Source organism: [Anoxybacillus] calidus (assembly GCF_013760845.1).
GTDB classification, from domain to species: Bacteria; Bacillota; Bacilli; order Bacillales; family Anoxybacillaceae; genus Paranoxybacillus; species Paranoxybacillus calidus.
In genome coordinates this window covers 114268-171938 of the sequence record NZ_JACDUU010000007.1, presented here as the reverse complement: position 1 = coordinate 171938, position 57671 = coordinate 114268, and the positions used below count along the sequence as shown (strand labels likewise).

The 57671-nt window shown below is 40.9% G+C and carries 44 protein-coding genes, 3 pseudogenes and 2 riboswitches (1 of these 49 running past the window's edge); of the genes and pseudogenes, 17 read left to right on the top strand and 30 right to left on the bottom strand.

Going from position 1 to position 57671, the window contains the following annotated elements:
* The 3 genes from hutU to hutP all read right to left on the bottom strand — a co-directional run.
* Positions 1–162, bottom strand: the beginning of a protein-coding gene (gene hutU / locus HNQ85_RS14130) for a urocanate hydratase (RefSeq protein WP_409994141.1). 1488 nt of this gene lie to the left of the window's left edge; only the first 162 of its 1650 coding nucleotides appear in the window; its start codon is at positions 160–162; its stop codon lies beyond the left edge, outside the window.
* Positions 163–204: 42 nt separating this feature from the next.
* Entirely contained in the window at positions 205–1728 is a 1524-nt protein-coding gene (hutH, locus tag HNQ85_RS14125; RefSeq protein ID WP_181538365.1) for a histidine ammonia-lyase, read from the bottom strand.
* A 108-nt stretch (positions 1729–1836) separates the two neighbouring features.
* Complete coding sequence (gene hutP / locus HNQ85_RS14120; RefSeq protein ID WP_181538364.1) at positions 1837–2286, bottom strand: hut operon transcriptional regulator HutP; 450 nt, start codon at positions 2284–2286, stop codon at positions 1837–1839.
* Between the two features lie 227 nt (positions 2287–2513).
* Here hutP and HNQ85_RS14115 point away from each other — a divergent pair, with 227 nt between their 5' ends.
* Positions 2514–2987: a hypothetical protein gene (locus HNQ85_RS14115; protein ID WP_181538363.1), complete on the top strand. Its 474-nt coding sequence runs from the start codon at positions 2514–2516 to the stop codon at positions 2985–2987.
* A 158-nt stretch (positions 2988–3145) separates the two neighbouring features.
* Here the strand turns inward: HNQ85_RS14115 and HNQ85_RS14110 are convergent, their stop codons facing one another.
* Complete coding sequence (locus HNQ85_RS14110; protein WP_181538362.1) at positions 3146–3733, bottom strand: TetR/AcrR family transcriptional regulator; 588 nt, start codon at positions 3731–3733, stop codon at positions 3146–3148.
* A gap of 130 nt (positions 3734–3863) precedes the next feature.
* On the opposite strand from HNQ85_RS14110, the gene HNQ85_RS14105 reads away from it, so the two are divergent.
* Positions 3864–4856 (top strand): acrylyl-CoA reductase family protein, encoded by a 993-nt coding sequence (locus tag HNQ85_RS14105; protein ID WP_181538361.1) that lies wholly within the window; start codon positions 3864–3866, stop codon positions 4854–4856.
* Between the two features lie 470 nt (positions 4857–5326).
* Complete coding sequence (locus HNQ85_RS14100; protein WP_181538360.1) at positions 5327–5641, top strand: hypothetical protein; 315 nt, start codon at positions 5327–5329, stop codon at positions 5639–5641.
* A gap of 47 nt (positions 5642–5688) precedes the next feature.
* Here the strand turns inward: HNQ85_RS14100 and phaZ are convergent, their stop codons facing one another.
* Together phaZ and HNQ85_RS14090 are read right to left on the bottom strand one after the other, a co-directional pair.
* The gene (gene phaZ / locus HNQ85_RS14095) at positions 5689–6585 is read right to left on the bottom strand and encodes an intracellular short-chain-length polyhydroxyalkanoate depolymerase (RefSeq protein WP_181538359.1); all 897 of its coding nucleotides are present in this window, start codon (positions 6583–6585) and stop codon (positions 5689–5691) included.
* Between the two features lie 6 nt (positions 6586–6591).
* Complete coding sequence (locus HNQ85_RS14090; protein ID WP_181538358.1) at positions 6592–7443, bottom strand: alpha/beta fold hydrolase; 852 nt, start codon at positions 7441–7443, stop codon at positions 6592–6594.
* Positions 7444–7710: 267 nt separating this feature from the next.
* Here HNQ85_RS14090 and HNQ85_RS14085 point away from each other — a divergent pair, with 267 nt between their 5' ends.
* From HNQ85_RS14085 to HNQ85_RS14065, 5 genes are read left to right on the top strand one after another with little or no spacing between them, the layout of a single operon-like run.
* Positions 7711–8754, top strand: coding sequence for an XdhC family protein (locus HNQ85_RS14085; RefSeq protein WP_181538357.1), 1044 nt, complete (start codon positions 7711–7713; stop codon positions 8752–8754).
* On the top strand, positions 8751–9386 hold the full coding sequence (locus tag HNQ85_RS14080; RefSeq protein WP_181538356.1) for an NTP transferase domain-containing protein: 636 nt from the start codon (positions 8751–8753) through the stop codon (positions 9384–9386). The genes HNQ85_RS14085 and HNQ85_RS14080 overlap by 4 nt, the downstream gene beginning before the upstream one ends.
* Complete coding sequence (locus tag HNQ85_RS14075) at positions 9383–11707, top strand: xanthine dehydrogenase family protein molybdopterin-binding subunit (protein WP_181538355.1); 2325 nt, start codon at positions 9383–9385, stop codon at positions 11705–11707. Before HNQ85_RS14080 ends, HNQ85_RS14075 begins: the two co-directional genes overlap by 4 nt.
* Entirely contained in the window at positions 11694–12527 is an 834-nt protein-coding gene (locus tag HNQ85_RS14070; protein WP_181538354.1) for an FAD binding domain-containing protein, read from the top strand. The genes HNQ85_RS14075 and HNQ85_RS14070 overlap by 14 nt, the downstream gene beginning before the upstream one ends.
* 4 nt (positions 12528–12531) lie before the next feature.
* Positions 12532–13023 carry a (2Fe-2S)-binding protein gene (locus HNQ85_RS14065; protein ID WP_181538353.1) on the top strand — a complete coding sequence of 164 codons (492 nt, stop codon included), beginning with the start codon at positions 12532–12534 and terminating at the stop codon, positions 13021–13023.
* 69 nt (positions 13024–13092) lie between these two features.
* Here the strand turns inward: HNQ85_RS14065 and HNQ85_RS14060 are convergent, their stop codons facing one another.
* From HNQ85_RS14060 to metE, 12 genes and pseudogenes are all read right to left on the bottom strand, one after another.
* Complete coding sequence (locus HNQ85_RS14060; RefSeq protein WP_181538352.1) at positions 13093–13296, bottom strand: hypothetical protein; 204 nt, start codon at positions 13294–13296, stop codon at positions 13093–13095.
* The gene (gene thiC / locus HNQ85_RS14055) at positions 13274–15022 is read right to left on the bottom strand and encodes a phosphomethylpyrimidine synthase ThiC (protein ID WP_181538351.1); all 1749 of its coding nucleotides are present in this window, start codon (positions 15020–15022) and stop codon (positions 13274–13276) included. The genes HNQ85_RS14060 and thiC overlap by 23 nt, the downstream gene beginning before the upstream one ends.
* A gap of 170 nt (positions 15023–15192) precedes the next feature.
* Positions 15193–15307: riboswitch (TPP riboswitch) on the bottom strand.
* Positions 15308–15502: 195 nt separating this feature from the next.
* The gene (locus HNQ85_RS14050; RefSeq protein ID WP_181538350.1) at positions 15503–16138 is read right to left on the bottom strand and encodes an ABC transporter permease; all 636 of its coding nucleotides are present in this window, start codon (positions 16136–16138) and stop codon (positions 15503–15505) included.
* 14 nt (positions 16139–16152) lie between these two features.
* Positions 16153–17277, bottom strand: coding sequence for an ABC transporter ATP-binding protein (locus HNQ85_RS14045; protein WP_181538349.1), 1125 nt, complete (start codon positions 17275–17277; stop codon positions 16153–16155).
* A 77-nt stretch (positions 17278–17354) separates the two neighbouring features.
* Positions 17355–18257, bottom strand: coding sequence for a glycine betaine ABC transporter substrate-binding protein (locus tag HNQ85_RS14040; RefSeq protein WP_181538348.1), 903 nt, complete (start codon positions 18255–18257; stop codon positions 17355–17357).
* A 1617-nt stretch (positions 18258–19874) separates the two neighbouring features.
* Entirely contained in the window at positions 19875–21128 is a 1254-nt protein-coding gene (locus HNQ85_RS14035) for a methyl-accepting chemotaxis protein (RefSeq protein ID WP_181538347.1), read from the bottom strand.
* Positions 21129–21479: 351 nt separating this feature from the next.
* Positions 21480–23609, bottom strand: a complete 2130-nt coding sequence (locus HNQ85_RS14030) for a PAS domain-containing sensor histidine kinase (RefSeq protein WP_181538346.1) — start codon at positions 23607–23609, stop codon at positions 21480–21482.
* A 218-nt stretch (positions 23610–23827) separates the two neighbouring features.
* Positions 23828–24904: an NAD(P)H-dependent flavin oxidoreductase gene (locus HNQ85_RS14025; protein ID WP_181538345.1), complete on the bottom strand. Its 1077-nt coding sequence runs from the start codon at positions 24902–24904 to the stop codon at positions 23828–23830.
* A 167-nt stretch (positions 24905–25071) separates the two neighbouring features.
* Positions 25072–25437 carry a group I truncated hemoglobin gene (locus HNQ85_RS14020; protein ID WP_181538344.1) on the bottom strand — a complete coding sequence of 122 codons (366 nt, stop codon included), beginning with the start codon at positions 25435–25437 and terminating at the stop codon, positions 25072–25074.
* Between the two features lie 143 nt (positions 25438–25580).
* A pseudogene (locus tag HNQ85_RS17700) lies at positions 25581–25759 on the bottom strand (amino acid permease); the annotation flags it as partial.
* Positions 25760–25812: 53 nt separating this feature from the next.
* Entirely contained in the window at positions 25813–26292 is a 480-nt protein-coding gene (locus HNQ85_RS14015) for an acyl-CoA thioesterase (protein ID WP_181538343.1), read from the bottom strand.
* Position 26293: 1 nt separating this feature from the next.
* Positions 26294–28609 carry a 5-methyltetrahydropteroyltriglutamate--homocysteine S-methyltransferase gene (gene metE, locus HNQ85_RS14010; protein ID WP_181538342.1) on the bottom strand — a complete coding sequence of 772 codons (2316 nt, stop codon included), beginning with the start codon at positions 28607–28609 and terminating at the stop codon, positions 26294–26296.
* A 155-nt stretch (positions 28610–28764) separates the two neighbouring features.
* Positions 28765–28942, bottom strand: a riboswitch (cobalamin riboswitch).
* Between the two features lie 578 nt (positions 28943–29520).
* Between metE and HNQ85_RS14005 the strand changes: the two genes are divergently transcribed.
* Genes HNQ85_RS14005 through HNQ85_RS13990 form a run of 4 tightly spaced genes read left to right on the top strand, consistent with a single transcriptional unit; the run spans position 29521 to position 35948 of the window.
* On the top strand, positions 29521–31476 hold the full coding sequence (locus HNQ85_RS14005; RefSeq protein ID WP_181538341.1) for an IucA/IucC family protein: 1956 nt from the start codon (positions 29521–29523) through the stop codon (positions 31474–31476).
* Positions 31473–33485 (top strand): IucA/IucC family protein, encoded by a 2013-nt coding sequence (locus HNQ85_RS14000; protein ID WP_181538340.1) that lies wholly within the window; start codon positions 31473–31475, stop codon positions 33483–33485. The genes HNQ85_RS14005 and HNQ85_RS14000 overlap by 4 nt, the downstream gene beginning before the upstream one ends.
* A 15-nt stretch (positions 33486–33500) precedes the next feature.
* Positions 33501–34721 (top strand): MFS transporter, encoded by a 1221-nt coding sequence (locus tag HNQ85_RS13995; RefSeq protein ID WP_181538339.1) that lies wholly within the window; start codon positions 33501–33503, stop codon positions 34719–34721.
* 18 nt (positions 34722–34739) lie between these two features.
* The gene (locus HNQ85_RS13990) at positions 34740–35948 is read left to right on the top strand and encodes a type III PLP-dependent enzyme (RefSeq protein ID WP_246326880.1); all 1209 of its coding nucleotides are present in this window, start codon (positions 34740–34742) and stop codon (positions 35946–35948) included.
* A 250-nt stretch (positions 35949–36198) separates the two neighbouring features.
* Here HNQ85_RS13990 and HNQ85_RS13985 read toward each other — a convergent pair whose 3' ends face one another.
* The 5 genes and pseudogenes from HNQ85_RS13985 to HNQ85_RS17695 all read right to left on the bottom strand — a co-directional run.
* Positions 36199–36708, bottom strand: a complete 510-nt coding sequence (locus HNQ85_RS13985) for an acetone carboxylase subunit gamma (protein WP_181538338.1) — start codon at positions 36706–36708, stop codon at positions 36199–36201.
* Positions 36709–36712: 4 nt separating this feature from the next.
* Positions 36713–38983, bottom strand: coding sequence for a hydantoinase B/oxoprolinase family protein (locus tag HNQ85_RS13980; RefSeq protein WP_181538337.1), 2271 nt, complete (start codon positions 38981–38983; stop codon positions 36713–36715).
* 25 nt (positions 38984–39008) lie between these two features.
* Positions 39009–41156 carry a hydantoinase/oxoprolinase family protein gene (locus HNQ85_RS13975; protein WP_181538336.1) on the bottom strand — a complete coding sequence of 716 codons (2148 nt, stop codon included), beginning with the start codon at positions 41154–41156 and terminating at the stop codon, positions 39009–39011.
* A 641-nt stretch (positions 41157–41797) separates the two neighbouring features.
* Positions 41798–42997, bottom strand: coding sequence for an MFS transporter (locus HNQ85_RS13970; protein WP_181538335.1), 1200 nt, complete (start codon positions 42995–42997; stop codon positions 41798–41800).
* A gap of 762 nt (positions 42998–43759) precedes the next feature.
* Positions 43760–43990: pseudogene (locus tag HNQ85_RS17695) on the bottom strand (LLM class flavin-dependent oxidoreductase); the annotation flags it as partial.
* A gap of 220 nt (positions 43991–44210) precedes the next feature.
* On the opposite strand from HNQ85_RS17695, the gene HNQ85_RS13965 reads away from it, so the two are divergent.
* From HNQ85_RS13965 to HNQ85_RS13950, 5 genes are read left to right on the top strand one after another with little or no spacing between them, the layout of a single operon-like run.
* The gene (locus HNQ85_RS13965) at positions 44211–44525 is read left to right on the top strand and encodes a heterocycloanthracin/sonorensin family bacteriocin (RefSeq protein WP_181538334.1); all 315 of its coding nucleotides are present in this window, start codon (positions 44211–44213) and stop codon (positions 44523–44525) included.
* On the top strand, positions 44413–44673 hold the full coding sequence (locus HNQ85_RS18100) for a hypothetical protein (protein ID WP_409994140.1): 261 nt from the start codon (positions 44413–44415) through the stop codon (positions 44671–44673). Before HNQ85_RS13965 ends, HNQ85_RS18100 begins: the two co-directional genes overlap by 113 nt.
* Positions 44674–44723: 50 nt before the next feature.
* Positions 44724–46676, top strand: a complete 1953-nt coding sequence (locus tag HNQ85_RS13960; protein WP_181538333.1) for a putative thiazole-containing bacteriocin maturation protein — start codon at positions 44724–44726, stop codon at positions 46674–46676.
* Complete coding sequence (locus HNQ85_RS13955; protein WP_181538332.1) at positions 46676–48619, top strand: TOMM precursor leader peptide-binding protein; 1944 nt, start codon at positions 46676–46678, stop codon at positions 48617–48619. Before HNQ85_RS13960 ends, HNQ85_RS13955 begins: the two co-directional genes overlap by 1 nt.
* Before the next feature lie 12 nt (positions 48620–48631).
* The gene (locus HNQ85_RS13950; protein ID WP_181538331.1) at positions 48632–50212 is read left to right on the top strand and encodes a SagB family peptide dehydrogenase; all 1581 of its coding nucleotides are present in this window, start codon (positions 48632–48634) and stop codon (positions 50210–50212) included.
* 501 nt (positions 50213–50713) lie between these two features.
* Here the strand turns inward: HNQ85_RS13950 and HNQ85_RS13945 are convergent.
* The 7 genes and pseudogenes from HNQ85_RS13945 to HNQ85_RS13920 all read right to left on the bottom strand — a co-directional run bounded on the left by HNQ85_RS13945 (position 50714) and on the right by HNQ85_RS13920 (position 57532).
* Positions 50714–51664 carry an LLM class oxidoreductase gene (locus HNQ85_RS13945; protein ID WP_181538405.1) on the bottom strand — a complete coding sequence of 317 codons (951 nt, stop codon included), beginning with the start codon at positions 51662–51664 and terminating at the stop codon, positions 50714–50716.
* Positions 51665–51959: 295 nt separating this feature from the next.
* Complete coding sequence (locus HNQ85_RS13940) at positions 51960–52262, bottom strand: ArsR/SmtB family transcription factor (RefSeq protein ID WP_181538330.1); 303 nt, start codon at positions 52260–52262, stop codon at positions 51960–51962.
* Positions 52263–52541: 279 nt separating this feature from the next.
* Entirely contained in the window at positions 52542–53582 is a 1041-nt protein-coding gene (locus HNQ85_RS13935; RefSeq protein ID WP_181538329.1) for a zinc-dependent alcohol dehydrogenase family protein, read from the bottom strand.
* 472 nt (positions 53583–54054) lie between these two features.
* Positions 54055–54543, bottom strand: coding sequence for a Cys-tRNA(Pro) deacylase (gene ybaK / locus HNQ85_RS13930; protein WP_181538328.1), 489 nt, complete (start codon positions 54541–54543; stop codon positions 54055–54057).
* Between the two features lie 261 nt (positions 54544–54804).
* Entirely contained in the window at positions 54805–56202 is a 1398-nt protein-coding gene (locus HNQ85_RS13925) for an acetaldehyde dehydrogenase (acetylating) (protein WP_181538327.1), read from the bottom strand.
* Between the two features lie 496 nt (positions 56203–56698).
* Positions 56699–56823, bottom strand: a pseudogene (locus HNQ85_RS17690) (LLM class flavin-dependent oxidoreductase); the annotation flags it as partial.
* Positions 56824–57139: 316 nt separating this feature from the next.
* Positions 57140–57532, bottom strand: coding sequence for a C40 family peptidase (locus HNQ85_RS13920; protein ID WP_181538326.1), 393 nt, complete (start codon positions 57530–57532; stop codon positions 57140–57142).
* Positions 57533–57671 lie beyond the last annotated feature (139 nt).

Below are 57671 nucleotides of genomic sequence, written 5' to 3'. Positions count from 1 at the left end.
GAACGCTTCCCAGTTTCTTGCGGCTTTGCCGATGCCGCCATATACAATCAGTTCTTCCGGTTTTTCAGCTACTTCTGGGTCTAAGTTGTTATACAACATACGAAGAACGGCTTCCTGTTCCCATCCTTTGCATTCCAATTCCAAGCCTTTTTTTGCTTTAATGTTGCGTGAAGTTGTTTGACTCACTATCATTCCCTCCTTAGATTAATGTTGATTAGTTGGTGTCAAGATTTTGAGAAAAAAGGGCCAATCAATGTCTTTCAACCATCGTGCTGCTGCTTCGATATCTTTCGAAAAAATGCGGTCTTTCGTGATCGATGGAATCATTTTTCGTGCTTCTTCGTAAAACCGGCGAGTTTTCGATGCCATTTTCTCAATACCGCGATATTCAACAGCTTGCATCGCACAGATGAGTTCAATCGCAATCACTCGTCTTGTGTTTTGCAAGATGGCATAAGCGTGACGGGAAGCGATTGTTCCCATGCTCACGTGATCTTCTTGATTAGCTGATGATGGAATTGAATCGACACTTGCCGGATGAGCGAGCGTTTTATTTTCCGAGACAAGCGAAGCTGCGGCATATTGCATAATCATCGCTCCCGACTGAAGTCCAGGCGACGGGCTTAAAAACGGTGGCAAATCATTTAGTTGCGGATTCACAAGCCGTTCAATCCGCCGCTCTGAAATATTTGCCAGCTCAGCCACAGCAATCTTCATAAAATCCATCGCAAGAGCAATCGGCTGTCCATGAAAATTGCCTCCGGAAATCACTTTCGCTCCGTCCTCAAAAATAAGCGGATTGTCCGTTGCAGCATTGATTTCAATCTCCAATTTTTCCTTCACATAGTCGAGCGCTTGCCATGAAGCGCCATGCACTTGCGGGATGCAGCGAAGAGAATAAGCATCCTGCACACGCAATTCGCCTTGTCTTGTGATTAGTTGACTGTCTGTTAAATAATCACGGATTCTCGCTGCCACTTCTGTTTGCTGTTTGTAGCCGCGAGCAAGATGAACGCGCTCATCAAAAGCATCAATAATTCCGTGCAATCCTTCTATCGTCAGGGCCGCAATCACTTCACTTTCATACGCTAATTGTTCCGCTTCCAAATAGCCGACAACACCCATCGCCGTCATTGCTTGTGTTCCGTTAATCAACGCCAAGCCTTCTTTTGCCTTTAACGTGAGCGGAGCAATTCCCTCTTTTGCTAAAGCTTCGATCGCCGGTACCCGTTGTCCGTGATAAAATACTTCCCCTTCTCCCAATAGCACGAGTGCCAAGTGAGAAAGAGGAGCTAAGTCACCGCTTGCCCCAAGTGAACCTTGCTGCGGAATGACCGGATGAATTTTCGCATTCAACAAATCCAATAACCGTTCAATCACAACTGGACGAACACCGGAATATCCTTTTAAAAGAGCATTTGCCCGCAGAAGCAGCATCGCACGGGACACTACTTCCGGAAACGGTTCGCCTACACCGCACGCGTGTGAATGAATAAGATTCCATTGCAGTTCTTCGACATCATCAGCATCAATGAGCACGTCACTAAACTTTCCGAAGCCGGTATTAATGCCATAAACGACTTTTTTATCGTCAACGATATCCTCGACGGCTTTTCTGCTTCTTTCTACTGCCCCCATACTTTCTTTAGAAGCGATGACGATTTCTTCTCCATACAGTACCCGTTTAACTTCCTCTAGTGTTAATGTATGACCGTTTAAAATAATCATCCTCTTCACACCCCATTACTTTAGAGAAATAAAGAAGGAGGCTATATCTGCAACCGTTTTTTTGTTGCGATATATAGCCTCCTACTGAACTAAAAAACTATAGGCTAATTAAATATGGTTAATCCCAAGTCCAATTGTTTCGTGTTCCAGTCCGCGAATCGGCGCGCCAATCGTACCGTACAAGGCAACAGCAATCCATTCCCCTTCATCACTGTTTTCATACGGTTTTCCTCTGACAACGGCGAAACGAAGGCCGACTGTTCTCATTAAATCTCCTAACTCTACTTGCCCTCTCGTTACGCCACTTACCGCCTCAAGGACAGCATGATACAACGCATGCATTTCCCGATATAATTCGCTGTTCACAATATGATTCCGCTTCGCAGCTGTTTCAATGGAAGCGACAATTTTTTGCAGCTCCATCGAGCCGACTTTTCCTTTGCAATAGCGCCACTCAAGCGCATCTAAATGAGCGATTATTTCCGTTTCTTCCTCTTCTTCCATCAGAGCGAGCAACACCGCATTTCGTCCGATTCTCCCTTTTGCCTGCTTAAGCATACTATACACACCTATTTTTTCAATTTTCTAAATAAACCACTAGCTTATTGTTATTGTATGGTTTGATTTTTTGATTGTCAACGATTTTTTACCATATTTTAACAAATTAATATAGTGATTTGGTAATAAACGAAAGTAGCCATTAGACGTGTTGTTTACATATGCAAGAATAATACTACTTTTTTTTGACAACATAGTGATATAAGAAAAGAAAGGAGAAGCTAAGAATGTTACCGACTTTCATCCGAGCAAGTCTTATCATTTTGTCTTGGTTTACCGTTTTCTTTCTACCAAGAAACTCTTTAAAGAGATTTCTTCCCGTATCCTTCTTTGCATCATTATTGGTCGTATTGATGAGCATGTTGTCGATTCCATATCAATGGTGGACTGTGCAAGGAAGCATGAAACGAAAAATTACGAACGATTTAAGCTTTATTTTTGGTCCTTTTTTCGTAGGAACCATATGGATTTTTCATTTTACGTACAGTAAGTTTTGGTTATACCTTATAACCAATGCGATGATGAACTACACATTCGCCTATCCTTTAACAGCTCTCTTTCAACGGCTCAAAGTATATAAATTAGTCAACTTTAAACCGATCCATGTTTTTCTTTCCTTTCTTTCATATGCTGTTATTATTTATGGGTACCAATCATTTCTACAAAAATTGCAAAACAATCGTTTTATGACCGAGAGATAAGTCTCTCGGCTTTTTAATATATAGTTGTAACGAAAACAACTGCTTCTATCCCTATAAACATTTTACTTTGAGTGTGCAATGTTTTTTAAAATAGTAACATTGGGATAATATGAAGCTTTAGTAAACGATTCGACAAAAGCGATAAATAGACGATTTGCTTATTTTAAATATTTTAAAATAACCTCATAGCAAGTATTCTTATAAAACTCATGAAGATGATCTTCATCACGCATTAACCATTGAATGAGACATCCATCAATGATCGATCGAATCATTTTTGAAGCTGTATCTACATGAATGTCAGGTGAAAATGTTCCTTCTTTTTGACCGAGCGAAACAATATCACGGCCTATTTTCCAACAGTTTTCGTAAAACTTTAGATTAATTTGCCGATATTGCGGATTTCGACTTGCTTGCGCCATAAAGTCAAGATAAACTTTGTAAAATTTTTTATTTTTTTCTGGATTGATAAAAACAGAGTAGAGGTATGCCTCTAATTTTTCGATCGCCGTTGTTTGTTTACTAACCGCTTTATACTCTTGTTGATAAATACGATCCGTCACCCATTCCAACAAGCTTAAAAAAACATCTTCCTTATTTTCAAAGTAATAGTTCGTAACTCCTTTGCTTACACCTGCATAATCAGCAATATCCTGTAATGTAACCGTTTCGTATCCTTTATCTGAAACCGCTTGAAAAGCAGCCCTTAAAATTTGTTCTCGCCTTTCTTCCGCTTTTTTCTTCATAAAGTCACCTCTTGATTTCGATCATAACGATATTATACATAATTTTGACGACAAAAATATTTTGACCGGACAGAATAATTTTGTTATCGTAATAGGCAAGAATATGAATAAGCTATAAGGGGGATGTCAAGTGGATCAATTCAGAGCCTTAGTAGTGAACAAAACGGAGACAGATTTTACAGTGAATGTACAAACCATCTCTATGAATGACCTTCCAGAAGGAGATGTCGTCATTAAGGTTGCCTATTCCAGTGTCAACTATAAAGATGGGTTAGCCTCCATTCCGAATGGAAAAATTGTTAAATCGTATCCGTTTGTCCCAGGAATCGATCTTGCCGGTATTGTTGCTTCTTCTAAAGACCCGCGATTTAAAGAAGGGGACGAAGTCATTGCAACGAGCTATGAAATCGGTGTGTCTCATTACGGAGGTTATAGTGAATATGCCCGTATTCCTGGAGATTGGATTGTGCCTCTACCAAAAGGATTAACACTAAAAGAAGCAATGGCTTTAGGGACTGCAGGGTTTACTGCTGCATTGTCTATCCATCGTTTAGAAGAAAATGGATTAACTCCTGAAAAAGGAAAAGTACTCGTTACAGGAGCAACTGGTGGAGTTGGAAGCATCGCTGTTTCCATGTTAGCAAAACGAAACTATCATGTTGTCGCAAGTACAGGCAAAGAAACAGAACATGAATATTTGCGCGCACTCGGTGCAAAAGAAGTCCTCTCTCGTGAAGAAGTTTGTCCAGAACAGATCCGCCCATTAGATAAACAATATTGGGCAGCAGCCGTTGACCCTGTTGGCGGAAGAACCCTTGCCGCTATCCTTAGCAGAATCCAATATAACGGTTCAGTAGCTGTCAGTGGGTTAACGGGTGGCGCCGACGTTCCAACGACCGTCTTCCCATTTATCCTACGTGGAGTTAACTTACTTGGTATCGATTCTGTATATTGCCCAATGGAATTACGAAAACAAATTTGGGAACGAATGGCTAACGATTTAAAACCTGATCATTTACTAGAATCTATTGCCCAAGAAGTAACTCTTGAACAACTTCCTGATGCATTATCGAATATTCTAAAAGGCAAACTACGTGGCAGAACGGTTGTAAAACTATCATAATCCAGCGGAAAAAATTCATAAAATCAGGGGGGCTGATAATTTTTGTCCCCCTCTTTTCGTCCTAAACACAATAGTGGTTTGGTAATATGGTTTACTCATTGCTCAGCGCTTTCTTGCAGCTGTTCGTCCGTTAAGTTTCTTACACCGTAAACAATAAAGGATGGTAAGAAAATGCGTCCCTATTAAATCGACTATTGCGTGAAGAAAACACGTAACTTCGCTCATCGAATATTGATTATATTCACCTGCTTGATATGCTGCCTCTAGCCCCCTGTTGAAATAGCAAGGACAAATTCTTTTCCATGAAGTTTATTTCCTTCTGAGCCATATGTTAACACAACATCTTGCTACTTGCTTTATCCCAAAGACATCGCCTAAAAATAGGCATATATCTAATACAAGGGACAATAGCGGAACATAGTATAAGTTGAGTTTAAAATTAGAGAAACATAAAGAAAGGAAGTTAAAGCATGCATTATTACTCTATTCCCTATCCAACACCTTATTACCAACCTCAAACAGTTACCCAATTTCCGCAATACCCACAGTCTGAGATGATAGCACATCAGCAAATAAAACAACCTTTGTATCCTCAGTTAAAAGACCAGACACTCAGCACGATTGCTCCTTTTGTTCAATACGGTTTAAAAGAAGCGCAGACGACATCGTTTGCACACGCGCTGCAAGAAATCGCAGCAATGACATATTTAATCGGTAGAGGATTTGACCCGCAAACGGCTTATGCAATCGTTGAATCTTGGGAATTAAACGAAGCATTTTATTAATGAACAAAAACTAGAGGAAAAGATCCCTCTCTTCCTCTAGTAATCCCCTATGAACGAAGAAAACGATCCAATTCTTTTAACAGACCATCAAGATGATCGATTAATGGTGAGTGGCCTGTATTAGGCAATATCACAAACTTTGCCATCCCTCTAAAATCTTCAACAATTTCCTTCTGCATGGTTTTCGTTACAATTAAATCATGCTCTCCCCAAATGATCAGTGTTGGGGCGGTAATACGCTCTACTTCCCCCGTTCCTTCTACAAGCCCATTATGTTTTCGGCTAATATTAAAGCGATTCATCGCGTAATAGACATCAAGCAAATTTCTCTGTGTTAACACATCGTCTAGGTAGACGTCATATCTTTCGGGAGATGGCTGATTGTGCGTATACATGGTGAGATTGAATAGTTGTCTTAAAAATTCTTTATCCTTATTTTTATAAGCATTCGATATCGGGATGCTTCTAGCTGTGTCTTGAGCGATTTCTTCCTTTGTTTTGAGTCGTTCAGTCCATACTGGCTGCCCATTCTCATTGACTTTGTAAAGCGGATATCCTCTTGTAGATAATGAAGCAAGCAGCACAAGCTTTTCCACATAATCAGGATAATCAGCAGCAAACTGCATACTGACACCGCCACCCATGGACCAGCCGACAAGTGAGAATTTTTGTAGATCGAGCGCATCAACAAAGAGTTTTACATCTTCTGAAAAGTCTTTTAACGAGTTAATAGGTTGGTTATACGACGAAACTCCTTGACCACGTAAATCCAGAGCGTACAGCTTATATGTTTCATCCATACTTTCAAAAACAAGGTCCCAATGCTTCGAGGAAATCATGTTGCCGTGAACGAGAAGAACAACTTTGTCCCCTCCTTCCCTCTCCCTATAGCCAATTGTTTCTCCATTCGGTAATTTCACAGATTTTAACTCTACTTTTCTCATTTTTTATCACCCTTTTATTTTTGTTGACTCTAAAAAATCTTTTACTTCGCGAATCAATTGTTTATACTTCGACAAAATAATGGAATAATGATTCGCATTTTTTATTTCAACAAAACGGCTGTTTGGCAAAGTAGCAGCCAGTTTTTCCCCTTGTTCTCTTGTTACCATAAATGTTTTGCCATCTTTAAAACAATCTGGAGCCCATAAAAGTAACGTTGGAGTCTGAATTTGTTCATGGAACACGTTAATCGATGTTTCTCTAAGTGCTTTTATCTCCTCCAAGATTGCCTGTTTGCTTGCTTTTGAACACACTGAACCATCTGGTCGATGTTCAACATCGGCATAAAAATACTGCTCCACATATTCATTCCATTCATCGAAAAACGGATTTTTTCTCATTTCGCTTAAAAAGGTCGCAAAATCAGGAAATACGATATCAAGCCGTTCAATCGCCGGACGAATTTTCTCGTAGACTTGCAGATCGACATCGACTCCTCCATCAACGAGAACTAACCGAGACAACCGCTCCGGATAAGTTGCCGCAAAACACGCTCCAATAAGAGCACCGAGAGAATGCCCCATGTAAACGATTTTTTCAAACCCAAAAAAATCAATAACTCCCAAAATATCTTCTGCATGCTGGCGTACATTGTAACCTAATGTCGGCTTTTCGCTATCACCGCGTCCCCTTAAATCAACGGCAAGTACATGGTAACGATCTATCAGTCTCTCTGCGACCGCATCCCAAAACCGACTGTTCGCCGTTAAACCGTGAACACAAATAATCGGTTCTCCCTGTCCACCGAAATCCACTAAATGAAGATCAATTCTGTTCACCTTGATCTTCATGTCCTTCATTCCGTTCATCCTTTCTTAATTCAAAATTGTTTACATAAATGCTTATACCATCATATTCTCCTTCCTTTTGCTTCATTCTTACGTCTTTCGTGTTTTTTCGTGAAAGAAATTAAGTATAATCGTTAACCACTCTTAACCTTCTTGTTTCCCAAAATTCACTCACCTTTCACAATCCATGAAGTCGCAAACGAACAGAAAAAACAAATTGCAGCACATATACACACAAACCGTTTAATACAATGAAATAGCGAAGGAGGAAGGGAAAAAATGGATGATATTTACCGCGTCCTCGAGGTTATTAACGAATCAAACACGAAGAGTGTTTTAGCTACCATTATTCACGTTGAGGGCTCTGCCTATCGCAAGGAAGGAGCTTGCATGTTGTTTCAAGGCGATGGAACACAAATTGGCGTGTTAAGCGGTGGATGTCTGGAGGAAGATTTGGCAGTGAAAGCTCAGGAAGTGTTACAGAAAGAAGCTGCAGAAACGTTTGTTTTTGATATGAAGCATGAAGATGACCTTTCATGGGGACAAGGAACGGGATGTAACGGAACCATTCATATTCTCTTACAACCGATTACCGAAACGTTTCGTGACTTTTTGCTTACCGTAAAGAGTTACCTAGACCGTGGAGAACACGTCCTGTTTGCAAGAAAATTAACGGATGAAGCGGACGAAGAAAAAAAGCTTCTCTTTTTAACCGAAAGAGGGCACATATTCGGCGGCTTTGACGAGGAAATTCCTAAAGATATTTACAATTTATTCCAAACAACACCTCCTTTCCAAACGAGAAGCGGAATCCAAACCATTTCCGACATTCCTTTTTACATACATCATTACTGGCCGAAACCGCGCCTTGTGATTTTCGGTGCCAACCCAGATGCGAAACCGCTCGCCTCGTTCGCAAAGCAACTAGGGTTTTGCGTTACCGTTACCGATTGGCGGCCTGCTTTTTGTCACGCTGAACATTTTCCCGATGCCGACGAATGGATTCTCGGTTTTCCTAACGAAATCATACCAACACTTGCACTCAATGAACGTGATTTTGTGGTAGTAATGACCCATCACTTCCAACACGACCAAGAAATTTTGTCCCTATTACTCCATCAACCGTTATACTATCTTGGCGTTTTAGGTCCGAAAAAACGAACCGCCCGCTTACTCTCAACCGATCAAGTGCCGCCGTATATTCATTCGCCCATCGGTTTACCGATTGGTGCGCGCGGTCCCGAAGAAATTGCAATGAGCGTGCTGTCCGAAATGATTCACGTATTGCGAAACGGTCGTATAAAAAAAGTGGTGTTTCCATGAATGTTCCTCGAATCATCGGCATTTATTTGGCAGCGGGCAAAAGCGCGCGGATGGGAACGGATAAATTAACGCTTCCCTTCGCTGGAAAATATCTTGGCAGTGTCGCATTAAAAACCGCTCTCCACTCCCATCTTCATCATGTCATTGTCGTTGCGAAAGAAGGAGATTCACTTGATTGGATTGCTCCTGAGTTATTCACGAGTAAAAAATGGAGCATCGTTTCTTGTTCACATTCCTCTTACGGGCAAGCACACTCGTTAATATGCGGCCTAAAACAAGCGATACAATTACAAGCAAAAGCGGTCATTGTTTTATTAGCCGACCAGCCATTTGTAACCAAAACAATGATTAATGAATTACTTTTCCATTATAAACTTCACCCCGCTCCTTATATCACTTTCACTAATCAAGGAATTCCGATGCCACCTACATTATTTTCGGCCAAAACCTTTTCGGATTTACTTCAGCTAACCGGAGATGAGGGCGCGCGAAAACTTATTCGCGAGCGTTGGCAAGGAAAAGGACGGATGCTTGAATACAAAGACCCCGATATTTTTTTCGACATTGACACAAAAGAAGACTATTTGCTCGCCATCGATAAATGGGAAAGAAAGCGAGGGATTCACGTATGATTGGAAACAGCGTCATTCGCAAAGAGGCATGGGATAAAGTAACCGGTGCGGCCAAATATACGAATGACTATATAAAGGCAGGAACCTTGCATGCCAAACTTGTTACAAGCCGATACGCCCATGCCAAAATTAAAGAAATTGACACCCGGGCCGCTCAAACCGTTCCAGGTGTAAGAGCCATTTTGACAGGAGAAGGATTGCCACTTACCGGGGAAGATTTGCGTGACCGTCCTCCGATTGCGTTTGAAAAAGTGCGTTATCATGGTGAAGTTGTTGCTGTTGTTGTGGCGGATACGCTCGTTCAAGCGGAAAAAGCTGCAAATCTTGTCCGGATTACTTATGAACCTCTTCCTGTTGTTGGCTCACCTCGTGAAGCGTTGAAAGAAGGAGCGCCCTTAATCCATGAGCAACTAGGAAGTTATCAAAAAGGAATAGGAACTTATCCTGAACCCAACACGAATATTGCTCACCGCACGAAAATTCGCAAAGGCAATATGGAAAAAGGCTGGGCAGAAAGCGATGTCGTCGTGGAGGCGAACATTTCCTTTTCCCCATCGGACCATGCAGCAATGGAAACAAGATGCGCTATCGCCGAAATTCGCCCAGATGGATACATTATGATTCACGCTTCTTCTCAATCACCTTTTATGATAAAAAAGCTGATTAGTTCATACTTTGGAGAAGATGTCGGAAAAGTGATTGTCCACACTCCGCTCGTCGGCGGTGCTTATGGCGGGAAAACTCCTGTTCAATTAGAACTTCTAGCGTACTTAGCGTCAAAAGCCGTCGGTGGGAGAAAAGTGAGCATCTGGAATACAAGAGAAGACGACATTATTACTTCGCCGGTTCATATTGGCTTGGAAGCTACCGTCAAACTCGGCTGTACGAATGATGGTTACTTAAAAGCAGCGGAAATTCTTTATTTATTTGATGGAGGAGCTTATTCTGATAAAGCGATTGACGTCAGCCGCGCTGGTGCTGTTGATTGCACAGGCCCTTATCATATTGAAAACGTTTGGTGCGATTCGTTATGCGTGTACACAAATCATCCATATGCCTGCCCGTTCCGCGGCTTCGGTCACGGAGAGCTTTCATTTGCGATCGAACGAACGATGGATCTACTGGCAGAAAAGCTGCAGATGGACCGCCTAGAATTGCGAATGAAAAACGCTATCCGCCCCGGCCACACGACACCAACACAAGTTCTTTTAAACAACAGCAACGTTGGCAATTTACCAAAATGCATCAAACGATTGCGCGAATTGATTCATTGGGACGATTGGCAGCGTATCGAAATCGATGCGCGCACCGTTCGCGCCAAAGGCGTTAGTTGTATATGGAAAACGTCAACCGTGGATACAGACGCTAGTTCCGGAGCTATTTTAACGTTTAACCCAGATGGGAGCATTAACCTCATCTCTGGCGTTGTCGAGATTGGCACCGGGACAAAAACGATTCTTGCACAAATACTTGCCGAAAAGATGAAAATGGATATAAAAGACATTCATGTGAAGATGGAAGTCGATACGCAAACAACCCCTGAACATTGGAAAACGGTGGCAAGCAGAGGAACGTTTATGGCAGGAAGAGCCGTGCTGGAAGCAGCAGATGATGCGATTCGTCAATTAAAAGAAATTGCTTCTATCGTATTGCGCACACCCATCGAAGACTTAGAAGTCGGCTACGGAAAAGTTTTTTTACGGGACGATCCAACTATTTACGTCGATATAAAAGACATCGCCTACGGATACAAATATCCGAACGGAAACGCCATCGGCGGGCAAATCATCGGGCTTGGCAATTACATTTTAAGACATTTAACCTATTTAGATAAAGAAACCGGCGCAGGAAAACCGGGGCCGGAATGGACGGTGGGAGCGCAAGCCGTCGAAATCGAATTCGATAAACGAGATTACACGTATAAAATCATCAGAGCTGTTTCCGTCATTGATATTGGAAAAGTGCTCAATGAAAAAGCAGCCATTGGGCAAGTGATAGGGGCAATGAGTATGGGGCTTAGCTGGGCAAGCCGTGAAACATTCCTCTTTGATCGATATGAAAGAGTGTTGAATCCACAGCTACGAACGTATCGACCGCTCCGTTTTGGCGAACATCCGGAGTATGTGGTCGAATTTGTTGAAACGCCACAAATCGATGCTCCTTATGGCGCTCGCGGTGCTGGTGAACACGGCTTAATTGGAATGCCCGCGGCATTAGCAAATGCATTATCCATTGCTGCGGAAGTACCGCTTAACGAACTTCCTCTTGTTCCTGAGCTTATTTGGCGAAAAAAGAAGGGTGAACACCATGGTTCCATTTGACTTTACGTATCACCAACCGTCATCGATTCAAGAAGCGATTCAATTGTTTCAGACACTACAACAACAAGGAAAAAAAACGATGTATTACGCGGGCGGAACAGAAATTATTACCCTGTCGCGATTAAACCTCGTCTTTACCGAGGCGGTCATTGACATAAAAGGTATTCCCGAGTGCCGTACCCTCCGTTTCGATAAAAACTATCTTGTACTCGGGGCGGCGTTATCTTTAACGACGATTGAAGAAGCGAACGTATTTCCTCTGTTAAGTAAAGCAGCAAGCGAAGTCGCTGACCGTACGGCGCGTAATCAAATTACATTAGGGGGAAATATTTGTGGACAAATTTTTTATCGAGAAGCCGTGTTGCCACTATTGCTAACCGATAGTGATGTCATCATTGCAGGAAAAGATGGATTAAAGCAACTGCCAATCCAGCAAATTTTTCAGAAACAAATGCGGCTACACCCTGGGGAATTTCTTGTCCAAATCATGACAGAACAAACATACCTCTCCCTTCCCTACCGAAGTATAAAAAAGCGAAAACAATGGGAAGTCGGATATCCACTTGTGACGGTGGCAGCATTAAAAACAAATGAACAAATCAGAGTTGCATTTAGTGGTGTCTGTCCATTTCCATTTCGTTCCCAAACAGTAGAAGAGCGTCTAAATGATCGACAACTCCCACTCGAATCAAGAATCAACGAAGCTCTTCACCACCTTCCTCGTCCAATTTTAGATGATATTGAAGGCTCGGCGGAATATCGCCTGTTCGTGTTAAAACATACGTTGTTTGACATCATCACTGAACTGGAAGGAGAGTAAATACATGGAACAAACAACAAAATGCGAAATGCTTTTAACGGTGAATGGAGAACAACACTCCGTCATTGCTCGGCCAGCAGATACATTGTTATTCGTTCTTCGCACCATACTCGGGTTAACAGGAGCCAAACCCGGTTGCTTGAATGGAGATTGCGGAGCCTGCACCGTGTTAGTGAATGACGTGCCCATCAAATCGTGCATGATACTAGCGATTGAAACCGTTGAAAAAAAAATAACGACCATTGAAGGGCTGAAACATACACCGATTCAACAAGCATTTGTCGAACATTTCGCGTTTCAATGCGGCTATTGCACCCCGGGGTTTATTATGAACGCCCACGCGTTAACAAAAAAACATCCTCTTGCAAGCGACGAAATCATTCAAGAATGGCTACAATCCAATATTTGTCGTTGTACGAGCTACAAAGAAATTGAAGAAGCAGTAAAAACTGTTTTGGCAAACAACTCAGCTAGTCTTAATGACAACCATTTTTGACACAAAAAAGGTGAGAAGCCACAAAGCATCTCACCCTTTTCTATATCCAAAAATAAAGGGAAGGTATAGTTAATAATACAAGCTTTCAACATAATGACATTTGACACACTTGCGCATGAAAGGTGTTTCAAAAAACACATGCCGGCACTTTCGTTGAATGTCAGAAATTTGTTGTTCCAATTGCAAAATTCGTTCTTTTAGCTGAACAATTTCTTTTCGTAATGCCGCTACATCTTCGATTAGATGCGAATTATCGGTAAAGGGTTGACCCATTTTCCACGAACTCCTTCGCTTTTTGTTTCATACCTTCTCGAATGAGTTCTTGCTCCGTTTTTTCTTCTTTGATCATTTTTTGCAGATCATGAGAAATTTTCATCGAACAAAACTTCGGTCCACACATTGAGCAAAAGTGAGCCACTTTCGCTCCTTCAGCAGGTAATGTTTCATCATGGTATTCTCGTGCCCGTTCCGGATCAAGAGAAAGATTAAATTGGTCGTTCCAACGAAATTCAAAGCGCGCTTTTGATAACGCATCATCGCGTATTTGTGCCCCTGGATGTCCTTTCGCTAAATCGGCAGCATGCGCCGCAATTTTATAGGCAACGACTCCTTGACGTACATCTTCTTTGTTCGGCAATCCTAAATGCTCTTTCGGAGTCACATAGCAAAGCATTGCTGTCCCATACCAGCCAATCATCGCTGCACCAATCGCAGAAGTAATATGGTCATAGCCCGGAGCAATATCGGTTGTTAATGGTCCTAATGTGTAAAAAGGAGCCCCTTTACAAATTTCGATTTGCTTATCAACATTTTCTTTAATTTTATGCATCGGAACGTGACCCGGGCCTTCAATCATCACTTGGACATCATGCTTCCACGCAATCTCCGTCAATTCTCCAAGCGTCTCTAGTTCAGCAAATTGCGCTTCATCATTCGCATCGGCAATCGAACCAGGTCGTAAGCCATCACCTAAAGAAATGGCAATATCATACGCTTTTAAGATTTCGCAAATTTCTTCAAAATGTGTATAAAGGAAGTTTTCTTGATGGTGAGCTAAGCACCATTGTGCCATAATCGAACCACCGCGAGATACGATTCCCGTTGTGCGATTGACAGTCATTGGTATGTAGCGAAGCAGTACGCCGGCATGGATCGTAAAATAGTCAACTCCTTGTTCTGCTTGTTCAATTAACGTATCACGGTATACTTCCCAAGTTAACTCCTCCGCAATGCCGTTCACTTTTTCAAGCGCTTGATAAATCGGAACGGTCCCGACTGGAACTGGTGAGTTGCGAATAATAAACTCCCTTGTTGCATGGATGTTTTTTCCTGTCGATAAATCCATAATCGTATCCGCTCCCCAGCGGACCGCCCAAAGCATTTTCTCAACTTCTTCCTCGATCGAAGACGTCACAGCAGAATTGCCAATATTCGCATTAATTTTTACATGAAAATGACGTCCAATAATCATCGGCTCACTTTCAGGATGATTGATATTGGATGGAATAATCGCACGTCCTGCCGCAACTTCTTGGCGAATGAATTCAGGGTTCATATTTTCACGAATAGCGATAAATTCCATCTCTGGAGTAATGATTCCTTTTTTCGCATAGTGCATTTGCGTGACCGTTCGACCTTTTTTTGCACGAAGTGGTTTTCGGCTAAATGGAAGAACGATTTCTGATTGTTTTCCATTGTGAAGCCCATTGTCTTCCGGTTTCACTTGACGCCCCTCGTATTCTTCGACGTCTCCCCGTTCTAAAATCCATTGTTTGCGCAGTTCTGGTAATCCTTTATGAATATCAGGCTGAAAATGAGGATCAGTATAAGGTCCGCTTGTGTCATATACTCGGACAGATTCGTTTTCAAACGTTCCTGCCTCTGTTTTCGTAGGGCTTAATTCAATTTCTCGCATCGGAACTCGAATATCCGGTCGCGAACCTTCGACATACACCTTTTTACTTGCGGGAAATTGCATGTAGGATAAAATGTTTTGCATGTAACTTATTCCTCCTATTCTATTTTTTGAGATCTGAAGTTACACCAAAACGTGTGGACGATAAGATGGGAGAACAAAAAGGAAATAAAAATCGGGTTCTCGAAAAAGAGAACCCGATGGAATGTGCAAATAGTGTAAGTATATACAATAACAAGTATATACAATAACAGTACTCCCACTATCTACTTCCCTACGCTGGTATAACCCAGATCAGGTTCAAAGGGTCAAAGAACTTAAGCGCGTTCTTCTCTCAGTCCAAGCTATTGGACTCCCCTAGTAGATTCATGTATAAATATTATTTTATTTTTCTAAATATTATCATATCCTATTGTATTTGTAAACGAATTTTTAAAATAATCTCTTTTATTTCAATATTCAAACACATTGTCGCATTAGCACAATGGTGATCAGGCCCACCTTATGATGAATAAAATATTTAACATTTTCTATAAAATATATTCCTCATGTACGTAGTAAAATTTACGACTTCAATCCTCTCGGTGTTACTTTTTCTTCTAGTTTGCGGAGGAATAGGTCGAATAAAATCGCTAAAATTGCCGCTGGAATCGCACCGATTAAGATTAAATTTTTATCCGCTACACGCAATCCTCTGTCAATCAAATCACCTAATCCACCGGCTCCGATAAATGTCGCTAGCGCGGCAACACCAATCGTCAACACGGTCGCTGTACGAACTCCCGCCATTATAATCGGTAACGTTAAGGGCAATTCAACCATAAATAAAATTTGGCGAGACGTCATTCCCATTCCTCTTCCCGCATCAACAAGAGCAGGGTCAACCCCTAAAATTCCTGTATACGTATTTCGCAAAATCGGAAGTAAGGCGTACAATGTTAACGCAATGATAGCCGGAACTTTCCCTATTCCAAAAATCGGTAGCATAAATCCTAACAATGCCAAACTAGGAATCGTTTGAATAATTGCGGCAACACCAATAATCAGTTCAGCCAGTTTTTTATTTCTTGTCAGCCAAATACCTAATGGAACGGCAATGAGGATCGCTAGAAGCATCGCAATTCCTGATAACAATACATGTTCCTGAAAGGCAATCCAAACATCGTCTTTCCGTTCAATAAAAGCATTGATTAACCCCATTTTCAATCCTTCCCTCACTGTTTGTTATATTCCCATTCTGCTAATCCGCGCATCATACTCGATCTTGTTATCACTCCCACTAACTTGTCACCTTCTAGTACAGGAATAGCACTGACATTTGTTTCATGAAAAATTTCCGCAACATCGTTAACAGCTGCGTCTTTTTTCAATGTCTTAACATTTGTATCCATAATGTCTGCTAATGTTAACTGTTCGTTTTTGTAATGTTCATCAACTTTCTTTAACGTCACAACCCCAAGTAATGCTTTATTTTTATCTATGACCATCAAACTATCAACCTTCTTTTCTTTCATAAAACGGAACGCCTCTGCCAATCCTCGTTTCGGTGAAGAAGTCACAACAGATGAAAACATCAAATCCTCGGCAATTGGAATAGAAGTCTCCCCACGTTTCATTCGCTCTTCTCCAATAAATCCACGCACAAAATCATTAGCTGGATGGCGCAAAATTTTATCTGGCGTATCCAGTTGAATCATTTCACCGTCTTTCATAATCGCAATACGATTGGCAATCTTAATCGCTTCGTCCATATCATGCGTAACAAAAACAATCGTCTTTTGAATGTCTTCTTGCAGTCTAATGATATCGTCTTGCAGTTGCTCTCTACTAATCGGATCAAGCGCGCTGAACGGCTCATCCATTAAAATAATGTCTGGCTCTGCCGCCAACGCCCGCACAACACCGACACGCTGCTGCTGTCCTCCACTAAGTTCAGACGGATAGCGATGTTTAAACGTCGATGGATCGAGGCCTACAAGATCCAATAGTTCATCCACACGTTGTAAATATCGTTTTGGTTCCCACTTTTTCAATTTCGGAACAAGAGCAATATTTTCTTCGATTGTCATATGAGGAAACAAACCGATTTGCTGAATGACATAACCGATATTTCTCCGCAGTTCTACAGGGTCTATTTTAGAGATATCTTGACCGTCAATATAAATTTTTCCCTCTGTCGGCTCAATTAAGCGGTTAATCATGCGCATCGTTGTTGTTTTGCCGCAACCGCTTGGACCGATTAATGTAAGCAGTTCACCCTTTTGAATATCGAGATTCATATTTTTTAAAGCAACAAAGCCGTCTTCATATTGCTTTCGTACATTTTCAAACTTAATCATGTCGCTCTCCTTATCCTTCATTTCATTAGAAAACCATCTATGTTTTTGGCATAAACACACAACTGAACATATTTCTACTAATCGATTAATCCTTCTGATTTCAAGAAATCAATCGCTACTTGCTTTGGTTCTTTTCCTTTTAAGTTCACTTGTGCATTTAGTTCCAGCATTTTTTCGTCAGATAAAATGCCTGCCAATTTGTTAAGAGTTTCTTCTAATCCCGGATTAACATCCAACACTTCTTGACGAATAATCGGAACTGCATAATAAGGCGGAAAGAAATTTTTATCATCCTCTAACAACGTTAAATCAAATTGTTTAATTCTTGCGTCAGTAGAAAATGCCGTAATAACATCAATATCACCGTTTTTTGCTGCTTCATACTGCAAATCAGGATCAATGTTTGTCGTCTTCTTAAATTCAAAGTTGTACGCTTTTTCTAACGCATCAAATCCATCACTTCTCTCGAAAAATTCCGCATCAGATCCAAAGGTTAATCGGGGTGCTTTCGCTGCCAAATCCGTGTATGTTTTTACTCCTAATTTGTTTGCAAGTTCTTGGCGCAATGCCAGGGCGTACGTATTGTTAAAACCTAAAGGCTCTAACCAAGCAATATTAAATTTTTCTTTATATCCTTTTTTTGTCGCTTCATATACTTCTTCCGGTGTTTGACCTGGCTTGTATTCATTTTTTAATACGTTTAAGTATCCTGTTCCCGTATACTCAACGTATAAATCAATATCTCCCTTTTTTATTGCTTCATGTAAAACAAAAACACCACCCAAACTATCTTCTACTTCAACCTCTAAATCAGTATTCGCCTTTAAATATTCTGCTAATAGATGAGTTAAAATCACTTGTTCCGTAAATTTCTTTCCAGCAACGACAATTTTTCCTTTTTTCGTTTCTTCTCCTGCATTACATGCTGCTAACGAAAAGACCAAAAATACAGATAACAGTAATCCAATTAATTTCTTCAATGATTTACCTCCTAAAATCGAAATATTTATAGCTTGCCGAGAGTGGTTGTTACCCAGAAAACATCTGTATTTTTTCCGATATTTTGATACTCTCTGCTAGACGTAGGCAAAACGTAGTTCTCAGCATTTGATAAGTTACCTAGAACCAAGCCTTTTACTATAGGCTTTGACGACATATTGAATCACTCTCGGCTGCATTTGACCAGAACGTTCTGCGACAAATAAATACGTACTTTCCTAAATATACATTTGCTTTTTCATTCGATGATGAACGTTTATCCATGCATAAATTTTCTCTTTTGCTTTTGAGCATAAAGGAATTACTAGGATATGTTTCCATGATCAACAACTAATAAACAGGTATTCTGTATTGAGTAAATATAAAGTTTTAACAATTCTTCAATGCGCAACCCGGCATAAAGCATGACAACTAACAATTCCTTATTACACGCTTTTTTAATCGGATTTCTTTCCTTTGCAACGACTCCTAATAGCAACTGTTCTTTTGACAGCTAGTTTGTTGAAAATGATTTTTCTTGGTAAAAACGAAGCTGTGAGGCAAAGTTTTCGCGGATATATCCATTTTGGCGGACCCATCGAAAAAAGGAGTTGAATGTGGATATTAATTAGTTAATAGTAGACACTTTCATTTTCTTTCGCAGCAGTTCAGCACGATATTGAAACAAATCAGATTGTTCCAATTGCCGAAACAATTTTTTCATACACAAGAAAGTGCTCTGCCTCAGGAGATACATTCGAATAGTTCTCTTTTCATTTTGCTGCTGTTATAAATAGGCTTCATAAATTCTTAAAAAATGCTTCAATGGTTACATTCCCTCCTTTTACAACTGCAAAAACAAAAAATTTTATGATGAATGAAACTCTACAATAAAAATTATAGTTTACAATGGTTTTTATTCACAAATTTGGTATATATCTGTATTCAAGCGTATTCTCGGATAATATAGGGTCTACTACCTCATACCTCCGATATCTGTATAAATCCTCCCGTATCGTCTTGAATCCTCCCAAATCCTCCAGATTCCTTCCACCTGCTCAACTACCTTCCATTGAACATCCTCCATTTCCTCTAACATAGAAAAAGAAGATGATCCATACAAAAGTCACCGACTTAATATATGAAATATTCTTCGCTTTCTAACTTGATTACTATTACTTACCAATATCAAGAGATAAACATCTGAACTGAAGCAAAAAGAAAAAGGAAAGATGACCACTCAGCCTTAGAAGTGATGTACAGCGAAGCTCTCTTACAATTGCTTCATGATATGATACATTTTTTCTTTAAAGAAGGGAACACGATGATGGTTTTAGATGAAGCAAACAGAGGTTGATTGTAAATGACCTTCCTATGTATTCGGAAATCTCCTCCAAAAAAGAGTTCATAGCTTCAAAAAGATGAATATGAAAAAAGGGCTGACCCATCATCAACGTGTCAGCCCCCACAACACCTTATATAGAACACCTCATTGGATCAATGAACGATATATATGACAGGCGTGTGAGATCAGACACTTATAGGTCAGCCTGTTATTTTTATTTATCACTAGCCTTATCACGGAAATTGTTCGATCATAAAAGAAAAGTCCGACTGTCTTACACTTTAAACTTATTTAACAAAGATTGCATCTCTTCCGCCATTTTGCTTAAAGAAGACGCTGATGACTCAATTTCTTCCATTGATGCCATTTGTTCTTCCGTAGACGCAGAGATGTTCAATGATCCAGTTGAAGATTCCTCGACAACGGATGCTATATTGTCAAGGGATTGGGCAATTCGCTGAGCGCCTGCGGTCATTTGCTGAACAGCAGCAGAAACTTGCTCAATTTGCTCGGTTACTTCATTGACGGACTGGCGAATTTGCTCAAAGGACTCTCCCGCCGAATTTACTGCATCAAGACCTTGAGCCACTTCATTCGCTACGGTTTGCATCGATTCGATCGCTTCCTCTGTCTCTTCTTGAATTTGCGCAATCAATTGTGAGATTTGCTGAGCAGATTCCGCAGACTGTTCAGCAAGCTTACGTACTTCATCCGCGACAACGGCAAATCCTCGTCCTTGCTCCCCCGCTCTCGCCGCTTCGATGGCAGCATTTAAAGCAAGTAAATTTGTTTGCGAAGCGATTCCTGTAATGACTTGCGTAATGTGTCCAATCTCATTGGAACGCTCTCCTAATCCTCTGACAACTTGTCCCAGCGATTCTACATGTTGATGGATGAAGCGCATTTGCTCTTCCATCTTTTCAATTGCTTGTGTTCCCGCTTTTGCTTTCACAAACGTTTCCCCGGCGCTAGCGGAAACTTGCTGAGTATTTTCCGCAACTTGAGAAAGTCCGTTAGAAATCTCATTCATGGAAGCGGAAGTTTCTTGAACGGACTTAACTTGCTGCTCCGATCCGGCAGCTATATCTTCCATCGTCGAAGCAATCTGTTCGGTAGCTTTCGTCGTTTGCTCGGCAATGTGCGTCAACTGTTCGGAAAACGAGACGATTTCACGAGAATGGCGTTTTACGTTTGCGATTAACGTTCCCCATGTTTCCACCATTTCGTTTATACAAACCGCAATCGGCTTTAGCTCTCTCACTTCATCAGCAGGAATACGCGTCAATAAATCCCCGTCTGTAATCGCTTCTAAGTGGGAATTGATCACCGAAATAGGAGCAATAAACCGACGGTAATTTAAAGCTGCAGACACAATTCCAACTAACATGCCACATAAAATAAGACCGCCAATCGTCAACCAAAACGCCGAACCCGTTAAACCATTCGTAAAGCACACACCAAGACTAATTAAAAAAGTGCCCGGCACAACAACAAACAAAGTGCGGATCATATAACTCCTTAGTGACACACTTTCACCCACCTTCAATAAATTTCAGATTTACACATATTATACCATCATATCTATATATTGGATTGAAATTTTTATGATATAAGAACCTTTAAATATTTTAGTTACCTTAAAGGTGATTTCTTATGAATTTTCGTTTAAAAGTCTGTCACTTTTATTTTATAACCATAATAATTGAATAAATAGAATATAAGAGCAACGTTTCCTCCTTGTTGTTTTACGGATTTTCACCTTCTTGGTTCTATCACAGAATATGTGTTTCTATTCTTTTATAAGAAAAAGCCGATTTATCCCCCACTTTCATTTTACTTAGAATGGGGAAATGAATCGGCTGTCATGATAAAATACGGATTAAGAGATTGGAAAAATAATATCCACAGTAGTTCCTTGACCTACTTCACTTTCGATTTTAATATTTCCGTTATGAGCTTCGATAATTTTATAACTTACCATTAATCCTAAACCCGTTCCCTTTTCTTTCGTACTATAAAAAGGCTCTCCTAACTTTGCTATTCTGTCTTTAGGTATCCCGCAACCTTGATCAATAAAGCGAATGACGAGACTATTTTCTTGCATCTTAGCTTGAATCTTCATTTCTCCACCGTTTGGCATCGCCTCAATGGCATTTTTAATAATATTAATGAATACTTGTTTTAATTGATTTTCATCGCAATAAAGTAGCGGAAGGTTAGGTTCAAATTCTGAAACCATTCGAACATTATGTAAAATCGCCTGTACGTCAAACAGCGTCATCACATCTTTCAAAAGAACGGTCACATCTTTCCGCTGAAAATTCATTACCTGTGGTTTCCCCAGCATTAAAAATTCATTCACAATGAGGCCAATCCGTTCCAATTCAGATTCGATGATTTCAAAATAATGTTTATGCGTTTTACATTCTTCTTTTAATAGATGAATAAACCCCTTAATAGAGGTCAACGGATTTCGAATCTCATGGGCGACCCCTGCAGCCAGTTCTCCTACAACCGCAAGCTTTTCCGATTTCCGCAATAACTCTTCCGCTTGTTTACGCTCTGTGATATCAGTAGAAACAAATAAGATTTGATCGGCTTCCTCGTTTGGAGAGAATATAGGTAGTCTTACTGTTTCTACCCACCTAATATTCCCTTCTTGATCCTTAAACTCTTCTTCAAAAACGGGACGTTCATTCATTTTCTCTATTTCTTCCCAAACACTAACTAGATTAGATTCTATATTAAATTGAAAATCATCGATCTTTTTACCAAGAAGACACTGCGTTTCTGCTCCTAAAAGCTTAGCAAATGATTCGTTTACAAGGGTGAATTTGCCTTCCTTGTCGATGGCGTATATATAACTTGGATTCATATCGATAATTTTACGAAGAAATTCTTTCTGTTCTTTCAATTGTTCTTCTTTAAGCTGTAAATTCGCTTTTGATTGGCGAATATAATGAATCATTTCATTAAAACGGTTGGATAGTTTCCCAATTTCTGTATTATCAATTTCCTCGATCCGTTGATTATAATCCCCCTTAGCCACTTGATCTACAGCAAGATATAATCTGCGGATTGGATGAATAATTTGTCTTGCATATAGAGCAGTCAAAATAGATAAAACAATAAACGTAACAAACGAGATTGTCCACAATGATTTGTGAAACGCTAAATATGGTTGATAAATTTCATCAACAGGTATTTGTGCAACAACTCCCCAATCTAAAATCGGAATATGCTCAAATGAAGCAAGCATAGTAATACCTTCTTGATTCGTAACTTCTTGATACCCCGATTGCTTTTTTAATAACTTCCTTACAACAGGATTTTTACTTACATCCTCCCCGATTCGTTCTTTTGACGGATGAGAGATAATTTTTCCGTTTCTATCGACAATAAATGTGTACCCGTTTTCCCCGATTTTAAAACTTTGAAATATCGATTGAAAAATTTCATTATCTTCAATACGTAACGATAAGTTAACTACTCGTTCGACTTCTTTACGATTGTTCAAAACTGGAACTGAAACAACGAGCAAATATCGTCCTGTATCCGCGGAAACTACATCACTTAAATAAATTTTTTTTGTTTTGAGGGCTTGCTGAAAATATTCACGCTTGCTTAAGTTATAATTTTTCAAATGTTTCAAGTCTTTCGGATAAAACCCTCGTACATATCCATTTGTATCCAAAACCGTGCCACTATCAATATAAGGGGAAACGGCAACAATATTCTCTAGCCCCTTAAAAAGTCGATCAGAATCATTCGACTTAAAATTTTCATTTGATTGAACATAACTCTCAAGGTTTTGAAGGTCTTTCGCAATGAGAGAAATCTGGTCTTTCATGCGCAAAACCGTTTTATCGGTAATTTGCCGATATTGCTCTTTCGAAATTTCTGGTAATACGATACGTGATACAATAAACATTAAACCTAAAATTGTACAGATAATGGCTAGATTAATCATATAGATTTTCCAAAAAATCTGTGATTTAAACCATTTCATATTGTTACTCCTTAACATATCGTAATAGAACACGAAAAGAAAAAAGGCAGGGCATTCTCTGATTTCGTGAAAAATCTAAGAGAAAGGGGTCCCCTACCTTATGTTTAAAAGTATACCTAACTTCAACTTTACAAATCAACTGAAAGATTTTCAATGTCAGCCACTTCCCAATAAGCTGAGAAAAATCCCAGAATCTATCAACAACTCTTAACTTATAATCACCCAATCATTCTTTTCGCCTGCTCAATTATTCCAATAATGATGTCCTCAGCCCGTTCTTCCTTCACAGCCAAACGAAGACCTTGTCCCGCCCACAGTGACATAAAGCGAGAATCGTTCTGTTTAGCCGCCGCTTGTCTAATATCCTGCGTTACTTGATTTTGCCAAGGATAAGGCAAAGGATCAGGACTCTGCTGTTCTGTTTTTTCTATAAAATAATTACCAATTCCCCGTGCCGGTCTTCCAGAAAACATTGTCGTGATGACGGTATCTTCTTCCGTTGCTTTGATCAGTTGCTCACGATAAACAGGATGTGTCTCAGCTTCTTTTGCAAGCAGGAATCTCGTTCCAAGCTGAACACCTTGTGCTCCTAGTGCAAGAGAGGCAACAAGTCCCCTTCCATCCATAATTCCGCCAGCTGCAACGACAGGAACTGTTGTATGGTCAACCACTTGCGGAACAAGCGCCATTGTGCCAATAAGCGCGCCATGACTTCCTTTCTTAACTTCCAATGTGCCGCGATGTCCTCCCGCTTCTCCGCCCTGCGCAATCAAAATATCAATGCCCGCGTTTTCGGCTAAAACGGCTTCTCGAACAGTTGTCACCATCATCGTCGTACGAATCCCTAACATTTTCACCTTTTGGAGAGTTTCTACAGAAGGAATGCCAAACGTTGCACCGAGAACAGGGACTCGATGATCAAACACAACTTCAAGCAGCGCGTCTTGTTGATCGATATAGTCCACATCATCTTCACCTTGTAACGGGATATGTAGCTCTTGGCGAAACGAGTTCAAGTATTTTTGCATCTCTGTTATATTCCCTTTTTCTTTGGAAGGTTCAAAGAAAAACAAATTGACACCAAACGGTTTGTCCGTAAGCTTTCGGACATCTCGTATCGCTTGGTCCAGCTGGTCAGGAGTCATATAAGCAGCTCCCAACATCCCAAGCGCCCCCGCATTCGAAACAGCAGCGACAAGCTCAGGGCTTGTAATTTTCCCCGCCATTCCTGCCTGAATAATCGGATAGTCAATATCAAGCAACTTGCATAGGTCAGTGTATAGCTGGATTTTCATAAGCATCCCTCCCATTATAATCAATCCAAATATCACCATATTCTTCTTTCTGTCCCATCATTCCTCCCTCCGTCCTTAAACTTCTGATTCAACAATAAAAAAGCAGGAAGTCTTTATTATAAGCTCCTGCTTTAGAAAATTTGTCATATAAACCAATCGAAAAACTTTTACTTATAAAGAATATCGTCTCTTAATGTTTCTACTTTACTTAGAGCCGCCTGAATATCGGCTTCACTTACACCAAAATGAGCAAGCGCATCATGAAGATGTTTCACAATTGCATCAAAATGAATAGGCTGTATATTCATTCCTTCATGCGCCTTCTCCATCGACCGGCCAGTGTATTGATTCGGTCCACCGAGCGCATAACTAATAAATTTTGCCTGATGCTGACGTTGTTTCTCCATATCTGTGTTCTCAAAAAAATGGTTAACGGTATCATCAGCTAAAACAAGGTCATAAAAATAGTCCACAACCTTCGCAATCGTTTCTTCTTCACCTAACTTTTTATATAATGTTTTAGCTTCCGACATGTTATCTACCTCCAATATTTTGCAATCGACAAAATATATTATTTGTATTAATCTCCTTTTTATTCTGTTTTTTATAAAAATACTCTCAAACACATAAACCTCTCCCACCTACATTCCGTTTTAGAGGCGGGAGAGGTTCGTCTTTATCTTATTTTCTCTATATCTACTTTCGCGACAAATCGTTTCTCTGTTGTTCGGTGTTTAGCCATAAAATAATAGTAGATATAGCAAGCTATCATAAACGAGATTCCGCAATATAACGCCATACGTTGTTCTGTAGAATAAAGGCAAGGCTGATAACAGCAATAACGTTAAGGATAAGATCAAAACAAATATAGAATTCTATTTTTTGTTTTTTAAACGTGATAGTCACCATTACATAATCGGGTTTTGTTTTCTTTTTTGGCGCAATGCGTATCGCTCTTCAGCGTGAGCATGGTGTTTCTTTTCTTCTTCTGTTTCCGGGATAACGGGTGGGACAGGAGTTGGTTTTCCGTTTTCATCCAATGCGATGAAAGTTAAATAAGCACGCGCTGTCAACCGTTTTTCTCCTGTTAATAAGTTTTCCGCTTCCACTTTTACAAATACCTCCATTGATGTCCGGTGAGTCCATGTGACATACGCCTCTAAATGGATCGCTTCCCCGGTTTTAATCGGCGCAAGAAAGTCAAATGAATCACTTGAAACAGTTACAACCGGTTTTCGACAGTGTCTCATAGCGGCGATGCAGGCGATTTTATCGACATACGCCATGACCTTACCACCAAAAATCGTATGATGATGATTCGTATCCGGTGGAAACACTAAGTCGGTCAGCAACGTTCTCGATTCACTGACGGACTTTGGCTGAAGCATTTCATTCTCTCCCTTCCACTGCAGCCGTCTCTTTCCCAGCTAACCTCTTTCGAACGAGCTGGGCCGCAGCCACCATATTTTTTAAAGAAGCAATCGTTTCTTCTGCTCTTCTTGTTTTCAAACCGCAATCAGGATTGATCCAAAACTGTTCTGCATCCAACACTTGTAATGACTGTTCAATGATTGCCACGATTTCTTCCACAGGAGGAATACGCGGGCTGTGAATGTCATAGACCCCCAAACCAATCCCTTTATCATACGTTTCTTTCTCAAAGACAGGAATGATTTCCCCATGGCTTCTTGATGTTTCAATAGAGATAACATCGGCATCCATTTTGCTGATATCGTGCATGTACGCCGAAAAATCGCAATAGCACATATGCGTATGAATTTGAGTCGTGTCTTCCACAGTCGAAGTCACGATGCGGAACATCCGTACAGCCCACTCAAAATATTCCTGCTTCTTCTCTTCTTTCAGCGGCAGTCCTTCCAATAGAGCTGGTTCATCTACTTGAATCATGGAAATTCCCTCTGCTTCCAATGCCTCTACTTCTTTTCTCAATGCAAGGGCAATTTGCTCGACTACTTCTTGACGCGGTCGGTCATCGCGAACGAAGGACCAGTTTAAAAGGGTAACCGGACCGGTCAGCATTCCTTTAACCGCCTTGTTCGTCAACGATTGAGCATAGACGCTCTCTTTGACTGTCATCGGCTGCAAAAATTCCACATCCCCATATATAATCGGCGGACGGACGCAACGCGAACCGTACGACTGCACCCAGCCGTTTTCGGTAAAAGCAAAACCTCCTAACTTTTCTCCAAAAAATTCGACCATATCTGTTCTTTCAAATTCACCGTGTACCAATACGTCCAAACCAATTTCTTCTTGAATGGCAATCCATTTTTGGATTTCATGTTGGATGAACTGTTCATATTGCGGTCGGCTCCATTCACCTTTTTTAAATTTTTGCCGTGCTTTTCGGACTACCGCTGTCTGCGGAAAACTTCCGATCGTAGTCGTTGGAAGAATCGGCAGCTTCCAAACTTCTTTTTGTAGTTTTTTCCGAACAAGATAAGGTGATTTACGCTCGGCCCGTTCATTTTTCAGTTTTTCATGCTCCTTTTGGACGAGGTGGTTATCTCTTGAGGCATCGTTTTTCAATAAGTGGATCGCTTGTTGATTGTCTTGATAATAGCTGTCTTCTTCTTGAGCCCCTTCATCGCGAAATAGCTTTGCTAAATATACGATTTCCTCAAGCTTTTCATCTGCAAAAGCCAATGAATTTTTCAGTAGTGGTGATAAATTTCTTTCATTTTTGACAGTGATAGGCACATGAATCAAACTGCTAGAAGGCTGAAGCCAGAGCTGATCTTTAGGCACAACAGCAGCAATCGTTTCAATGAGTTTTCTTTTCTCAGCCAAGTCTGCCCGCCAAATGTTGCGGCCATCGATCATCCCAGCAGCTAAAATTTTGTCGGATGGAAAACCAAATTTCAGTAGATTCTTCAAATTTTCTTCGAGACCGCAGGTAAAATCAAAACCGATGCCTTGTACCGGTAGCTCAATCAGTTCTTCATACCAGTCAACCGCCTCGAAATAAGTTTGCAGCATAATGTTCAATCGAGGAGCAGCTTCATTTAATTTTTGATAAATAAACGCAATTGTCGCCATTTCTTCTTTTGCCAAAGAAGTAACGAGAATCGGTTCGTCGATTTGCACCCATTCGGCCCCCTCTTTTTCCAACTCTTGCAACACTTGTTCATAGAGAGGGAGCAGCAGCAAGATTAAAGCCGGAAACTGTTTTGAATCGTAACCTTTAGAAAGTTTGATAAACGTATAAGGGCCGATAAGAACCGGTTTCCCTTTAACACCTATCTTTGCTTTCGCTTCTTGAAAAGCTTTCAGCGGCTTGTTTTCTGTCAAACGTGGCCGAAGGCTGCTATTTAGTTCTGGTACAATGTAATGGTAATTCGTATTAAACCATTTCGTCATTTCGCAAGCGGGAGCGTCTTTGCTACCGCGAGCCATGGAAAAATAGATGGAAAGTGGAACCTTGTCCCCGGTATGTTGAAACCGCTCCGGCACTAAACCAAACATAACAGCGGTATCAAGCATATGATCATAAAAAGTAAAATCACCTACCGGAATAAGATCAATACCTATTTCTTTTTGCTTTCTTATATGTGCAAGACGAATGGACTCCATGATAGAAAGGAAATCATGCTCCTCTATTTGACCAGCCCAAAAGGACTCTAATGTTTTTTTCCATTCTCTTTTTTCGCCGATGCGCGGATAACCGAGATTGCTTGATTTCATGTTTTCTCTCCTTTGCAATTATTGTCCTTTAAACAGATCGCTGAAATAAAAAAGGCATTTCCAACGTTCCGATGGAAAGTTAGAAATGCCAAAGAAAGGGTAACAACTCCCCCATTTTCCTCATTCTAACACCTCCCTATCTCCCGTAGGTAAAAACAGTGTTGTCAGAACAGGCAGGTCTCCTGACTTAAGGATCATCGCTTGCCGTCTACCTTCCCAATCTTCTGATCAGTGGCGTGATGACGGAAACTCCTCTATCACAGTGGCGGGACCGTGCCGGAATCTCACCGGACTTCCCTTTTAATCCTCAGATGAACATCGAACTAGGTGTTTTAGTGACAAACCCTTTTCATGGAACCCGATTTTCATCTTCAGAACCTGTTCCCACATTATTCAATTGTTCATTCAGGAATTTGCTTGGACGACCATCTACCTGCATAGGCGATAATTGCTTCACAGTAACAAACCATGCTATTCCTGTAAATAAAATTCAGAAAAATCTTAAAAGAAGACTACCACTCTTCAGCATCATTGTCAAGACTACAAACCCTTAAAACCTCTCATACGATTTTTTAAGATTTTTCATTCTCATAGATTCATTCCTATCTTAATGATTCTCTCCTGTCTCCCATTTTCAAAGAGTCATCTTTACAAGCTATGTTCATGATCCCGTATCAGACCATCAAAATGACTAAAACCTGATCTGATCAGTAGCCAGTTCACCCCCACTTTCGCCCCATTTCTTAACATATTCAACTGGGAGTTTTATCCGTTAATTGAAATAAAGTGTATTTTTTTATCATGACTAAAGGAGTGTTTTTGTTATCGATAATTGAAAATGATAATCATTTATAATATCATTTTTATGAAATTGATAATCATTATCGAATTTTAATAAGGGGAGTGGGATCTTGTTTTTATCTAAAACTCTAGCTAGTCATTTAATGAATGATGAACAAGAAATTTATTGTTATTTAGAAAGAAACCATCCCGATTTAGTGGAAATGTTTCTAAGACAGCTCGAGAAAAGCCGCTTAGGTATTATTCAACGGTTGCTCCAAGGGATCATTCGTGAAGGATTAATCAAAGAGGAACGTATTTTATGGAATGATGCTCCTTCTCATAAAGAATTGCGCATTCATATTTCCGAAGATAAATGGCTGCAAGCAAAAGTAACGAGAAGATTTCAATTGCAGCAGTTTGATATCGAAGAAATCTTTTTCGTACATGAAAAAAAGCAAGAAGCCATTACTTCTCCTGCTCATCTTTTAAAACTATTGGAGCAGGAAGGCATGATTGCCGGATATCCTAATCAAGAACGATTTTATAAAGAATTGGAAAATAGTGCGGCAAATTATGCTTTGGCATTAACAGCAGGAGAATATCGTACGAATCAATTACATAGCACGAACAGTGAGAAAAGTACAAATTCTATACAATGGGTTTTAGCAGAAAAACAACGAACACCATCTTTCAGCCCACTTGCTTTTTACGAACAATGGGTGATTGATGGCCATACTATTCATCCGTGCTCCAAAACAAAATTTGGGTTTAATCCCGAAGAAGTAATGAATTACTCTCCAGAGTGGGAAGCCAAACCAATTATTTCATTTATTGCTGTGAAACGATCTGATTGTCATATTACGTCCTTTGGGTTCGAAAGAGTAGCCGATTTACTCTATGAGGAGTATCCAGAATTAAAACAGCATGTTACAGAGGAACTTGGAAAAAAAGGATTGAAGGAAAACGAATACGATCTTATTCCGGTTCATCCTTGGCAGCTGGAACATACCATCCCAAAACTTTATAAAGAAGCAATGAAAAACGGTTCTATTATTCCGATCCCTTCTTATTCCATTGAAACCTATGCGTTAGTCTCTATACGTACGTTGATGCCAACGAAGAATGGAAAGCATCATATTAAGACACCGATGAATGTGCAAACAACGAGCGCGGTTCGTACAGTTTCACCAGCTTCAACGATTAACGGCCCTATTGTTTCACAATTAATAAAAAATATTTTACAAAAAGAACCACTTCTTTCACCGTTAGACGTGATTAAGGAAAAGGCAGGAATATATTTTGAGCCAACAAATCCATCGCTTTTTAAACACGATACGTCCGTGTTAGGAAAAAATTTAGCGGCAATTATCCGTGAGAATCCGGAATATGACCTTGAAGATGGAGAAATCGCCATGCCTGCTGTCGCTTTAATTGCTGTTTCTCCTGTGAGTGGAAAGCCGATTGTAGTAGAACTTATTGAGGAATATGCTAGATATCAAAACATAGAAGAAATAAATCAGGCGGTAGTTGCATTTATTAAACAATATGCTTCCGTGCTCCTTCCAGGCCTTCTTACGTTGATGAGTAAATATGGTATTAGTTTAGAAGCTCACTTACAAAACAGCGTCCCAATATTTCAGAACGGCGCTCTTAGCAGAATGAAAGTTCGTGATTTCGGCGGCATACGAATATATGTCAATCGTCTTGAAAAACAAGGACTGTCCGCTAATCTTTTCAATCCGTCAATGATTATAACGAATGATGTGACTGAATTAAGAAAAACGTTGTCCCATGCCATTATTCACAATCATTTAGGCGAGATTATCGCTTGTTTAGTTCGCTATTTTTCCATTGATGAAGAGTTATTGTGGAAGGAAATAGCGATAGTTATTCATGATGTGTTTGATAAGTTGAAAACAAATGAAACGATAAGCGAACAAGTAAGCACCGATGAACAAGCGTTTTTCAAGCCAACGCTTGAAATGAAGGCTTTAGTAACAATGCGGCTAACCGATGATATACATAATAGCTTTATAGACGTACCAAATCCATTAGCCAAGTGGAAAGGAGAGCTAGAGAAATGAGTGTTTGTACGTCTGTTTTACAAACAGAATTACAACTGACTGCCGATGAAATGCGCTGTATCGAGTTTTTAGAAAAGAAACAGCCTCATTTACTGCAAGCCTACATAGAAAATCTAGCTCGGGCAAGACGCACGATTTTACACAGAATAACCGCTTCCCTTCTGCGTGAAGATGTTTTTGGACTCTTTTCAACTTCATACGATTTGCGTGTGATAGGTTCAACTTTTGCTATGAATCTACCAAAACTAACAGAACACTGGGAAGCAATGATTCGTCAACTACAAAATACAAATCTTCAAGAAGGAATATTATATAAAATCTATTCTCTAAATGAGCGGGAATGTTTAATCATACCAGTGAGTAAGGAATATTCTTTTCGACGATTTGAAATTGTAGGGGACATCTTATTGACAGGAAATCAATTAAAAAAAATTAGTCATAGCACAGAATTACTGCACTTATTGAAACAAAAAGACAGTAGTAAAGAAGTCAGCAAATGGGGTCCTCTTATAGAAGAATTAGAAAATGGTAGTGCCAATTTAGCACTTGCCTATGCTTACTTTGAGGAAAAGTCGAAAAAGATAAATGTTTCATTCAAAAATACTGTTGATACACTAGATTACATTCAACAGAAACAAAATACTGATCCTTCTTTTTCAGCCATGTTGTTTTTTGAGCAATTGTGCGTGGAAGGACATCATCTTCATCCCGGCTCCAAAACGAAAATGGGAATGCTACCTGAGGATGTGTTTAACTATGCGGCGGAATTTGAAGGAACACCATCATTAAAATTAGTCGCTCTTCATCGGGATTTATGTGATTATCGGTTCTTTGATCATCAAGAGCCGAACGACTTCTTTTTTGAACATTTTCCAGAATTTAAAAATGAGATTAGGGAATTTTTTGCTACCAAAGAACAGAAACTCGAAGATTTCGTATTGCTTCCTGTTCACCCATGGCAATGGAAAAATATCATTCCAGATGTATATCGAGAAGAGCTGAAAGATGGAACATTAATATTGATAGAAAAAGTCAATATTCCAGCATTTGCCACAACCTCGTTTCGGACGGTTATTCCAAAGGATAAGGATATATGTGTTAAAACGGCCGTTCATAGTCAAATGACGTCAACTGTGCGCTCGATTTCACCGCAATCTGCAAACAACGGTGCTGAATTTACGAAACTCATTCGAAAAGTGATGGATAGGGAAAAACAATTAGCACAAACATTTATTCCTATTTGTGAAATCGGTGGATGTTCGTTTCGTTCAGACGATACATTAAAAAACCGAAATCTTTCTGTTATTTATCGGGAAAATATGGAACAAGTTATTCATAATGACGAAATTGCCATTGCAGGAACAGCATTATATGCTCAGTCTCCTATCAACAGAAAACCTATTTTAATTGAAATAATAGAAAGATATGCAAAAACCCTTAATATAAAATCTCGAAAAGAATCAGCCGTTTCTTTTATAAAAGAATATGCACAGGTTGCTCTACCAGGTTTTTTAACCCTATTGTTTAAATATGGAATTGGTTTAGAAGGACATCTACAAAATACAGTTCCTGTTTTCAAAAATGGAAGACCAGTAAAAATTCTTTTTCGTGATTGGGGCGGAGTAAGAATCCATCGTCCACGATTGCAAAAACAAGGTTTGGATATACAGTTTTATCCGGGTTCTATCACAATTACCGATGATTTGCAGGAAGTACAAAATAAAGTATTTTATACGGTTTTTCAAAACCAACTGAGTGAAATCATCCAGCAAATAAGCAAGTATTGGAACATTGAGGAAAGTCTTTTATGGAAACCGGTTCGTCTTCAATGTGACAAGGTGTTTGAGCAGTCGGCATTCAATCAAGAACTTCTAGAACACATTCATGAAGACAAGGAAGCACTATATCAGAAAAAAATCGATCATAAAGCATTAACGAAGATGAGATTGAATCCGGAACAGAAACGCTACTTCTATGTTTCAGTACCCAATCCATTAGTCAGCGTATGAACAGGAGAAAGTGATATGCCACAAGTCATGCAATGGAAAGCGGATTCATCTTTTGCGTTAAAATATCCACTTTTTCGCTTGTACATGTTAGGAAGCTTACCATCAAGAATAGGAGAATGGATGGATTTTGTTGCTTTAAACTGGGCGGTATTGCAGCTTTCATCCTCTCCTTTGCATTTAGGGATTCTCAATGCGTGCCGCCTCGTGCCGATTTTTCTATTCAGCTTGCCAGGAGGAATGTTAGCAGACCGATTTGACCGACGCTCACTACTTGTGGGCGTTCAAGCGGTGATGATGATCGTGACGTTTGTTCTTGCATTTTTCCTTTATAATGAAGCGCCCTTTATATGGATACTCCTTGCAGTCGTATTACGTTCCATATTTATGGCATTAGAAACATCGATTCGCAATTCTTATATGCCTAGTTTAGTTCCTCCCTCTTCTCTTTCTAGCACCATTGCTTTACATACAGCCGGACTGCATATTGGACGAATTCTTGGTCCTGCGGTAGCGGGGTGGCTGCTAACGTACATGGAAACTTTTTCATTGCTTATTCTATACGGTTTCACACTTTTTGTCTCTCTCATTTCTTTATTGGCTCTTAAGGAAGATATGCCTACGAAGCGAAAAAAACAATTAGGGCCTTCTATTGGAATAAGAGAAGGATTGCAATATGTAAAAGAAACTCCTTTAGTACAATCGTTGTTGCTTTTAGCAGTTGTGCCGATGGTGTTTGGATTTCCTTATTCCAGCGTGATTCCTCTATTTGTTCAAGAGTTAATGAAGAGGGAGGCAGAAGGTTTTGCAACGCTTCTATCTATTTCTTCTATGGGTGCGCTTTTAGGAACGATATCGTTATCCGTCTTCTCCGTAGGTGCGATAGGGAAATGGCTGATTAGTTCATTGCTCGGTTTCGGTGGAACATTGCTTATGTTTATGTTTGTAGCGGACAACTTTCTGTTTGCATCCACCGCAATGTTTTTTATTGGAATAACAAGCCAGGTATACAGAACATTGAGCCGTACAGCAATACAAACCACTGTACCAGATGGTTTAAGAGGAAGAATTATGAGCATTGCGCTAATGGATAGGGGATTTATTCCTTTAGGAACAATCATCATTACATCTTTAGCTGAGAGGTTCGGAGTATTTATAGCAGGCATCGTTATGGGAGCAGGATGTATAGGATGTACTTTATTTGTTTTATTACAGAGGAAAGAGTTATGGAAGCTATAAAAAAGTGAGGAGAAGTCAATGGCAATGAGGACAATCAAAAATCCAATGATTCAAGAAGCGATCATCGATTGGAAGGAGAAAAAGAACAAACCCGTTTGTGCCTATTTATATGATTTAAAAGGGCTGCAAGAGCATGTGAAAAATCTGTCAGAATCTTTGCCGCATCAATGCCGTTTATTCTATGCAGTTAAAGCAAATGCGGATATAAAAATATTGAAAGCCTTACAACCGTATGTGACGGGATTCGAAATTGCCTCAATAGGAGAATTGAATAAAGTACGATCTGTTAGCTCTACCGTTCCAATGATTTTCGGTGGCCCTGGGAAAACGGACGAGGAATTACGAGTAGCCATTACGAATGATATCTCTTTTATACATGTAGAAAGCGTGTTTGAATTGCAACGGTTAAACTGGATTGCAGAGCAATATAAGATGGTTGTTCCAATCTTGCTGAGAGTAAATTTACAAACAACAGTGCCAGAGGCAAGGTTAAAAATGGCCGGGCTTCCAACACAGTTTGGAATAGATGAAACCCAAATTCCCCTCGCTATTCAAATGACGAAAGAAATGAAACACGTAAAGCTGCACGGATTTCATTTTCATGCGATGTCAAACAATCTAGATGAGAAGCAACATGTCTTATTTGTGAAGCATTGTTTAGAACAAACTGACAAATGGGAAAAAGAATTTGCACAATGTTTTTCCGTTGTCAATGTGGGAGGTGGAGTTGGCATCCATTATGATCATCCTGATAAAAGGTTTGATTGGGAGAGCTTCAACAACCAGTTGCAGCTCATATTAAAACAACATGCCCATCCTCTATGGACTGTTGTATTTGAACTAGGCAGATACATAACGGCACATCATGGTTATTATGCTACCGAAATTTTAGATATTAAAAAGAATTATGGGAAAAATTTTGCAGTGCTTCGCGGTGGGACGCATCATTTGCGCTTACCTGCTGCTTGGAAGATGAATCATCCTTTTTCGATTATACCAATTGAACAATGGGACTATCCGTTTGCTCGGTTTGGTATTACTCAAGATGCAGTAACAATCGTAGGGGAATTATGTACACCAAATGACGTTTTGGCTCGAGATGTTTTTTGTCCGAATGTTCGAGTTGGTGATATAGTGCTTTTTGAATGTGCCGGTGCTTACGGTTGGGACATTTCCCATTCCCAGTTTTTAAGTCATCCATATCCAGAATTTATTTACTTGGAGTAACTTTGACGACTAGCCGTTGTCAAAGTTAAAGAAAAAAGCCACCGCTTTTACATCATTTCTATCTCGGAAAAGCGGCGGAATTTTATTTATAACACGATCTAGCTCATGATAGTAAATCATATACTTCACATTACTAGGTAAATCTCCCTGGTTAACAGCAGTATCTCCTGTATCCGGATCCTAAATATCTACACCTCCATGAATTTCATAAAACAGACGACAGTAAAAACCGTCGTCTGTTTGTTCATATTTATTTCGCTTGAGGAAGCGGACGTTTCAGCCACTCCTTATAGAACGTATCGATATCAGGTTCGAAATCTTTTATGACTGGATACCAAGGCGTCACCGCTTCTACCTCAAGCTGAGTCGCACAGCCAGGGCAGTAATACTCGCGGAGGACTTGCCATTCCGGATCTTGCGCCAGCATTTTCGGATACAGCTCTGCCATTTTTTCTTCTGTATCACGAACATATATGAGCGCATGAAGTTTCCAGTTATCACTTGCCTCGCAGAATTCATGTCCGCAATCACACTTTACGATTCGTTTCCCGTCTGGCTTCTGAACGATGTAGAGGTGAAGCCCGGCCGGCAGCAAAATCGGATCGTCCCACGGCACTCTTTCCTGGAGTATGCTGATATATTTATCAAATCTGTCAGTGTCTTTAAAGTTTGAGAGCATTTCTTTTAACTTGAAAAAGTCTATCGTACCATCGATTAATTCTTCAATCGTCTTGCGATCGTACTTATCGTACTGTGCCATGTTCTCACCTCATTTTATTGATTTTCCTGCCAAAGACCGGAACTCCAAGTTCATCTTCAGTCAATTTCCAATCCTTCGGCAAGTTCCAGAACGATTTGAACTCATTGTAAAACTTTTCACTTAACGCGAACGTGCTTGCATACATGTGGCGCACCTGTACAGCCGCTTCTTTGTTGATAATTTTCTTTCTTTCCTTCTCCATCCATTTTTTTGTCGGAACACCCCGCTTAAGCCGTTCTTTTCTAATTTGCTCACGACGTTTTGCCGTTGCTTCTTCATCGACGATATATTTTCCTTTTTCATCCTGAGTGACGACAGCTCCATAAACGCTTTCAGCAAAACGAGGTAGAAGATGTCCTTCGTTCAAATCATCTTCGATCATTTTCGGTTTCCGCTCAAGCGGATCACCAAATCCTGGACCCCCACGTAAGTAATTCAAATACAGATCATAGTTTTCAAAAATGGTTTCTGTCGTAATCGCTTGCTTGTCGCGGATAATTTCTTTTGCTTCTATCAGTCTGTCGTATTCTGGGTTGTCAGGATCGCGGTCACCGCCAGTCGGAATCGGCAGCCTTTTTTCGATCCGTTCTTTTAAATTCGTACCATGGGCTTCGAAACGGTATCCTGCCGCAGCTGGATAACCGCCCATCAATCCGCAGTCACTCGACATGTAGCCGTTACCCATGAAGAACATCGTCCAGTCCTTCGCCCCGTATACCATTCTTAATGTTTCATAGCCGCTTCCACCTCGGTACTTCCCGTAACCGGCCGTATTCGGTTTGATGCTTCGTCCGAGATAAATGAGCGGTTCCGCCAGCTCCCATATTTCCATATCACCCATATCGCCTTCTGGATTCCAGATTGCAGCGGCATGGCTGATGCCGTCTCTTACCGCACTTGCCCCAACGCCTTCAGCGGCTGATTCGAAGCTATTGACGGCATGGTTTTCATTGTACTGGTTGTAACCGCCCCCCTGCAGCCAGTTAGACGTATTGGCGTTTCCGGCATTGACTTCTTCGAGATAACCGCGGGCAAAATAATTTCGACTGAGTGCACGCCATAACGGGCTCCACGCGGACACAAGGAAATGCCATGCATAGCTGTGTGCGGTACGGATATCATCTGGATTTAGCCATGAACCGTACGGCAGGTCAAACTGGCTTGCATAATATGCACCGTCATTGACCCGGTCGTTCGGGATGAGTGTTTGCGACATCATGACCCATATTCCGCTCGTAATTGAAACCGGTGTTGCGTTGTAACTGTGCCAGCCCCATCTATTGACGCCTTCGAAGTCGATTTGGAACTTGCCATCCTTGTGAACGGTCAGCTCAGTCGGCGCATGCATAATCGTGTTCACGCGGGCATAAGGCGGTACATCAAGATTTTTGTACGGTACATCTACGAATGAAACCTGGCGATATTTACCCGGAATCAGCAATGTTTTTACCTGGTTGACAAAACCGCGGCGTCCTTCCTCGATCACTTCGCGGATAAATTTCTTGTAGGTATCGACTCCTTCCTCTTTCACAATATCAAGAACAAGATCGCGAATCATATGACAGCCGGCTACACGCGTCCGTTCATCAAGCAACCAGTATTTCGTAGTACGGACCGACCGCTGGCTTTCAATTAACCAGTCTTTTAACAGCGTATCGTTTTTACCGATTTTGCGGCAGGCAACCTGATAACCGTCATCGTAACGAGTGACAGGACCGACAGTCATACTTCCCGGAGCAGTTGCCCCAACATCGATCACGTGAGTAACCCCGCCGACCCAGCCGATCAGTTCTCCTTCGTAGAAGATTGGCACAATCGTATGGACGTCACACGGATGAACGTTTCCAATCTGACAGTCATTGTTACAGAAAATATCGCCATCTTCGATACCAGGGTTCACTTCATAATCGTTTTTAATCATGAATTTGATTGCGGCACCCATCGTACCGACATGAATGATGATACCAGTTGAAGTGACAATCGAATCGCCTTCAGGTGTGTAAAGTGTAAAACACAATTCACCTTCTTGCTCGACAATTGGCGATGCAGCGACTTTTTTTGCCGTTTCCCGCGCGTGTACAACCCCGCCGCGCAGTTTCGAAAAGATCTTTTCATAGCGAATCGGTTCGGTTTCTTTCAGCGGAAGCTTTTTCAACCCTGCGTAATGTCCCGTTGTCCGGCTGAGCTGATCGATCTCCTCGCGCATTTGCTTGAGTGTTTTTCCGTCCCAGCCAATGTTTTTGCGACTTGTCAATTCTTTTTCGTTAATCGCCATGCTGGATCAACCTCCTTTTTAAGCCTTAAATTTCTTTCAAATGGAAAATGCGGTGCTGGTCAAGGTATGTTTCAAATCCTATAGGAACGACAAATGTCGTAGCCGGAGATTCAATAATCGAAAACCCTGCGATTTTGTTACCCGGCTTCAGTTTTTCCATTTCCCAAATGTCAGCTTTGATCCATTCGCCTTTCCAGTACACATTGCGCTTGCCGAGGAACGCTTCTTGAGGCGGTGTTTCACCTGCGAGCGGCTCTACAGGAATTTTTGGTTTAGGCACTTCGACAATGCCTCGGACGATTGCGCCTGTGATGCTGTATCCGAGTTCAGGCGATTTTGCCGCTTTTGCGTAAACCCTCGTGTATGTGTCCTCGAATGCGTTGACAAGTTCATCCCAGTCATTCACATCTTTGAAAGCTTCAATCGGTGCTTCAATTTCCAAGTCGTTTAATTGTCCCTGGTACTGCATACGGAAATAGAGGCGGAAATCAACATCTTTTCTACTAAACTGGCTTTTCTCGAATTCGGCTGCGACTTTTTCTTTCAGTTCATCCCACGCGGCCTGCAATTCTTTTCCGGCTTTCAGTTTGATGTCGTCGGCAGCGCCGTCATTGACATTAATATCGAGTGTTTTATCATAACGGTATTCAAAGTCCGCAGCACCACAGCCAAACGCAGAAAATCCTGCCGCCCATGCCGGTACAAGCACGTCTTCAAAACCGAGACCCTTCGTATAACCGGCTGTATGTAGCGGGCCGCCGCCACCGTATGAGAAGCATACATACTGGGATGGTGAATACCCTTTTCCTAAAATCATGGATTCAAGGTAGTTACGAAGCTGTGATTCAAGCAGGTCAATCACACCGTATGCCGCATCTTCAACAGATAACCCGAGCGGATCAGCAATCTGTTTCTTAACCGCTTCGTATGCACGTCCCGGATATAGTTTCACTTCGCCGCCGAGGAAGTTATCCGGGTTGATCAGGCCGAGAACAACATGGCAGTCGGTTACCGTTACCGTTTCTACGCCGCCTTCCGGATAGCAGACACCGACTCTCGATCCGGCACTATCCGGTCCAAGTGTCAACGACTTGAAGTTCGGGTCGATTCTGACGTAGCTTCCGGCTCCCGCTCCGACGGTATCCATGGCGACAAGCGGCAGTGAAAGTACGAGACGGGCCATATCTGGACTTGTGTTGATGCTCAAGTCTCCCTGAGTGATGAGCGCCATATCAAAACTCGTTCCTCCGATATCCGAACAGGCGATATTGCGGATACCAAGCTGTTCTCCGAGGTATTTCGCACCAATTACACCGCCGATCGGGCCGGATACAAGCGTTCTTGCCAATTCATTGGCCCGTGTGCTGATCGTTCCACCATGGCTTGCCATCACACGCAAGTCGAAATTAGCCCCATGCTCTTTCAGCATGTTATTGATTTTTATCAGTGTCTCACGTGAAGGATCAGCTGCATACGCTTCAATGATCGTTGTATTTGTGCGATGCGACTCTTTTCTGACAGGATAATAATCAACAGACGCAAACACAGGGACTTCCTTTCCAACTTTCTTCATGACTTCTTTTGCAATATCCCTAATTTTTCGCTCATGGTGAGGATACTTATAAGAATGAAGCAAGCTGATGACAATCGCTTCGACATCTTGTTCCAGAAGTTCTCTTACTGCCGGTTCCACTTCATGTTCATAAAGCGGAATGACAACGTTTCCAAATAAGTCAACTCTTTCGGTTACTCCTCTTGTCAACTCCCTTGGCACAAGCGGAGGATCGTAACGATGGGTATTTAAGTGCAAACGGTCTGAGTAAGAATAGCCGAGATATGCCTGGATCGCCCGACCCATCCGGTGAAAATCTTCCATTCCCTTGTTAACGATCAATCCGACTCGACGCCCTTTCCTTGAAACGAGCCGGTTTAGCATCGCAGTTCCCGAATAGACTCCTGCAAGCAGTTTCGGAAATTCTTCTTCGACTGTTGTGTCCCAGTAGGCAAGTGCATCCCTCGCAGAGTTTAAGAGACCTACTGATTCATCTTCCGGTGTGGATTGTGCCTTCCCGACGACAAAATCACCGTTTTCATCGATGATAAATGTGTCTGTCATCGTCCCCCCGGCATCAATCGCAAGAATTTGTGCATTTCTTTTTGCCGCCTTTTTCATTTCTTCATCCCCTTCCTGCACTTTTTCATTTAAATTTTGTGTGTGCCACATTTTTTATTGCCTTTATTGCAACATATATGATTTATTACAAGATATATGACAATTTTCAAAATATTCAAAATTAAATATGTGATTTTTCGCCCACGATTTTCAAAGTATAGCGTTTTGCTACAACTTTTGCGTTACAATCCAATGTCACGTCCAATGATTTCAATGTTTTCATTTTGTAGGGGGATAGAATGGTGTTAAAGAGCTACATTCCACATCTGACTGGCTTGACAAATCACCTGTATAATATGCAAGATAAGCAGGAATGTAGATTTTTGAGAATGCAACTATTTTAGCTCCGGTTTTCCCTGCTTCTTTGCTTCTCTTACAAGCTACTTCAATCGATTTTTCTTTGTTGCTGACAATTGTTTGTGCTTATTGCTCTATATGTATTAAGGCCGAGATAATATAAAGTGCCTATCATCACTTGAGTTAGAAAATATAAAAGCTTGCAAACCAAAGTTTGCAAGCTTTTTCTTTTTTAGTGCTTGTCATTAACCGAGCTTTCGACAAATAAAGGAAGAAGCGCTAGATATAAATAGCCCTTTGTGGTGTTTAAAATCAAAATGATTATCCAAGTGATAGATACCAATCTACGGTTGGCTTGCCTGAACTGGTGCTTCAAATGGATCATACATCTTTTTATGAATGACAAAGGCAGATGCAAGAAGGAAGATAAATAATGATCCATAAAGAGCATAGTCTCCAGCAATATCATGAATGATCGCACCGAGCATAGGTCCAATTCCCCCGCCGGTAAAGCGAATAAAGTTGTATACTCCCATCGCTGTGCCTTTTTCCTTTAAGAATAAATTAACGAGTGTGGTTGATTGAGAAGGCAAACTCGTTCCAAGAAGTATTCCGTACGCTAATAGAAAAATAATAAGAATGAACATATTTAGAAATTTTAACATTAAGCAAGCCCAAAACGCCGATACGACAAATGCAATTGCATAAGAAGTATAAACAAGAATCGATTTGCGCGTAAAGCGCTTCTGTGCCCTTCCGCCTAAAAATGTTCCCAACACAATGCCGGCGGTTAACGGCATAAAGAAAAGCCCTTTTGTTGCTAGAGAAACGTGAAACAACTGATCTAATAAATTAGGTAAAAATACAAGATAAATATAATAGCCATAAAACTGGAAGAACCCAAGAAGCATAATAGAGAAAGCTGCTTGATTAGATATAATTCCTTTAAAAGTTTGAAAGGTAATTCTGCTCGGTGTGATGTCCTTTGGCAATGTCTCACACAATGTATGACGGTTATAGATGTAACTGATAAAACCGGCAATCGCTAAAATCGCAAATGCCCATTGCCAATGAAAATAGGCAGCTATGAAACTTCCTAACACAGGACCTAAAACCGGACCTAGAAAGACCATCGTTTGATAAATACTCATGGCACTTCCGCGCTCTTTTGGTGAATAAATATCGCCGATCACCGCTGCCGCAACAACAGATCCAGTACTAATCCCAAATGCTTGAAGAGCTCTTCCAAGCAAAAAAGCATAATAGTTTGTTGATACAAAACAAATGAAAGATCCAAAAATGAAAAGAAGAAGACCCGGAAGCAATACTGCTTTCCGTCCGCGCGTATCTGTTAAAGGTCCGATGAGAAATTGACTGGCGGCTAATATGATTGTAAATAAAGAAATGGTAAAATTAATCATAAATTGATTCGCTTCAAAAAAATGTTTAATTTCAGAAAGGCTTGGTGTATAGATCGTCTGAGTAAACGGTCCTAAAAAGGCAGCTATGGAAAGACCAAATAGTATTTTTCCTTTATTGGACATTCCGATGTTCACTTCCTTTAAAATGAACTGTGAATAAGGTAGAATTTGTAAAATACAGAATGAAGATTATTATAACAGAAGTGAAATAAAACTTCATTTGATATGCATTTAAGCGCTTGTGCATTACGATCCTAGAGTTTATAAATGTAGTCTCAATCTGTAATAGCTTGTCATTTTGTCAGTATAAGTTTTGTTTTTCTCTTTATTTGATTGGCACTTGCCACTTTCAACTTTTGGTTACTTTTATTAGCTCCTATCACCGCTTACTCCTTTGCATAGTTTAGCCACTTTCTCATCGATGGAAATAAGCCCGCTGCCTTTCGTCTCTTCGTGCAGATTTTCGTATGTATCGCCTGATGCTTTTTGGACAATTACAAAAGGAATTGGATAAATGGTTTAACACAAATCCCTTGTTTCCGTAATTTTCGTGTAATTTTTTAGTTACCATAAGAGACTTTATTTAGCTCATAGAACGATAGACTCACAAGGGATTTCACTCACGTAAAACACCCCTAAGACTGCTCATTCCGATCTTAGGGGTGTTTACGCGTCCTTTTCATTTTCGTGATTTGACGTATTTGGGATGTGGTTTCCTCCGAAAGCCATCTTAAATTTTTCAACATTTTCGCTTTATGCCCACGTTCAGTAAGAACAGAAACTGCCAAATCTTGCATAGCGCCGTTAAACCATTTTAGGCCCGGATGCGCCCAGAAGATTCATGCACTCATGCCCCGAATCCTTCTCTTCCGAAATATTTACGCTTCACTCAATCAATGCTGGAAAATACGGAACAACTTCTTCCCATAATTCTTCCTTCTTTCACAGGACGATGGCCATATTTTAAGTTAATCATCACATGGTTAACGCCGCCATTTTAAGAATGGGTATATTCCGCTCAACTCTGCCCTCTAAATGAATAGGGATTGGCGGATGATTCGGGTCCTCTGTCAAATCTACATATAAAGACTGACTGAATCGTTTAAACGGATCGGTTCTTTATTTTACAGTTTTACGAAGTCTCAATAAAAATAGGCACTACAATCAGTAACAACAACCTAACAGAGTTCATAGTTTGTTGAGGAGAGTACCCGAAGTATTTGGTGGATTGATCTGATTCACAGATATCTTTCTGATACCTTCGCTCTACTCTCCTTTCCCGTTTCTGGTTATGTCGCCGGAAACAACAAATTTATAACAATAAGGATGGTGTAAAATGTATAATTTCCAAAATGAACTTCAATCGTTAGGTATGGATGATTTTGTGGCGGGTGAGGTGATGGTTTGGGATCCTCAAACTCAGTCCTATATTATTGATGATGCTCGTCAATGCGGTGGACGTTGTGGAGGACGCTGCGGAGGAAATTGTTTCCATCGTTGTGGTGGACGTTGTGGTGGAAATTGTTTTGGACGTTGTTTTGGACGTTGTTTTGGACAGTGTTTTGGACAATGTTTTGGACAGTGTTTTGGACAGTGTTTTGGACAGTGTTTTGGACAGTGTTTTGGACGTTGTGGTGGTTTTGGACATTGATTTAACTGCTTCAATTGCTGAGGGAGCTGATTTAGAGGAAATCTCTAGTTCCCTAGCTCAAAAAGGTGATTACCTAAGAAGAACGGACTGCCCCTGCATAATCTGCTGCAGGGGTCCTCTCTATGAAATTAACATAAGGGACAAATAACAGTACATAAAATGATACTACGGAACAACTCACGGATAAGGAGGAGTAGAATGACAAATCTGAACGCTTCCTCGCGTCTGAAGGTGAAAAAAGACACGTTTTTTCTCCCAGATCCAAACGGTGGTGTGTATTTTAGGAATAACTCAAGCTCATTTCGTATGAAAGGCAGTACAATCTATCAGTGGATTGAAAAACTGATGCCTATGTTCAACGGAGAGCACACATTGGGAGAATTGACGGATGGATTACCGGCCCCATATCGGAACAGGGTGTATGAAATCGGAGAAATTCTGTACCGAAACGGCTTTGTTCGAGATGTGAGCCAAGACCGTCCACATCAATTGGACAGCAGAATTCTCAAAAAGTATGCTTCGCAAATTGAATTTATAGAAAGTTTCGTTGATTCTGGTGCGTTCCGTTTTCAAGTATATCGTCAATCTAAAGTATTGGCTATCGGCTCTGGCCCTTTTTTTGTCTCATTAGTTTCTGCGTTGCTCGAATCTGGATTACCCAATTTCCATATTATGATAACAGACTCGATACCTACTAATCGGCCGCGATTGAAGGAACTGGTGGAGAATGCCCGCAAAATGGACTCCGAAGTAGCAATAGAGGAGATAGCCCTACAAAGGGGGACGGGAGAAAGTTCTTGGCGAGAAGTTGTGCAGCCATTTGAGTGGATTTTATATGTCTCACAGGAAGGCAATGTAGAGGAGCTGCGGGCTCTTCATGCGGTTTGCAGGGAGGAGAAGAAGGGGTTTCTCCCCGCCATATCTCTGCAGCAAGTGGGTTTAGCGGGTCCATTAGTGCATCCGGAATCTGAGGGATGTTGGGAGTCCGCATGGCGTCGCATACACCGATCCGCGCTTCGCGAGGATCGGCCGTTACAAACTTTTTCTTCAACAGCGGGAGCAATGTTGGCGAATGTGATTGTGTTTGAATTATTCAAAAAAGTGACAGGAGTGACTAAATCGGAACAGAGAAATCAATTTTTCCTTCTCGATCTGGAAACATTGGAAGGTGACTGGCATTCATTCACACAACATCCACTGGTGACGACTGAATGTGTGGCAGCTGAATGGGTTCAAGATCTTGATTTGAGTCTTAAACAGAATTCGAGTTGCGGTGATCCGAGTAGATTGTTTCATTATTTTAGTCAGTTGACATCCGCAGAATCGGGAATTTTCCATAGATGGGAGGAAGGCGGATTGAAGCAGCTTCCGTTGGCCCAGTGCTGCGTTCAAACTGTGAACCCACTATCGGAGGGGCCGGCTGAGCTGCTGCCGGAAATTGTCTGTGCAGGTCTAACCCATGAGGAGGCACGGCGGGAAGCGGGGTTGACAGGGATTGAAGCGTATGTATCGCAAATGAAAAATTTACTCGTTTCGGGTTCCTTATACCACGAAGAAATCGCACCACAGGAATTTATCGGTGTTGGAGCAGGGGAAACGATTGCGGAAGGCGTTTGTCGGGGATTGCAAAGGTGCTTAGACGAGAAGCTGAGTAAACGACAGGCTCATCAAAAGGAACCTATTTTTCGGGTACGATTGGGTTTGGTAGAAGACAAACACTGCAGATTTTATTTGCAGGCACTGACTACGATGCATGGACCACCGACGATCGGCTTGGGAGAGAAGGTGTCAGGATTTCCTGTAGTATGGATCAGAACGAACGGACGCTGGTATGGCAGCGCAGGTTTGAATATAACAATGGCGCTTCGGAAAGCGCTAGAGCAGGCACTTATGAACGCACAAAATCAATCGACTTCACTCAGAATACAAGCACTGGATGATTCATCCATTCTTCTAAATGAAAATACACCATTAAGACTTGATATTCCCTCTTGTGAAAAGACGACACAATTAGAGTTCTTGCAGTCCGCCATGCAGGTCTTGAAACGAAACAGCATTCGGCTCTTAGTCTTTGATTTAGCAATGGAACCTTTTTTGAAAGAGAAACTGGCAGGAGTGTTTGGTGTGCTGTTAAGAGAGGAGGAATCCTGATGGATACTTGCGTATTGATGGTTGGAGAAGGGGTATTGGCAGATTATGTGTATGAAAAACTGTCCGGCCAATATCAAGTAGTTCGTCAAATCGATTTCGAAGAAGGAGTTCCGGAAGAAACAGATTTTGCTCTGGTGTTGCACGATGCTTGGTATCCCTCCGTTCATCATAAGGCGGAAGAGGTGTTACGATCATCAGGCATTCCATGGCTTCGGGGCTTTGTTTCATTTGGTGAGGGCGTGATCGGTCCGCTCGTTCGTCCGAATGCCTCGGGATGCTCTCAGTGCGCTGACATTCGACTCCTTATAGCGGGGTACGACCGTAAGGAGATGTGGGAGCTGCAACGAAGGATAGCGGTGCAAGGAGGAATACAGCGTGATGCATGGGCATCACAAACAGGACTTTTGCAGATGGCTCACCTGATCGCCACAGAGACGCAGAGGGTGTTAGAAGACAGTCGTTCCCACTTAGAAGAAAGGTTGTTCCTAATCAACCTGAAAACATTAAAGAACTCATGTCACTTCTTTCTGTCCGACCCGTTATGTACGATATGTGGTCAATTACCCGACGATTCACCGACAGCAGCCCGCATATCGCTGCAATCAAGTCCGAAGATCAGCGCTGACAGTTACCGCTGTCGTCCGATAGAGCATTTGAAAAAAGTTCTGGTCAAAGACTATCTAGATTACAGAACTGGGTTATTGAATGGTAAAATGCATCATTTCGTGCTACCGTTTGCTGATATCATTGTAAATATGCCATTGTTTATAGGGGACGAGGGAGTAGCAGGTCGGACTCATTCATATGAGGTTAGCGAGTTGACCGCCATTTTGGAGGGCTTGGAGAGATATTGTGGTATCGAACCTCGTGGCAAACGGACGACGATTCATGACAGTTACCAAAATCTGAAAGATAAAGCACTCAATCCTGTAAAGGTAGGAGTGCACGCGAAGGAACAGTATGCACAACCTGGGTTTCCGTTCAAACCGTTTCATCCTAATCGCCCAATGAATTGGGTTTGGGGATATTCGTTTTTACAAGAGCGTCCGATTTTGGTTCCAGAGTTACTCGCATATTACAGTTTGGGATGTGGGGATGGCTTTGTCTATGAAACTTCCAACGGATGTGCATTAGGCGGGAGTTTAGAGGAAGCGATTTTCCATGCCATCTTGGAGGTGGTGGAGCGTGATTCATTCTTGATGACTTGGTATGCGCAGTTGCCTCTTCCGCGTCTTGACCTTAGTTCCGCTAACGATAAAGAATTACAGTTGATGGTTGACCGTGTACGTGTGGTGGCGGGATATGATCTGTATTTTTTCAACTCGACGATGGAGCATGGAATTCCAAGTGTCTGGGCAGTGGCGAAAAACAGGAAACAAAAGGGAATGAATCTAATCTGTGCTGCCGGAGCTCATCCGGACCCCATACGGGCAGTGAAAAGCGCCATTCACGAATTAGCAGGCATGATGCTCACGCTTGACGAGAAATTGGAGGCAAACCGAAAGAAATACGAGAAAATGTTACACGATCCGTTCTTAGTAAAGCAGATGGAGGATCATGGCATGCTGTACGGTTTACCGGAAGCAGAGGAGCGCCTGCAATTTTTGTTGGATGATCATCGTCCGTTGCGAACGTTTGAAGAGGAATTCAAGTGGCAAACGAAGCGTGCAGACTTGACTGATGACCTGCAGGACATTCTTCAAAAGTTCCGTCGATTAAACCTCGAGGTAATTGTAGTGGACCAGACAACTCCTGTAACGAAACGAAACGGATTATATTGCGTGAAAGTACTGATTCCGGGAATGTTACCGATGACATTTGGGCATCACCTTACCCGCTTGGAAGGTCTTGAGAGGGTGCTCCGGGTGCCAATGGAACTCGGGTATACAAAACAACCGCTCACGCTTGAACAGCTTAATCCACATCCCCACCCGTTCCCATAGGAGGCCAGGAGGATGAAGCTAGAGACATTTCTACACAATCTTCATTTTGACGTCGATAAGATTGTACCACCAGATTGGGAAGTGGATTGGGAAGACGCACCGCTTGCATATAAGCTGTACCGTGACTTACCTTCGATTCCGCTTTCTCCAGAAGTACCGTTAACGCTCCAGGGTAGAGAATCGTCTGGAAAGCTCGACCTAAAAGAAATAGGTCATTTTCTCTGGTACGTATTCGGCCTTACTCAATTTTGCCAGGCAGACTTTGCCTTGGGTTCCACGGAACAAGCAGTCAACCTAATGCAGTTGTATCGGCGGTTTGTTCCCTCCGGAGGGGCGTTGTATCCAAACGAATTATATATGTATTTGAAGATGAAGGATGTTCCAGATGGAGTGTACCATTATGATGTGGCACACCATCGCTTAGTGTTGTTGCGGGAAGGCAATTTCGATTCCTACCTAACTACTGCTCTAGGTAATCGATGTGACGTGTCGGCTTGTTTCGGTATTGTTTTTGTATCGACAATGTTTTGGAAGAATTTCTTTAAATACAATAATTTTGCCTACCGTCTGCAAGGACTGGATGCTGGCGTGCTAATCGGGCAACTGTTGGAAGTGGCGAAACGGTTCGGTTTCGCCTCGGCAGTGTATTTCCAATTTCTTGATAGGGCCATCAACCACCTGCTTGGACTATCCGAACAGGAGGAGAGTGTATATGCGGTTATTCCATTATCTGTGGAGTCTTCAATCACTTGGTTTGATAACGATAATAACTTAGAAGAAAGTGTTTCTGCCACTGAATTGTGCCGAGAATTGCCAGCCGTTCAGCATAGTTACTATGTCCGGTCACGGAGGATCGTTGAGTATCCGATGCTGAGAAAAATGAATGAAGCATCCATGTTGGAATCACCGCGATCGTTTCGGCAGATTAAGAGCGCAAAGAACGTTACATGTGGAATGCAAGCGGTAGTTCTCCCCTGCGTGAAGCGGTTATCGTATGATCTAGCGTCAGTCTGCCAGAAGCGATATTCACCAGACATGGATTTTGTTTTGGGAAAGGTAAGCCAAGAACAATTGGCTACTTTGTTACAAGAGGTGACGCTTTCTTTCTCGTATCGAAATGATTTAGATGGAGAACAAGAGGAGCCGAAGTCCCGTGTCTCACTGTATGGCTGTTTTTATAACGTTGTAGACGTTCCAGATGGTGCTTACTATTATGACAGTGCTGCTCATGCGTTAGGACGGATACGTTTCGGAGATTATCGACACTTCCTACAATACGGAATGCCAATGGACAATGTCAATCTGTTCCAAGTGCCGCTTTGTCTACATGTGGTAGGAGACAAGGATTACCTCAAAAATGCATTAGGGTACAGAGGGTATCGCATTCAACAGATGGAGGCGGGGATGCTCGTACAACGACTACTCTTGGTGGCGTCTGCCATGGAGATGGGGGGGCACCCACTCCTCGGATTTGATGTGAACTCATGTGATAAACTTTACAAAATCGATTCGAGAGGGAAAACAAGCTTAATCCAAATCCCGGTCGGTCCCTGTCGTCCCCGCGCCTGGTTAAAAGGGAGTTTGCGTAGCTAGGAGAGACTAAAGTAACCTCAAAGCAATAAAGAGAGTTGGCATATACACATATCACAACTTAAATAACATTCAATTACTCAAGGTACAAAAGATATCCAACACGACATATATTGAGTGCGTCTTGCAGATCGTTATCAAAGAAGAAGCAGGAACCCATGAAGGTTCCTGCTTCTACCCAATATGTAGGTGTACATCTACTTTAAGATGCCTCCAATTCATATGACCTGATGTTCTCTATTCTATTGTGACCCCCCCTAAGACCGACAATTCCGATCTTAGGGTTGTTAACAATATTTTCTAATTTGTGGCTCAACGTATTGGGATGTTGTGTGGGTCCCTCCAGCAATCCTTTCAAATTCGCAACATTATTGCCATGTCTTCTCTTTAGACAAAGACCGAGTTTTTGTTTGGAAGTTTTCATCATCGTTCGAACAAGAAAGATCTATTCAATATCCACATTACAAAGACAAGAAAGGCCTTTCATACTCACGATACATTATGTTACTTTCCGTTTAATGCTGGAAAGTGTGGAACCACTTCTTCCCCTAATTCTTCAATCACTTCTTCTACAGGACGTTGACCATATTTTAAGTTGATAATCACGTGATTGACACCAGCATTTTTAAGACTTTCAAGGAATTCAATGAGTATATTGCGCCCAACTCTAAACCCTAAATGAATAGGGATTGGCGGATGATTCGGATCCTCTGTCAAATCTACATATAGAGACTGAGTGAATGGTTTAAATTGATCAGTATGAGAGCGCCACTGTTTAATCAATTCCGCTTGGAATCTCAAGTTTCTCGGATAATACATCCACCCATCACTGTTTTCAGCAATCCATTCAACAGACTGAGAGCTGTGGCCGGTTACCAATACCGGAATGTCTGACAGTCGTGGTTTTGGCAAAAGGTCCCCACTCAACATATGGACTCGCGGCGATTGGATTACCGGAAAGTTCTCTTTCCACGCTTTTTTCATTACTAATACGGCCTCTTGAAAGAAAGTACTACGATTTTCTGGATCAACTGAAAAGGCTGGAAATTCTATTGGTCGATCCCCAGTCGCCACCCCAAGAATCAGACGTTCGCCGGATAGTTTGTCGACGGAAGCGGCTGCTTTCGCAACATGTAAAGGGTGACGCAATGTCAGAATAATACTTGCAGTACCTAAAGCAATTTTTTCTGTATGGGCAGCTATATACCCTAAATAGACCCAAGGATCATAAATCTGGCCCACATCCCCAAAATAAGGGTCATGTAATGGAACATCCCGAACAAACAATGCAGCAAAATTGAGCTCTTCTGCTCTTTTTGCCAGTTTCATTTGCTTTTCAATATTCATCTCTGGAATGCTGCCCTCGTATGATTCTATAGGAAAGAACAAACCGAGGGTCAGATGTTTTTCTTTAAACATGCGTGAATATCCTTTATGCTTATCAAATCGGTTCATCGCCATTCCTCCACATCTATATTTCTTTTTGCCGGTTTCATTTGCTTTTCCAGGTTCATCTCCGGGATGCTGTCCACGATGATTCCAAAGGAAAAACAAACCAATAATCAGATGGTTTTCTTTAAACATACGTGAATATCCTTCATGTATGTTTACCAAATCCGTTCATTATCATTATTTTATATCTATATTTATAAATATCTAGAATTATCGATATAATAATATAAAAATAAGGGAGATTCAAGTCAAAAATGTAATGATGCTTACCATCTAAGCGGTAAGCGAGGATTTTGACTTATAAATCCCTAGATAACAATTCGAGCATTTTTTTGATGTTCTCCTCATCCCTTTTATAATAAGTCCATTGCCCAACTCGTTTTGCTTTTATCAATCCGGCATTTTGCAGCATGGATAGGTAAAGGGACACGGTAGATTGTGACAATCCAACCTTTTTATGAATGTCGCTCACACAAACCCCATCTTCGTGTATATCTCCGTGTTGCGGTTTTGGAAAGTGAGTTTCAGGATTTTTTAACCACTGTATAATCTGCAGCCTCGTTTCATTTGACAAGGCTTTAAATACTTCTAAAAGTTCCATTGTTACCTCCAGGTCCGTCAATTCAATCGTATTTTTATATTACATTACTGTACTTAAGTAAATCAACTAACATAAATTTAAAACGATTCCTTGGTTAGATCATGTATGAACAGATTAGCACATCGCCAGGAAATCCACAATACCTTATCTTCTTCGGGCATTGACAGACACTAAGTCAAGCATTTGTATAAAAAAAGAACCCGTATCATTATATAACGAGTAATGATATAGGTTCTAAAGTTCAAGAATGGATGGATTTTTTATCATTAAAAAGAAAACTTAGTCGTTGGAAATAATGACTTTTAACGCTTTTTCTTTTGATGCATTACCAAATACCTCATAAGCATTCATAATATCTGAAAAGGCAAAGCGGTGGGTAATCAATTGTTCTGGATGCAATTTTTTTGCCTCAACAGTTTTTAATAGCATTGGCGTAGAAGTCGTGTTGACAAGACCGGTTGTTAACGTAATGTTACGTATCCATAATTTTTCAATATGAAACTCAACACTTTTTCCATGAACACCTACATTGGCTATACGGCCACCTGGTTTTATAATCTCTTGGCAAATATCAAATGTTGCAGGAATTCCGACCGCTTCCATTGCGACGTCTACACCTTTTCCGTCGGTTAATTCCATAATTTTTTCAATGGCCTTGCCGTCACCGCTATTAACCACTTGAGTTGCGCCAAATTTTTTCGCAACTTCTAAACGGTTATCGTCTAAATCAACCATAATGATCTCTGCAGGTGAATAAAACTGAGCAGTTAATAGAGCTGCCATGCCTACGGGACCAGCTCCTATAATGGCAATTGTTTGTCCCGGCTGAACCTTTCCGTTTAACACGCCAATTTCAAATCCTGTTGGAAGAATATCACTAAGCATAACGAGAGCCTCTTCATCCGCGCCTTCCGGGATCGGGTAAAGGCTTGTGTCTGCGTATGGAATTCTTACATACTCCGCTTGGGTTCCGTCAATCAGGTGTCCTAATATCCAGCCTCCATCTTCACAATGCGCATACAACCCTTTTTTGCAATTTTCACATTTTCCGCAGGAGGTAATACAAGAAATCAGGACTCTGTCACCTTTTTTAAAATTTTTTACAGCTGAACCAACTTCTTCAACAACCCCTACACCTTCATGTCCTAAAATTCGACCTTCTTCTACAGTAGGAACATCTCCTTTAAGAATATGTAAATCCGTTCCGCAAATCGTTGTTTTTGTAATCTTAACGATTACATCCGTTTCCTTTTCAATTTTTGGTTTTGGCTTTTCCATGACTTCTTTTTTTCCCGGCCCTAGATATGTAAGTGCTTTCATTTTTAGTTCCTCCTTGAAAAAATTTTAGTCTTGTCATCTTTATTTTACAGACAATGGACTATGTGTTTCAATGTGAAATTTTTGGAGTTTTTTTTAGTTTTTGATTTTTCTTTCTTCATTATCAAAAAGCGGACTTTTTTTTGCAAACACTTTCTTTCATAGCTTGTTCTCTAATATTTTTACCTTTTTTCATCCTCTTAATACCTTTCATTCCATCGCACACGGTATATTCGTTTCTGCTTATAAATACCGTATATGTCCTTGAATCACTCCCACGCCTTCGTTTTCTGAGACAACATCCGTCGAATCGAATGAACCATTCCCTCTTTTGTCTTTATTCCTAAAATAAAAAGCTCACCTATCACAAGGTAAGCCTAAGCACTAGAACATGTACATCACTCTATCCTCAAAGCCCAAGTAAAATTCCCTCCTTGCGTGAAACAAGGGGGATATTCGTATATATAAGACCCGATCATACTTCTTGCTTTTTTACCACTTCTTGCAGTGCAGCTTCTGTTACGCTTTGTAAAGCTTCCACGCTAAGCTCAATTTGCACACCGATCTTGCCGCCACTGACGACGATATGCTCAAGTTGAGAAGCACTGAAATCAATAAAGGTTGGATAAAGTTTTTTCATACCTATCGGCGAACACCCTCCGCGGATATAACCTGTCAACTTTTGCATATCGTTCACCGGTACCATTTCGACTTTTTTCTCGCCCGTTACTTGTGCAGCTTTTTTCAAATCCAGTTCCGATTCCACAGGGATGACAAACACATAAATGTTCCCGCTGTTCCCCTGCGTTACTAATGTTTTATACACCATTCGAGGGTCTTTCCCAATATTATGGGCAACAGAAATGCCATCGATTTTTCCATCCTGATTGTCGTAGGTAAGGACATTGTAATTGATCTTTTTCTTATCAAGAATACGCATCGCGTTTGTTTTTACTTTTGACATTTTTCCCCTCCATGTTCGTTTTAGATAAACTGAGTCTCTTCATATTACTAATGTTACGGCTAAACTAAGTTTAGCTCAAGTTAGCGAAACGGAAAAAAGGCGCATTCCTCTCAGTACTAAAATACCGAGCCTCCTTTCCCCTTTATTCGTCAATTTAGCGAAATCCTTAATACTAGACAATTTTTGAATGTAACAATCGGTCAAAAATATAACCAACCCAGCGATATGCTGGGTTGGTTATATAACTATTACTTCCTACTTTTAGACTAACGCAGGATTTTCCTCTTTCACACCTGACTCTTGTTCTGCCATCTCGCGAATTCCATATGCCACACGTTTAATGTTAATCAAATGCTGTGGTCCAATATTGTCGGAAGTAATGTTATTACCAAAAGAACCGCATCCCAGTGTCAAGGATGGCTGGATTGCCACAGTGGCACCGATTCCACCAAATGTCGTACCAGAATTTACAATCACACGTGAAACTGGTTTATCGATGGTGAACGCTTCTACTACCTTTTCGTCTTCAGCGTGAATTCCTAAAGTATGACCTAGTCCACCTAATTCAAGCAGTGCTACGGCAATAGCGCTTGCTTCTTCCATATCTTTCACAGTATAGAAAGCAAGAATTGGAGACAATTTTTCAATTGAGAATGGATATTCTTTGCCCACATTTGTCTCTTCCGCAACAAGTACCTTCGCGTCGGATGGAATCTCAATTCCAGCCATTTCCGCAATCACTTGAGGCGATTTTCCAACAATCTTAGCATTTAACGCTCCGTTTACCATAATAATGGAGGCTACCTTTTGTTTTTCCTCATCATTCAAGAAGTAAGCGCCTTGTTGCTTCAACTCAGAAACAACCTGTTCTTTGATAGATTGATCAACTAGAAGAGCTTGTTCGGAAGCGCAGATTGTTCCATTGTCAAAAGTTTTACTTTGAATGATTAATTGAACAGTTTTTGCGATATTGGCACTTTCATGAATATAGACTGGTACATTTCCAGGTCCTACGCCATATGCAGGCTTTCCGGAACTGTAAGCCGCTTTCACCATAGCCATGCCGCCTGTTGCGAGAATGACGTCTGTTAATTTATGTCTCATTAACTCGTTTGTCGCAGCCAATGTCGGTTGCGTGATGCAAGAAATCAGACCCTTTGGAGCTCCAGCACGCTCTGCCGCTTCTTGCATGATTCTTGCCGCTTCCGCTGTGCATTTTGCAGCCGATGGATGAGGGCTAAAAATAATGGCATTTCTGGCCTTAACGGCAATCAACGATTTAAAAATAGCTGTCGAAGTTGGATTGGTGGATGGAACGATGGCTGCAACGATCCCTACAGGTTGAGCGACTTCCCATATGCGATTTTGTTCATCTCGACGAATAATCCCGACCGTTTTCATATCTTTGATAGCGTTGTAAACGTCATTGGCAGCAAACAGATTTTTCACTACTTTATCGGCAACTTTGCCAAAACCGGTCTCTTCTACTGCCATAGCTGCCAATCGCTCCGCTTCTTCCCTTGCCGCATTCGCCATGCTTTCAACAATCTGATCAATTTCACTTTGTGTCATTTTTTCGAGTATTTTTTGTGCTTCTTTAGCTTGCTCAAGGTAGTCCCTTACTTCTTGAATGGATTGTAAATCGATATCACGGATCATGTTTGATTGTCTCCTCTCTGTTTAATTCTTAATATATAAGCTTCTACTTTAACTGATATAGAATGATTTCATCATGACATCCAACGATTATTCTTCCTTGATGTTCGTACCAGCAGCAGTTTGATCCTTCGCTATTTATCATCACCTCCTCCACATTTATGTAAGCGCTTAAAATTTTGGCCATTTCGAGCCAAGTAATAAAATCACTTTTCCCGTTTGTTTCTCCCTACTTAACGCTTGTTGTAATGCTCTGAATGCCAGCCTACTCTATTATCTTTCACGAATATCAATCTATGATACTCGCTAAATGCAACTCTGTTGTAGTAGAAGTGTAGATCATACCGGTCATTCACACTTCATAGGTGCCATTACTTAGAATTTTTACATACAAGTTATAGAGATGGTTTCTGTTCGTTATCTCCTTGTGTTTATAAGCCCAGTCTTTCCTTCATGATGCGATCTACCGTCTTTTAACATGCACAATCCCTGGTTACCACTGCTTTTCAATGTTCATCCCCGAAATACCGATCTCGTATGATTCTATAGGAAAGAACAGGCCAAGAGTCAGATGGTTTCTTTAAACATGCGTGAATATCCTTTATGCTTATCAAATCGGTTCATCACCCCTTATATATATTTATAAATATCTAGAATTATCGATATTATAATATAAAAAATTATAAATATCTAGAATTGTCGATATAATAATATAAAAAAAATAAGAAAGATTCAAGTCCAAAATTGTAGTAATTTATAACTTGTGACCTCATTTCATTGGACAAAGCTTTAAATTACTATCTTCAAGTTGGTCAGATTAAAATTATTTAAGACTCAGTATGATGTAAACACACACAAATTGAGAAAGTAGCCCTATTATCACATCATTATTGAACATATCCCCATTACAGCCGATTTGTTTGTCATTTACCGCTGAAATTTACAACACTCTCTTAGCACCGATAAAATTTTTCTTCCAATATGAGTTTAACTCTGTGATGGTTACTTTTTTTCCCTGGCGGTACGTATGAAGCATTTGATTGTTTCCTATATAGATTCCAACATGTCCAATTTTAGCGACTCCGTTTCTTTTCTTTCTTTTTTCTGTCGTAAAAAACAATAAATCACCCTTTTGAATCCGATGTAAAGAAACAGGAGTCCCTATTAAAAATTGCTGTCGGGAGTTTCTAGGAAGAGGAATGCCATTCACACCAAAAACATACTGTGTAAACGAACTACAATCAAACATATCTGTGCGATAAGATGGAGCATTAAATACATAAGGAGTCCCTAGATATTGCTGACCCGTCAAAATAATTCGATCTGCTAACATATGAATCTCCCTCTTTAATAGTCGTTATAATCCATAACATTCCAATTTCCAGTCATTTGATTAGACAAGTGTTTTATAAAAACACCTATTTTTCGCCATATCGAAGAATGGGAATCAACCAAAAGGAGATATAATAAAT

Coding starts and splice junctions, on each gene's coding strand:
- HNQ85_RS13985 (WP_181538338.1), bottom strand. CDS start 36,708: ATGGCACAGTACGATAAGTACGATCGCAAGACGATTGAAGAATTAATC.
- HNQ85_RS13955 (WP_181538332.1), top strand. CDS start 46,676: ATGGATACTTGCGTATTGATGGTTGGAGAAGGGGTATTGGCAGATTAT.
- HNQ85_RS14080 (WP_181538356.1), top strand. CDS start 8,751: ATGAATGTTCCTCGAATCATCGGCATTTATTTGGCAGCGGGCAAAAGC.
- HNQ85_RS14020 (WP_181538344.1), bottom strand. CDS start 25,437: ATGTCGGAAGCTAAAACATTATATAAAAAGTTAGGTGAAGAAGAAACG.
- HNQ85_RS13950 (WP_181538331.1), top strand. CDS start 48,632: ATGAAGCTAGAGACATTTCTACACAATCTTCATTTTGACGTCGATAAG.
- HNQ85_RS14100 (WP_181538360.1), top strand. CDS start 5,327: ATGCATTATTACTCTATTCCCTATCCAACACCTTATTACCAACCTCAA.
- HNQ85_RS14050 (WP_181538350.1), bottom strand. CDS start 16,138: ATGGGGTTAATCAATGCTTTTATTGAACGGAAAGACGATGTTTGGATT.
- HNQ85_RS14000 (WP_181538340.1), top strand. CDS start 31,473: ATGAGTGTTTGTACGTCTGTTTTACAAACAGAATTACAACTGACTGCC.
- HNQ85_RS13970 (WP_181538335.1), bottom strand. CDS start 42,997: ATGTCCAATAAAGGAAAAATACTATTTGGTCTTTCCATAGCTGCCTTT.
- HNQ85_RS13960 (WP_181538333.1), top strand. CDS start 44,724: ATGACAAATCTGAACGCTTCCTCGCGTCTGAAGGTGAAAAAAGACACG.
- HNQ85_RS14015 (WP_181538343.1), bottom strand. CDS start 26,292: ATGCTTCAGCCAAAGTCCGTCAGTGAATCGAGAACGTTGCTGACCGAC.
- HNQ85_RS13945 (WP_181538405.1), bottom strand. CDS start 51,664: ATGAACCGATTTGATAAGCATAAAGGATATTCACGCATGTTTAAAGAA.
- HNQ85_RS13980 (WP_181538337.1), bottom strand. CDS start 38,983: ATGGCGATTAACGAAAAAGAATTGACAAGTCGCAAAAACATTGGCTGG.
- HNQ85_RS13920 (WP_181538326.1), bottom strand. CDS start 57,532: ATGTTAGCAGATCGAATTATTTTGACGGGTCAGCAATATCTAGGGACT.
- HNQ85_RS14045 (WP_181538349.1), bottom strand. CDS start 17,277: ATGATTAAGTTTGAAAATGTACGAAAGCAATATGAAGACGGCTTTGTT.
- HNQ85_RS13940 (WP_181538330.1), bottom strand. CDS start 52,262: ATGGAACTTTTAGAAGTATTTAAAGCCTTGTCAAATGAAACGAGGCTG.
- HNQ85_RS13990 (WP_246326880.1), top strand. CDS start 34,740: ATGGCAATGAGGACAATCAAAAATCCAATGATTCAAGAAGCGATCATC.
- HNQ85_RS13935 (WP_181538329.1), bottom strand. CDS start 53,582: ATGAAAGCACTTACATATCTAGGGCCGGGAAAAAAAGAAGTCATGGAA.
- HNQ85_RS14075 (WP_181538355.1), top strand. CDS start 9,383: ATGATTGGAAACAGCGTCATTCGCAAAGAGGCATGGGATAAAGTAACC.
- HNQ85_RS13995 (WP_181538339.1), top strand. CDS start 33,501: ATGCCACAAGTCATGCAATGGAAAGCGGATTCATCTTTTGCGTTAAAA.
- HNQ85_RS13975 (WP_181538336.1), bottom strand. CDS start 41,156: ATGAAAAAGGCGGCAAAAAGAAATGCACAAATTCTTGCGATTGATGCC.
- HNQ85_RS14090 (WP_181538358.1), bottom strand. CDS start 7,443: ATGAAGGACATGAAGATCAAGGTGAACAGAATTGATCTTCATTTAGTG.
- HNQ85_RS13925 (WP_181538327.1), bottom strand. CDS start 56,202: ATGATCCGTGATATCGATTTACAATCCATTCAAGAAGTAAGGGACTAC.
- thiC (WP_181538351.1), bottom strand. CDS start 15,022: ATGCAAAACATTTTATCCTACATGCAATTTCCCGCAAGTAAAAAGGTG.
- HNQ85_RS14025 (WP_181538345.1), bottom strand. CDS start 24,904: ATGAAAATCCAGCTATACACTGACCTATGCAAGTTGCTTGATATTGAC.
- HNQ85_RS13965 (WP_181538334.1), top strand. CDS start 44,211: ATGTATAATTTCCAAAATGAACTTCAATCGTTAGGTATGGATGATTTT.
- hutP (WP_181538364.1), bottom strand. CDS start 2,286: ATGCTTAAGCAGGCAAAAGGGAGAATCGGACGAAATGCGGTGTTGCTC.
- ybaK (WP_181538328.1), bottom strand. CDS start 54,543: ATGTCAAAAGTAAAAACAAACGCGATGCGTATTCTTGATAAGAAAAAG.
- HNQ85_RS14065 (WP_181538353.1), top strand. CDS start 12,532: ATGGAACAAACAACAAAATGCGAAATGCTTTTAACGGTGAATGGAGAA.
- HNQ85_RS14030 (WP_181538346.1), bottom strand. CDS start 23,609: ATGAAATGGTTTAAATCACAGATTTTTTGGAAAATCTATATGATTAAT.
- metE (WP_181538342.1), bottom strand. CDS start 28,609: ATGAAATCAAGCAATCTCGGTTATCCGCGCATCGGCGAAAAAAGAGAA.
- HNQ85_RS14110 (WP_181538362.1), bottom strand. CDS start 3,733: ATGAAGAAAAAAGCGGAAGAAAGGCGAGAACAAATTTTAAGGGCTGCT.
- HNQ85_RS14085 (WP_181538357.1), top strand. CDS start 7,711: ATGGATGATATTTACCGCGTCCTCGAGGTTATTAACGAATCAAACACG.
- HNQ85_RS14070 (WP_181538354.1), top strand. CDS start 11,694: ATGGTTCCATTTGACTTTACGTATCACCAACCGTCATCGATTCAAGAA.
- HNQ85_RS14060 (WP_181538352.1), bottom strand. CDS start 13,296: ATGGGTCAACCCTTTACCGATAATTCGCATCTAATCGAAGATGTAGCG.
- hutH (WP_181538365.1), bottom strand. CDS start 1,728: ATGATTATTTTAAACGGTCATACATTAACACTAGAGGAAGTTAAACGG.
- HNQ85_RS14115 (WP_181538363.1), top strand. CDS start 2,514: ATGTTACCGACTTTCATCCGAGCAAGTCTTATCATTTTGTCTTGGTTT.
- phaZ (WP_181538359.1), bottom strand. CDS start 6,585: ATGAGAAAAGTAGAGTTAAAATCTGTGAAATTACCGAATGGAGAAACA.